At 57.6% G+C, this 57,671-nt stretch carries 50 protein-coding genes and 1 other RNA gene (2 of these 51 cut by a window edge); 23 read left to right on the top strand and 28 right to left on the bottom strand.

Annotated features, from left to right (window positions below; genetic code table 11):
- On the top strand, positions 1–174 hold the end of the coding sequence (locus ACTG2T_RS01030) for a TlpA family protein disulfide reductase (protein WP_139444291.1). The gene continues 309 nt to the left of window position 1, outside the view; 174 of the gene's 483 nt are visible here — the last part of the coding sequence; its start codon lies beyond the left edge, outside the window; its stop codon occupies positions 172–174.
- A 90-nt stretch (positions 175–264) separates the two neighbouring features.
- On the opposite strand, the gene ACTG2T_RS01035 is transcribed toward ACTG2T_RS01030, so the two are convergent.
- On the bottom strand, positions 265–1,719 hold the full coding sequence (locus tag ACTG2T_RS01035; protein ID WP_005352930.1) for a beta-barrel assembly-enhancing protease: 1,455 nt from the start codon (positions 1,717–1,719) through the stop codon (positions 265–267).
- Positions 1,720–1,840: 121 nt separating this feature from the next.
- On the opposite strand from ACTG2T_RS01035, the gene ACTG2T_RS01040 reads away from it, so the two are divergent.
- The 3 genes from ACTG2T_RS01040 to ACTG2T_RS01050 are packed head-to-tail and all read left to right on the top strand — an operon-like array spanning position 1,841 to position 4,012.
- Positions 1,841–2,074: a sulfurtransferase TusA family protein gene (locus ACTG2T_RS01040; protein ID WP_100654019.1), complete on the top strand. Its 234-nt coding sequence runs from the start codon at positions 1,841–1,843 to the stop codon at positions 2,072–2,074.
- Between the two features lie 25 nt (positions 2,075–2,099).
- A complete protein-coding gene (locus tag ACTG2T_RS01045) occupies positions 2,100–3,170 on the top strand; it encodes an AI-2E family transporter (protein WP_005352935.1) in 1,071 nt (356 codons plus the stop codon).
- A gap of 35 nt (positions 3,171–3,205) precedes the next feature.
- Entirely contained in the window at positions 3,206–4,012 is an 807-nt protein-coding gene (locus tag ACTG2T_RS01050; RefSeq protein WP_103251540.1) for a MipA/OmpV family protein, read from the top strand.
- A 111-nt stretch (positions 4,013–4,123) separates the two neighbouring features.
- Here the strand turns inward: ACTG2T_RS01050 and ACTG2T_RS01055 are convergent, their stop codons facing one another.
- The gene (locus tag ACTG2T_RS01055) at positions 4,124–4,924 is read right to left on the bottom strand and encodes an alpha/beta fold hydrolase (RefSeq protein ID WP_330124476.1); all 801 of its coding nucleotides are present in this window, start codon (positions 4,922–4,924) and stop codon (positions 4,124–4,126) included.
- A gap of 129 nt (positions 4,925–5,053) precedes the next feature.
- On the opposite strand from ACTG2T_RS01055, the gene ppk2 reads away from it, so the two are divergent.
- Complete coding sequence (gene ppk2 / locus ACTG2T_RS01060; RefSeq protein WP_113739275.1) at positions 5,054–5,869, top strand: polyphosphate kinase 2; 816 nt, start codon at positions 5,054–5,056, stop codon at positions 5,867–5,869.
- A gap of 112 nt (positions 5,870–5,981) precedes the next feature.
- Here ppk2 and ACTG2T_RS01065 read toward each other — a convergent pair whose 3' ends face one another.
- The 5 genes from ACTG2T_RS01065 to yejK all read right to left on the bottom strand — a co-directional run bounded on the left by ACTG2T_RS01065 (position 5,982) and on the right by yejK (position 12,457).
- Positions 5,982–7,118, bottom strand: coding sequence for an ABC transporter ATP-binding protein (locus ACTG2T_RS01065; protein ID WP_005333867.1), 1,137 nt, complete (start codon positions 7,116–7,118; stop codon positions 5,982–5,984).
- 68 nt (positions 7,119–7,186) lie between these two features.
- Positions 7,187–8,077: a maltose ABC transporter permease MalG gene (gene malG / locus ACTG2T_RS01070; protein ID WP_268014755.1), complete on the bottom strand. Its 891-nt coding sequence runs from the start codon at positions 8,075–8,077 to the stop codon at positions 7,187–7,189.
- Positions 8,078–8,089: 12 nt separating this feature from the next.
- Positions 8,090–9,742, bottom strand: a complete 1,653-nt coding sequence (malF, locus tag ACTG2T_RS01075) for a maltose ABC transporter permease MalF (protein ID WP_005333870.1) — start codon at positions 9,740–9,742, stop codon at positions 8,090–8,092.
- Between the two features lie 75 nt (positions 9,743–9,817).
- Positions 9,818–10,999, bottom strand: coding sequence for a maltose/maltodextrin ABC transporter substrate-binding protein MalE (gene malE, locus ACTG2T_RS01080; protein ID WP_005333871.1), 1,182 nt, complete (start codon positions 10,997–10,999; stop codon positions 9,818–9,820).
- A 408-nt stretch (positions 11,000–11,407) separates the two neighbouring features.
- A complete protein-coding gene (gene yejK / locus ACTG2T_RS01085) occupies positions 11,408–12,457 on the bottom strand; it encodes a nucleoid-associated protein YejK (protein WP_005361452.1) in 1,050 nt (349 codons plus the stop codon).
- Between the two features lie 73 nt (positions 12,458–12,530).
- On the opposite strand from yejK, the gene ACTG2T_RS01090 reads away from it, so the two are divergent.
- Positions 12,531–12,758 carry a YejL family protein gene (locus tag ACTG2T_RS01090; RefSeq protein WP_005333874.1) on the top strand — a complete coding sequence of 76 codons (228 nt, stop codon included), beginning with the start codon at positions 12,531–12,533 and terminating at the stop codon, positions 12,756–12,758.
- 47 nt (positions 12,759–12,805) lie between these two features.
- Positions 12,806–14,656: a DUF3413 domain-containing protein gene (locus tag ACTG2T_RS01095; protein WP_005352950.1), complete on the top strand. Its 1,851-nt coding sequence runs from the start codon at positions 12,806–12,808 to the stop codon at positions 14,654–14,656.
- Positions 14,657–14,741: 85 nt separating this feature from the next.
- Here ACTG2T_RS01095 and ACTG2T_RS01100 read toward each other — a convergent pair whose 3' ends face one another.
- Positions 14,742–15,527, bottom strand: coding sequence for a MetQ/NlpA family ABC transporter substrate-binding protein (locus ACTG2T_RS01100; protein WP_050552791.1), 786 nt, complete (start codon positions 15,525–15,527; stop codon positions 14,742–14,744).
- Positions 15,528–16,130: 603 nt separating this feature from the next.
- Here ACTG2T_RS01100 and asp point away from each other — a divergent pair.
- Both asp and ACTG2T_RS01110 read left to right on the top strand, forming a co-directional pair.
- On the top strand, positions 16,131–18,005 hold the full coding sequence (gene asp, locus ACTG2T_RS01105) for a serine protease Asp (RefSeq protein ID WP_330124477.1): 1,875 nt from the start codon (positions 16,131–16,133) through the stop codon (positions 18,003–18,005).
- Positions 18,006–18,023: 18 nt separating this feature from the next.
- Positions 18,024–18,482, top strand: a complete 459-nt coding sequence (locus ACTG2T_RS01110) for a serine protease chaperone (RefSeq protein WP_043849827.1) — start codon at positions 18,024–18,026, stop codon at positions 18,480–18,482.
- A 74-nt stretch (positions 18,483–18,556) separates the two neighbouring features.
- Here the strand turns inward: ACTG2T_RS01110 and ppsA are convergent, their stop codons facing one another.
- Positions 18,557–20,935, bottom strand: a complete 2,379-nt coding sequence (ppsA, locus tag ACTG2T_RS01115) for a phosphoenolpyruvate synthase (RefSeq protein ID WP_330124478.1) — start codon at positions 20,933–20,935, stop codon at positions 18,557–18,559.
- A gap of 341 nt (positions 20,936–21,276) precedes the next feature.
- Here ppsA and ppsR point away from each other — a divergent pair, with 341 nt between their 5' ends.
- The gene (gene ppsR / locus ACTG2T_RS01120) at positions 21,277–22,089 is read left to right on the top strand and encodes a posphoenolpyruvate synthetase regulatory kinase/phosphorylase PpsR (RefSeq protein WP_005344832.1); all 813 of its coding nucleotides are present in this window, start codon (positions 21,277–21,279) and stop codon (positions 22,087–22,089) included.
- A gap of 239 nt (positions 22,090–22,328) precedes the next feature.
- Here the strand turns inward: ppsR and ACTG2T_RS01125 are convergent, their stop codons facing one another.
- Entirely contained in the window at positions 22,329–22,625 is a 297-nt protein-coding gene (locus tag ACTG2T_RS01125; RefSeq protein WP_439973767.1) for a hypothetical protein, read from the bottom strand.
- A gap of 386 nt (positions 22,626–23,011) precedes the next feature.
- Here ACTG2T_RS01125 and ACTG2T_RS01130 point away from each other — a divergent pair, with 386 nt between their 5' ends.
- Entirely contained in the window at positions 23,012–24,394 is a 1,383-nt protein-coding gene (locus ACTG2T_RS01130) for an amino acid permease (protein ID WP_236283224.1), read from the top strand.
- Positions 24,395–24,494: 100 nt separating this feature from the next.
- On the opposite strand, the gene ACTG2T_RS01135 is transcribed toward ACTG2T_RS01130, so the two are convergent.
- A complete protein-coding gene (locus tag ACTG2T_RS01135; protein WP_005344826.1) occupies positions 24,495–24,821 on the bottom strand; it encodes an ArsR/SmtB family transcription factor in 327 nt (108 codons plus the stop codon).
- A 106-nt stretch (positions 24,822–24,927) separates the two neighbouring features.
- On the opposite strand from ACTG2T_RS01135, the gene ACTG2T_RS01140 reads away from it, so the two are divergent.
- Positions 24,928–25,998 (top strand): permease, encoded by a 1,071-nt coding sequence (locus ACTG2T_RS01140; RefSeq protein WP_330124479.1) that lies wholly within the window; start codon positions 24,928–24,930, stop codon positions 25,996–25,998.
- A gap of 125 nt (positions 25,999–26,123) precedes the next feature.
- Here the strand turns inward: ACTG2T_RS01140 and ACTG2T_RS01145 are convergent, their stop codons facing one another.
- Complete coding sequence (locus tag ACTG2T_RS01145; protein WP_139747419.1) at positions 26,124–26,834, bottom strand: HAD family hydrolase; 711 nt, start codon at positions 26,832–26,834, stop codon at positions 26,124–26,126.
- A gap of 203 nt (positions 26,835–27,037) precedes the next feature.
- On the opposite strand from ACTG2T_RS01145, the gene ACTG2T_RS01150 reads away from it, so the two are divergent.
- A complete protein-coding gene (locus ACTG2T_RS01150) occupies positions 27,038–28,591 on the top strand; it encodes a methyl-accepting chemotaxis protein (protein ID WP_330124480.1) in 1,554 nt (517 codons plus the stop codon).
- Positions 28,592–28,676: 85 nt separating this feature from the next.
- On the opposite strand, the gene gcvP is transcribed toward ACTG2T_RS01150, so the two are convergent.
- From gcvP to ACTG2T_RS01180, 6 genes are all read right to left on the bottom strand, one after another.
- Positions 28,677–31,553 carry an aminomethyl-transferring glycine dehydrogenase gene (gcvP, locus tag ACTG2T_RS01155; protein ID WP_330124481.1) on the bottom strand — a complete coding sequence of 959 codons (2,877 nt, stop codon included), beginning with the start codon at positions 31,551–31,553 and terminating at the stop codon, positions 28,677–28,679.
- 299 nt (positions 31,554–31,852) lie between these two features.
- Positions 31,853–32,242 carry a glycine cleavage system protein GcvH gene (gene gcvH, locus ACTG2T_RS01160; RefSeq protein WP_005333898.1) on the bottom strand — a complete coding sequence of 130 codons (390 nt, stop codon included), beginning with the start codon at positions 32,240–32,242 and terminating at the stop codon, positions 31,853–31,855.
- Positions 32,243–32,326: 84 nt separating this feature from the next.
- A complete protein-coding gene (gene gcvT, locus ACTG2T_RS01165; RefSeq protein ID WP_330124482.1) occupies positions 32,327–33,424 on the bottom strand; it encodes a glycine cleavage system aminomethyltransferase GcvT in 1,098 nt (365 codons plus the stop codon).
- Positions 33,425–33,840: 416 nt separating this feature from the next.
- Complete coding sequence (locus tag ACTG2T_RS01170; protein WP_330124511.1) at positions 33,841–35,109, bottom strand: FAD-dependent 2-octaprenylphenol hydroxylase; 1,269 nt, start codon at positions 35,107–35,109, stop codon at positions 33,841–33,843.
- 136 nt (positions 35,110–35,245) lie between these two features.
- Positions 35,246–36,469, bottom strand: coding sequence for a 2-octaprenyl-6-methoxyphenyl hydroxylase (ubiH, locus tag ACTG2T_RS01175; protein WP_330124483.1), 1,224 nt, complete (start codon positions 36,467–36,469; stop codon positions 35,246–35,248).
- A gap of 177 nt (positions 36,470–36,646) precedes the next feature.
- A complete protein-coding gene (locus tag ACTG2T_RS01180) occupies positions 36,647–37,216 on the bottom strand; it encodes a UPF0149 family protein (RefSeq protein WP_005346580.1) in 570 nt (189 codons plus the stop codon).
- Positions 37,217–37,389: 173 nt separating this feature from the next.
- Here ACTG2T_RS01180 and zapA point away from each other — a divergent pair, with 173 nt between their 5' ends.
- Together zapA and ssrS are read left to right on the top strand one after the other, a co-directional pair.
- Positions 37,390–37,722, top strand: a complete 333-nt coding sequence (gene zapA / locus ACTG2T_RS01185; RefSeq protein WP_005333910.1) for a cell division protein ZapA — start codon at positions 37,390–37,392, stop codon at positions 37,720–37,722.
- Positions 37,723–37,738: 16 nt separating this feature from the next.
- Positions 37,739–37,920, top strand: a non-coding RNA gene (gene ssrS / locus ACTG2T_RS01190) — 6S RNA.
- 165 nt (positions 37,921–38,085) lie between these two features.
- On the opposite strand, the gene ACTG2T_RS01195 is transcribed toward ssrS, so the two are convergent.
- Both ACTG2T_RS01195 and fdhD read right to left on the bottom strand, forming a co-directional pair.
- Positions 38,086–40,377, bottom strand: coding sequence for an FdhF/YdeP family oxidoreductase (locus tag ACTG2T_RS01195; RefSeq protein WP_330124484.1), 2,292 nt, complete (start codon positions 40,375–40,377; stop codon positions 38,086–38,088).
- On the bottom strand, positions 40,364–41,161 hold the full coding sequence (fdhD, locus tag ACTG2T_RS01200; protein ID WP_330124485.1) for a formate dehydrogenase accessory sulfurtransferase FdhD: 798 nt from the start codon (positions 41,159–41,161) through the stop codon (positions 40,364–40,366). Before fdhD ends, ACTG2T_RS01195 begins: the two co-directional genes overlap by 14 nt.
- A gap of 161 nt (positions 41,162–41,322) precedes the next feature.
- On the opposite strand from fdhD, the gene ACTG2T_RS01205 reads away from it, so the two are divergent.
- Positions 41,323–42,231, top strand: coding sequence for a LysR family transcriptional regulator (locus ACTG2T_RS01205; RefSeq protein ID WP_127007571.1), 909 nt, complete (start codon positions 41,323–41,325; stop codon positions 42,229–42,231).
- An 84-nt stretch (positions 42,232–42,315) separates the two neighbouring features.
- Here ACTG2T_RS01205 and emrD read toward each other — a convergent pair whose 3' ends face one another.
- The 3 genes from emrD to ACTG2T_RS01220 all read right to left on the bottom strand — a co-directional run bounded on the left by emrD (position 42,316) and on the right by ACTG2T_RS01220 (position 45,062).
- Positions 42,316–43,512 (bottom strand): multidrug efflux MFS transporter EmrD, encoded by a 1,197-nt coding sequence (emrD, locus tag ACTG2T_RS01210; protein ID WP_330124486.1) that lies wholly within the window; start codon positions 43,510–43,512, stop codon positions 42,316–42,318.
- A 261-nt stretch (positions 43,513–43,773) separates the two neighbouring features.
- Positions 43,774–44,436 carry a glutathione S-transferase family protein gene (locus ACTG2T_RS01215; RefSeq protein WP_043819510.1) on the bottom strand — a complete coding sequence of 221 codons (663 nt, stop codon included), beginning with the start codon at positions 44,434–44,436 and terminating at the stop codon, positions 43,774–43,776.
- Between the two features lie 170 nt (positions 44,437–44,606).
- A complete protein-coding gene (locus tag ACTG2T_RS01220) occupies positions 44,607–45,062 on the bottom strand; it encodes a hypothetical protein (RefSeq protein WP_330124487.1) in 456 nt (151 codons plus the stop codon).
- A gap of 199 nt (positions 45,063–45,261) precedes the next feature.
- On the opposite strand from ACTG2T_RS01220, the gene suhB reads away from it, so the two are divergent.
- Positions 45,262–46,065 (top strand): inositol-1-monophosphatase, encoded by an 804-nt coding sequence (gene suhB / locus ACTG2T_RS01225; protein WP_005352992.1) that lies wholly within the window; start codon positions 45,262–45,264, stop codon positions 46,063–46,065.
- 409 nt (positions 46,066–46,474) lie between these two features.
- Here suhB and ACTG2T_RS01230 read toward each other — a convergent pair whose 3' ends face one another.
- A complete protein-coding gene (locus ACTG2T_RS01230) occupies positions 46,475–48,106 on the bottom strand; it encodes a methyl-accepting chemotaxis protein (RefSeq protein WP_330124488.1) in 1,632 nt (543 codons plus the stop codon).
- A 157-nt stretch (positions 48,107–48,263) separates the two neighbouring features.
- Positions 48,264–48,518, bottom strand: coding sequence for a hypothetical protein (locus tag ACTG2T_RS01235; RefSeq protein WP_185900106.1), 255 nt, complete (start codon positions 48,516–48,518; stop codon positions 48,264–48,266).
- On the opposite strand from ACTG2T_RS01235, the gene ACTG2T_RS01240 reads away from it, so the two are divergent.
- The 6 genes from ACTG2T_RS01240 (at position 48,446) to pseC (ending at position 54,354) form a co-directional block, all read left to right on the top strand.
- Positions 48,446–49,378: a ZIP family metal transporter gene (locus ACTG2T_RS01240; protein ID WP_047440409.1), complete on the top strand. Its 933-nt coding sequence runs from the start codon at positions 48,446–48,448 to the stop codon at positions 49,376–49,378. The genes ACTG2T_RS01235 and ACTG2T_RS01240 overlap by 73 nt on opposite strands.
- 167 nt (positions 49,379–49,545) lie before the next feature.
- Complete coding sequence (gene mtnN, locus ACTG2T_RS01245) at positions 49,546–50,238, top strand: 5'-methylthioadenosine/S-adenosylhomocysteine nucleosidase (protein ID WP_005361500.1); 693 nt, start codon at positions 49,546–49,548, stop codon at positions 50,236–50,238.
- Positions 50,235–51,197 (top strand): cobalamin biosynthesis protein CobD/CbiB, encoded by a 963-nt coding sequence (locus ACTG2T_RS01250; RefSeq protein ID WP_330124489.1) that lies wholly within the window; start codon positions 50,235–50,237, stop codon positions 51,195–51,197. Before mtnN ends, ACTG2T_RS01250 begins: the two co-directional genes overlap by 4 nt.
- Complete coding sequence (locus ACTG2T_RS01255; RefSeq protein WP_185900102.1) at positions 51,190–52,035, top strand: cobalamin-binding protein; 846 nt, start codon at positions 51,190–51,192, stop codon at positions 52,033–52,035. The genes ACTG2T_RS01250 and ACTG2T_RS01255 overlap by 8 nt, the downstream gene beginning before the upstream one ends.
- A gap of 157 nt (positions 52,036–52,192) precedes the next feature.
- On the top strand, positions 52,193–53,197 hold the full coding sequence (gene pseB / locus ACTG2T_RS01260) for a UDP-N-acetylglucosamine 4,6-dehydratase (inverting) (protein WP_127007581.1): 1,005 nt from the start codon (positions 52,193–52,195) through the stop codon (positions 53,195–53,197).
- Positions 53,194–54,354: a UDP-4-amino-4,6-dideoxy-N-acetyl-beta-L-altrosamine transaminase gene (pseC, locus tag ACTG2T_RS01265; RefSeq protein ID WP_330124490.1), complete on the top strand. Its 1,161-nt coding sequence runs from the start codon at positions 53,194–53,196 to the stop codon at positions 54,352–54,354. Before pseB ends, pseC begins: the two co-directional genes overlap by 4 nt.
- A gap of 104 nt (positions 54,355–54,458) precedes the next feature.
- Here pseC and ACTG2T_RS01270 read toward each other — a convergent pair whose 3' ends face one another.
- The 3 genes from ACTG2T_RS01270 to ACTG2T_RS01280 form a co-directional block, all read right to left on the bottom strand.
- A complete protein-coding gene (locus ACTG2T_RS01270; RefSeq protein ID WP_439973768.1) occupies positions 54,459–55,007 on the bottom strand; it encodes a GSCFA domain-containing protein in 549 nt (182 codons plus the stop codon).
- A gap of 8 nt (positions 55,008–55,015) precedes the next feature.
- Positions 55,016–55,948: a hypothetical protein gene (locus tag ACTG2T_RS01275; protein WP_439973769.1), complete on the bottom strand. Its 933-nt coding sequence runs from the start codon at positions 55,946–55,948 to the stop codon at positions 55,016–55,018.
- A gap of 128 nt (positions 55,949–56,076) precedes the next feature.
- A protein-coding gene (locus ACTG2T_RS01280) for a carbamoyltransferase family protein (protein WP_330124492.1) crosses the window boundary here: on the bottom strand, positions 56,077–57,671 show its 3' portion. It continues 766 nt past the right edge of the window; 1,595 of the gene's 2,361 nt are visible here — the last part of the coding sequence; the start codon falls outside the window, past its right edge; the stop codon is at positions 56,077–56,079.

Genomic DNA, 57,671 nt, shown 5'->3' on the forward strand with positions numbered 1-57,671 from the left:
GCGCCCCTCCTTATTGCCAATGAAGATGCCAGGCTCCCCTTCCCTCGCCCAAGCGGCCTGCCCACCAGCTACCTGCTCGATAGCGAGGGCAAGCTCAAGCAGACGCTGGTCGGCGAGCTCGACCAGCAGCAGATCGAGATGCTCAAGGCGACCGCCAGCGGCATGAGTCACTAGCCCATCGCTGCTATCACCGTCCCTCACATCAACGCCACCGCCATAAACAACAAGGGCGCACCATAGTGCGCCCTTGTTTGATAGGTTTCGTTAGCCCTTGAGGCTGTCGAGATCCTTCTTGGCCCGCTCCAGCTCGGTGATGCGCGCCTCCAGACGAGCCAGGGTCATCCGATCGCTGGTGGTACCGCGTGCCACGATCAGCTCGTCGATGGCCGCCTGATAATCCCCGCGCAGTGCGAGCATCTCGGCCCGCGCCATATGCAGCTCGGTCATTCTGCCCGCCTTGCGATAGGCATCGGCCAACAGGTTCCAGGCCAGATTGTTCTCCTCATGCGCACGGGCATAGGGGTCGAGGATGGCGATGGACTTCTTGTAGTTGCCGCTCTCGAGGTAGGCGTTGCCGAGGTTGACCACCACCACTTCGTTATCCGGCATCCGGCTGCGGAACTTCTCGAGGCGCGCGATGGCCTGAGCACTGCGCCCCTTGGCCAGATCGATGTCGGTCTGGGCATCGACGATAAAGAGATCTTCCGGATGACGGGCCGCCAGCTCCTGCATCAGGGTATCCGCCTCGTCGGTGCGCTTGAGCTGGATCAGCGCCAGCGCCTTGCCATAGATGGCGGCATCCTTGAGCGGGTAATCCCCCTTCTGGATCCGGCTATCGAAGTAGCTCAGCAGCCCCTGCGGGGTATCGGTACCAAAACGCACCTGAATCCGCACCTTTGCCAGCCAGAAGTCGAGGCTGGGCGGCAAGTCGCGGCGGCCATAGCTGCCTGCACGGGCGCGTGCCTCGCTGATCCGGGTCTCCGGCAGCGGGTGAGTGAGCAGCATCTCCGGCGGCTTGCTGGCGTAACGGTACTCGGCGGCCAGTTTCTGGAAGAAGTTGGCCATCCCCATGGGGTCGAAACCGGCATCATAGAGGGTCTTCATGCCGATGCGATCCGCTTCATATTCGTTGTCGCGGGTGTAGTTGATGGCCGACTGCATGGAGAGGCCCAGCGTGGTTTGCAGCGCGGCGATACCGGCAGTCGGGTTGATCACCGCCAGTGCGATGGATCCCACCAGACCGGCCAGGGTCACCGCCGAGCTGCTCGCCTGCGCCTCCATATAACGGGCGATGTGGCGCTGGGTCACGTGGGTGATTTCGTGGGCCAGTACCGAGGCCAGCTCGCTCTCGCTGTCGGCGTAGAGGAAGAGGCCTGTGTGTACCTTGACTCGCCCGCCGAGGAAGGCGGCCGCGTTGATGGTGGGGTCATTAATGAGGAAGAAGGTAAACGGGAAACGCACCCCATCGGCGTTGGTCAGCAATCGCTGACCCAGATCGTCAATATACTGGCTCAGCACCGGATCATCGATGATCGGCAGACCCGCACGGGCAAAGCGCATAAAAGCGTTGCCGTAACGCACTTCCTGCTCGATGGGCAGGGCAGCAACCCCGGCCGTGCCGATGTCGGGAAGCTGATTGTTGGCCTCGGCATGAAACGTGGCGCCCATCAGGGAAGCCAGCAGGGGAAGCGATGCCATCAGGGGGGAAAAACGTGCCACGTTATCTCTATCTCCATCAGAAAGGGCCTCGGCAGAATACCCTTGCCCATCAAGGGCTACAAGCGTTGTTTCATGCTCTTATCACGGCCATAATAGCGGCCACCTGCCTGATGGAGCCCCCATGGAAATTCTCGACCTGACCCCCTGGCGTTGCCCCGAGCCGCTGATCCGGCTCAAGCTCTGGTTAAGGGGGGCCAAAAGCGGTCAAACCGTCACCATCCGGCTGGCCGATGCGGGCTCACGGCAGGATATTCCGGCCTATCTGCACCGTCAGGGCCACCATGTCGAGGTGCAGCAAGAAGCGGACAAAACCCTCTCTTTGCAGTTGGTTGTCGGGGCGAAACAACCATCTTGAGCCCCAGTGATGTAAGGATACCGTCATGTTAGAAGTATTGAAGCGCTGGTATCAGACCCGTTTTTCCGATCCCGATGCCGTTACCCTTTTTCTGTTGCTGGTGTTCTGCTTCACCATCATCTGGCTGTTTGGCGATCTGCTGGCCCCCCTGCTGGTGGCGCTGGTAATGGCCTATCTGCTGGAGTGGCCGGTCGCCCGGCTGCAAAAAGCGGGGCTGTCGCGCACCCTGGCCACCAGCGTCATTCTGATCCTCTTTATTGCGGTAGCAGTCGCCTCCTTGCTGGGTCTTATCCCGACGCTGGTCAGTCAGGGGATCAATCTGGCCAAAGAGGCGCCGGCCATGCTGACCCACGCTCAGGATTATGTGCGCACCCTGCCGGACAAATACCCCGAGCTCATCGACGTCAGTCTGGTGGAGACCGTCATCGACAATATTCGCCAGCGCATCCTCAGTGGCGGCGAGCATCTGGTAAGCGCCTCCCTCAGTTCGCTGGTCAACGTGGTCGCCATCATGATCTACCTCATTCTGGTACCGCTGATGGTCTTCTTTATGCTCAAAGACAAGCGGGTACTGATGGGCAGCCTGCGCCGCTTCCTGCCGCGCAACCGCACCCTTGTCAACCGGGTGTGGGTGGAGATGAACAACCAGATCATCAACTACATCCGCGGCAAGGTGATCGAGATCCTCATCGTCGGCATCGCTACCTATGTTCCCTTCGCCCTGATGGGGCTGCGCTACTCGGTGCTGCTGGCGGTCGCGGTCGGCTTCTCGGTGCTGATCCCTTATATCGGCGCCGCCGTGGTGACCGTACCGGTCGCCATGGTCGCCCTGTTCCAGTGGGGGCTCACCCCCGAGTTCGCCTGGCTGATGGTGGCCTATCTGGTCATTCAGGCTCTCGATGGCAACCTGCTGGTACCTGTGCTTTTCTCGGAAGCGGTCAACCTCCATCCGGTGGCCATCATCATCGCCGTGCTGGTCTTCGGCGGCTTGTGGGGATTCTGGGGAGTCTTCTTCGCCATTCCCCTCGCCACCCTGGTCAAGGCGGTGATCAATGCCTGGCCAAAACGTGAAGAGATGCCCAGTGCCGCAAAATAACCTGCTTCCCCTGCAATCGTGACAACGGAGTGTCCATGACCTTTTTTCGTCAAATCAGAGCGGCAGGGCTGACGGCCCTGCTCCTCGCTGCCGCTATGCCAGCGCGTGCCGATATCGATCTTGGCGCCATGGATCTGCTCACCAGCGACAGCCCTACCAGCCCGGTGCCACAGGGCTTTGTCGCCGGTGCGGCGCTCATCGGGGGACAGGCCCGTTATGAAGCGCAGGACAACGCCCTCTACGCCATCCCCGGCTTTATCTACTTCGGCGACCAATTCATGTTTCTGGGGGATCGGGCCCGCTACTACTTCCACAAGGATGAGAACGTGGCCCTCTACGGCTATGGCCGGGTCCGTTTTGGCAATCTGGATCCCGAGGACTCTCCGGCCTTTACTGGCATGGAGCAGCGAAAATGGCAGCTGGAAGGCGGGATCGGTGGCAACATCATCACCCCCTATGCCCTGCTGACCGTGCGTGCCAACAGCGATGTCACCGGCCGCAGCAAGGGACAGGAGCTGCTGCTGTGGGCCGACTTCCCCATCCTGCGCGACAACCTGCTGATCATGCCGGGGATGGGGCTGATGCTGCGCAGCGACAAGATGGCCAACTACTACTTCGGCGGCATCTCCGAGAGCGAGGCGACTGCCCAGCGGCCCGCTTGGGATACCGGTACCACCCTATCCCCGATGGCGGCCCTCATCACCAGTTACCGCTTCAGCCCCAACTGGATTGGCATGTTTGCCATGAACTACGAATGGTATGATCGGGACATCAAAAACAGCCCCATCGTCCAGCACGATGGCGAGCTCTATGCGGGTTTTGCGCTGGGCTATATCTGGTAACAGTTATGAGTCTTGAACCGTGAGACACGACCAAACAAAAGGGAGCCCTCGGCTCCCTTTTTCACGACCATCAGGCTGGTAGTACAGCCTACTCAGGCGTCCAATTCAGGCTTACAGCGCCGCCAGAAACTCGGTCAGCTGCTGATTGACGAAGGCCGGATTTTCCAGCGACGAGATGTGGCCAGCCATCGGGATCTCCCTGAACGGGCAACCCAGCACCTCGGCCATCAGATAGCCCTCCAGCACCGGACGGGCCTTGTCCTCGCAGCCGGTCATCACCAGCGCGGGAGTGGTGATCTCCTCCAGCCACTCGATACGATCTTCGCGGGTCACAAAGCTGCGGCCCACCGCCACCATGGCGGCAATCTTCTCGTTTGGCCAGGCGGCCAGACGCGCCTTGAAACCACTCATCAGCGCCTCATCAGGCTGGCTGGCAAAGAAGATCGGCGCCACCTGTTCGATGATGGGCGCCGGCACGGTGCCGAGCTGCTCGATCATCGCCAGCATGCCGAGGTAGCGCTCGCAGGTGATCTGCGGTTCCAGGCCGACAAAACTGTCCATCAGCACCAGCCCCTTGAGGCGGTTTGGCACCATGCGCGCCAGCTCAACACCCCACATGCCGCCGATGGAGAGGCCCACCAGTACGAACTCGTCAACCCCGAGGGCATCGAGCAGCGCCAGGTGATCCCGCGCCAGAGTCGCCAAGGTGCAGCCACCTTCTGGGAGCTGGTCGGAATCGCCGTGGCCCCACAGCTCGGGAACGATGCAGCGATAGCTGCCCTTGAGCGCCTCGATTTGCAGCGCCCACATGGCGCTGTCCCACAGATAACTGTGGCCAAACAGCAGTACCGGCCCTTGCCCTTCGTCCAGATAGGCCATCCGACGGCCCGCTATCTCCATAAAATGCTTCATGTTATCTCCTGTTGCCAGCGATGGGGGGCGGCAGTGTATCACGTCCCCCTTGGCAGTGGCGCCTCCCTGGTGCAAGCTGGAAGTGACTCAAAGAAGTCACCCATGAAAGGATGCCAAAAGGAGAAGCCCATGGCGAAGGAGAAGAGCAAGAAGCGGCCGCGTCTGGACAAGAAGTGCTACGAGCACCACCTCGCCCATCTGCAGGAGGAGCTGGTCAAGCTGCAGGAGTGGGTCAAGCAGGAGGGACTGAAGGTGGTGGTGCTGTTCGAGGGACGGGACGCCGCCGGCAAGGGGGGCGTCATCAAGGCGATCACCGAACCGCTCAACCCCCGGGTCTGCCGGGTCACGGCGCTGCCCGCCCCCTCCGATCGGGAGCGATCCCAGTGGTACTTTCAGCGCTATGTGGCCCACCTGCCTGCCGCTGGCGAGATAGTGCTGTTTGACCGCTCCTGGTACAACCGGGCCGGGGTCGAGCGGGTGATGGGATTTTGCAGCGATGCGGAATATCGCGAATTTCTGCGCGCCTGCCCCGAGTTTGAGCGGATGCTGATCCGCTCCGGCATCACCTTGATCAAATACTGGTTCTCGGTCAGTGACGAGGAGCAGGAGAAGCGCTTTAAAGAGCGGATCAACACCCCCATCAAGCGCTGGAAGTTCAGCCCGATGGATTTGCAGTCCCGCTCGCGCTGGGTGGAGTACTCCCGCGCCAAGGATGACATGTTCACCTACACCGACACCGAGGATTGCCCCTGGTTCGTGGTAGAGGCGGACGACAAGCGCCGTGCCCGCCTCAACTGCATTGCACATCTGCTGAGCAAGGTACCCTACGAGGCGATCCACTACGAGCCTATCAAGCTTCCCCCCATCAAGACCGAAGGGTATGAGCGCCCGCCGCTGGCCAGCCAGACCTTTGTGCCCGATATTACCGCCGAACTCGAGGCTTGAACCGGGTTACCTTGCCTATCTGCATGTTCAAATCGCAGGCAATAAAAAGCCGGTCTGACGACCGGCAAAAAGGCATTGATTATTAAGAAAGGAAAACCGGCACAACAAAAAATCAGGTACGGATATATTTGGCGGTACGGGGGAACGCCTGCTCCTTGGCATCGAACAGGTAGCAGGCTTCGGCCGGGATACCCACGCTGTAGGTTTGACCGGTCGCCACATCCACATCCGAGGTGGCCTTGACGGTAAAGTCGTGACCATCCACATCCATATAAACGAAGGACTCAGCGCCCAGGTGTTCGGCCACCTGCACGATCCCGCTCACCTTGCTGTGCGCATGGGGGTGATCCAGCGGCATCAGGTGCTCGGGGCGAATGCCCAGCTCCACCTTGTCACCCACAGCGCCACTGCGGGCATCGACCCGGGCACGCACGGTATCGCCAGAGGTCAACTTGACCAGGCACTCCTGCTCGCCAATCTCCAGCAACTCGCCCGCCAGGAAATTCATCTTGGGAGAGCCGATAAAGCCCGCCACGAACTTGTTGTCCGGGTTGTGGTAGAGATCCAGCGGTGAACCGAACTGTTCCAGGTTGGTGGCAGCTTCGGCCTTGAGCGGGCTCAGCACAACAATCTTGTCGGCCAGGGTCATCGCTTCCACCTGATCGTGGGTCACGTAGATGATGGTGGAGTTAAGCTCTTTGTGCAGCTTGGCGATCTCGATCCGCATCTTGACCCGCAGCGCGGCATCCAGGTTGGAGAGCGGTTCGTCAAACAGGAACACCTGCGGCTGCTGCACGATGGAGCGACCGATGGCGACACGCTGACGCTGACCACCGGAGAGCGCCTTGGGCTTTCTGTCCAGCAGCGGCTCAAGACCCAGGATCTCGGCGGCGCGCATCACCCGCTTGTGGATGTTCTCCTTGTCCATCTTCTTGAGCTTCAGACCAAAGGCCATGTTCTCGTAGATGTTCATGTGCGGATAAAGGGCGTAGGACTGGAACACCATGCCGACGTTGCGCTCTACCGGCGGCACGTCGTTCATGTAGCGACCGCCGATGGTCAGCTCACCGCTGGTGATGTCTTCCAGACCCGCGATCATCCGCAGCAGGGTGGATTTACCGCAGCCGGACGGGCCGACGAAGACGATGAATTCGCCCTCCTTGATGGAGAGGTTGATGTTGCGCAGGGTGTCCTTGTGAACAGCCGGATCGTAATTTTTGCGAACGTTGTTGAGTACTACTTCAGCCATGACGAGCTCCGCTCTTGAATCTTTGCAAATCGTGATAGCGGGGGGAGTCAGCTCCCCCGGCCATAAACTTAACCTTTCACACCACCAGCAGTCAGACCGCCAACCAACCAGCGCTGTGCCAACAGGAACACCACTGTGATGGGGAAACCGGAGAGCACTGCGGCCGCCGCGAAATCACCCCACAGATAGTTCTGCGGATAGAGGTACTGCTGGGCCCCGACCGCCAGGGTCAGATTGTTCACATCCTGCAGCAGGATGGAGGCCATGGGCACCTCGGTAATGGAACCGATAAAGGCCAGAATAAACACTACCGCCAGGATGGGCACCGACAGAGGCAACAGGATCAGACGGAATGCCTGCCACGGGGTCGCCCCGTCGATGGCCGCCGCCTCCTCCAGGGAGGAGTCGATGGTCTCGAAGTAGCCCTTGATGGTCCAGACGTGGAGGGCGATACCCCCCATGTACGCCAGGATCAGGCCACCGTGGGTGTTGAGACCGAGCCAGGGGATGTAGTCACCAATCTTGTTAAAGAGCGCGTAGATGGCTACCAGTGCCAGCACCGCCGGGAACATCTGGAAAATCAGCATGCCCTGCAGGATGGTGGACTTGCCACGAAAACGCAGGCGGGCAAAGGCGTAAGCACAGGTGGTGGAGAGCGCCACGATCATCAGGGCAGTGATGCCGGCGATCTTGATGGAGTTCCACAACCAGGTCAGCACCGGGAACGGCGGCGGCGTGATGCTGCCATCGGCGTTGGTGATGGACATGCCCAGCGCCAGCTTCCAGTGATCCAGCGTCGGATTGGAGGGGATGATCTCCCCTACCGCGAAGTTACCGTTACGGAACGAGATGGCGATAACCATGATCAACGGGAAGATGATCAGCGCCAGGAAGCCCCACATGACCAGGTGGGTTGCCCACACCCGGTATTTGACTGATTTGGGTTGTACGATTGCCATGTTGAAGCCTCCTTACAGCTGCTTGTCGGCTTTGGACAATTTCAGGTTGAGCAGCGCCAGCGCCCCCACTATCAGGAAGATAGCTGTGGCGATGGCACTGGCCAGACCGTAGTCCTGACCACCCGATCCCTGGAACGCAATCCGGTAGGTATAACTCACCAGCAAGTCGGTGGTACCGGCCGGAGTGCTGGCGCCGATGATGTCGGGCGCACCGTTGGTCAACAACTGGATAAGCACGAAGTTGTTGAAGTTGAAGGCGAACGAGGCAATCAACAGCGGTGTCAGCGGCTTCATCAGCAGCGGCACGGTGATCTTGAAGAAGTTCTGTACCGGACCGGCACCATCCATGGCGGACGCTTCATAGAGATCTTCCGGAATGGCTTTGAGCAGGCCCATGCAGAGGATCATCATGTAGGGGTAGCCGAGCCAGGTGTTGACAATCAGGATCATCACCTTGGCCAGGAAGGGGTTGGTATACCAGTCCGGCTTGATGCCAAACGCCGCTTCCAGGAACATGTTGATCTCACCGAAGTTCTGGTTGAACAACCCCTTGAACACCAGGATGGAGATAAACGCCGGGATCGCATAGGGCAGGATCAACATGACCCGATAGAAACCGCGCCCCTTGAGTTCTTCCCACTGCACCAGACAGGCCAGCACCATGCCGATAGCCAGGGTGAAAGCGACGGAGCAGGTTGAGAAGATCACGGTCCAGATGAAGATCTGCAGGAAGGGTGACTGGATGCCCGGATCGGTGACGATGCGCGCGAAGTTCTTCCAACCGACGCTCACCACAAAGCCCGGAGCAATACCCTTGCCGACAAACTGACCCTGTTCGTCGATGTACTGATAGAAGCCGGTCTCGCCATTGGGCAGCATCAGCTCGCCATTCTGGGTATCACGCAGCAGGTTGCTGTCTTTGATCACCACGCCGGACTTGAGCACGGCACCATCCATCAGACGGGTGTAGTGCTGCTTCTGGGCGGCAAACTTGCGCAGGCTGCTCAGGGTCAGGTGGGTACCGCCATCCGGCAGCACCAGATCAAGGTCACTCAGGTGAGTACGATGCTCAACAATGGCGCGGATCGGTGCGGCCTTGCTGGCCGCTTCGCCAGTGAAGGGCTGCAGCTCGACCACTTGCTGGGTGTTCTGCACACGGCCCTCGCGGGACGCCAGCTCACGGGCCTTGTTGGTCATCAGGGAAACAGGTTGGCTGATAAAGGATTGATCATCCTGTGTCAGCAGCAGCTGGAACTGGCCGTTGTCGCCACCCAGCAGGGTAAAATCGAATTCACCGCCCGCCACCTTGTAGGTTTTCTTCAGGTGGTAGTCCCGCGCCTGCTCCACGGAGAGCAAGTTGGACCCCGAATAGTTGGTGAAGGCAATGCCAATGGTGTAGGCAAGAGGGAAGATGATAAACACAACCATGCCCGCAACACCCGGAAAGATGTAGCGATGGGCATAGGTCTTCTTGTTCATGAAGACATACAGACCGACGGAAACCACCACCAGATCCAGCAGCGCGAATACCCACTCGCCACTGGCGTACATCATCACGGCTGCGTAGCCGTTGAGGATGGCAACCAGGGCCGCTATGGTCCACTTAAGCCAGGTGTGCTTATCCTTCGGACCGGCATAGGACTCAACAGAAGGTACTACTTCCATGCCAATTAACCTTTATAACGCCAAGAGAGATTTGAGAGAGTGGGAGGCCATGACGGCCTCCCGGGTAGTGCGTGCTTACTGAACGATACGCTTGGCAGCGGTATCCAGCGCTTCGTCAACACCCTGACGACCGGAGGTCACGTTCTTGAGGGCAGTTTCGAAGGAAGACCAGAAACGGCTCATCTCGGGAACGGATGGCATCGGCTCGCCAGCCTGAGCGTTCAGCATGGTGGCCTTGATGTGCGGATCGGATTCCAGGGTCTTCTGGAAGGATTTCAGCGCAACGGCACCCAGCGGCTTGTCGGCGTTAACCGGCGCCAGACCGGCATCGGTCAGCAGGTAGTTTTCCAGGAACTCGATAGCCAGATCCTTGTTCGGGCTGGCAGCGTTGATGGTGGCACCCAGTACGCCAACGAAGGCTTTGGCCGGCTTGCCGTTCAGGGTCGGCAGCGGCGCTACGCCGTACTTGATGCCGCTCTTGTCCAGGTTGCTCCAGGCCCAGGGGCCATTGATCATCATGGCCACTTCGCCCTTGTTGAACTTGGCGTCCATCACACCGTAGTCGATGCCTTTTTCCAGGTGACCGGACTTGATCATCTCGGAGATGTAGCCCACGCCCATCTTGGCACCTGCGTTGTTCACGCCGGTATCTTTGACGTCATAACCGGTAGCGGTTTTCTTGAAGGCGTAACCACCGTTGGCAGCCACCAGCGGATAGCTGAAGTACGGGGTGTCATAAGCCCACATGATGGCGCGCTTGCCGTTTTTCTTCAGAGTCTCGTCAATCTTGGCGATCTCTTCGAAGGTTTTCGGCGGCTCGGGCAGCAGGTCCTTGTTATAAATCAGGCTGACTGCTTCCATGGCAACCGGGTAGCCATAGGTTTTGCCATCAACAGTCATGGCATCCCATGCCAGCTGTTCAAATTTGCCTTTGGTGGCAGCGTTCGGCGTTACCGGAACCAGCAAACCGGCTTTGACCCACTCACCGTAACGGTCGTGAGCCCAGAAGAAGATGTCCGGGCCGTTGCCAGTGGCGGCGGCTTGCTGGAATTTCACTTCAACCTGATCCGGGTGAGCCACAGTAACCTTGATGCCGGTTTCTGCTTCAAACTTCTTACCCACTTCAGCCAGACCGTTGTATCCCTTGTCACCGTTGATCCAGATGGTCAGCTGGCCTTCATCGATGGCAGCAGTAGCAGAGCAAGCGACGCCAAGAGTGGCCAGACCGATCAGGGATGACAGCAATTTCTTTTTCATGAGCCTTTCCTTGTATTAGTTCCGCGCTGTAAGAGCATTGTGTGCGAGATGAATATTATCCCAAGCGGCAAACGGCTCACATGACGCAACTCGCATTTTTGAAATGCAATTACGTATTTCCTTCCAGAAAGTTTTGAAAACATTTTCTTATTTCAGGGAATTACGGCCATTTATCGGCTTAATTCCAGACAACCACAGAATAATAATTACCAAAATGAAATAAAATTTCATGAGTGAAAGGGTTTTCACCTCAATGAAAACCCTTTCAGATGGTTTATTTTGTTTGATTTGTTAACAAAGTACCGCGCCAGTTTCGAGGTCTGCCCTGGCGCAATAAAAAAAGAGACCCCGCCGGGGCGGAGTCTCTTTTTGCCAGAAATGACGAGTTGATCACACTCGGGAGCATGACTACGACTGGCGCAGCAGCTGATCCTTAAGATTGGGCGGCACACCCTTGATGGTCAGGGTGTCGGTCTGGGGGTCGTAAAAGATCCGGCTGTTCAACAGCTTCTGCTCAAAGCTCAGAGTCAGACCGCCGCCGGAGCCAACAAACTTGGTCAAACCACGCAGGGTAGAGCGATCCGCCGGGAAACGCTCTTCCAGCTCATACTCCTGACCGATAAAGCTGTAAAAATCGAGGTCACCGTCGCCAGGCAATTCTGCAGACAGCTCCTTGATTTCGATCTCTTCACCGGCACTCGCCTGTTCGGTGCAATATTTGAAGACCTGCTTTTTATAGTCATTGCGCTCGGTCGGTTCGAGCTGACGACTGTCGCAATAATCTTCGACCGCCTGCAGCAAGCCTTTATTTTGTACCTTGGCATCCATGCCCTCGCGGGCACCCAGCAGATCCATAAAGAAGTCGCCCAGTTTGCGACCAATGCGCCCCTTGCTGAAGGTGATATAGCGGCGCGAATCAGGTTGGGTTTTCCATTCGGTCAAATCAATGCGGGCCACCAGATTGAGTTTGCCGATATCCAGATACTGGATATGGCGTAATTCCAGCGCTTCGCTGACGGTGACGCTCTCCTTGCCCTCCAGCAGGGCAATCAGCAGATAATCGACCCCGACGTAGTTATATTTGGCAAACAGCAGCACCCCCTGCTCATCGAGGGCATGCTCCACCAGCTGCTTGACCAGCATCTGGGTCACGGTGACCGAGAAGGGAACGAATTCGGTCTGCTCGTCGAGCAGCTGTTCGAGGGCGATACGAAACGCGGGTGAAGGCTGCTTGGGAGCATCGATGCCGTCGGCCAGCTCGGCGACGGCGGCCTCGGGGTCAGCAAAGAAGCCAAAGCCCTTGCCGCCCTTGCCGTTGTAGATCCGATGCAGTTCCGCCATCAGTCCCTGTACCGCCTCATCAGGGGGCAGGGTCTGGCTGCGGGTATCGGCGTGGGGTTGACCATCGCCGCCCTGGCGCAAGGAGTGAAGAATGATCTTGTCGATATCGAGACTCATGTCACAAAGCCATAGTGTTAGCCGAAAGGGTGAAGTATTATAAGGCGCTTTGAACCGAGATGAACTGAAGATTATGCCTATCGTATCAAAGTACAATAACGAGCAATTTGACGCCCTGATGAACGACCTGATCACCGCGCTGGAAAAGCATAAAGCGCCGGTGGATCTCAGCCTTATGGTGCTTGGCAATCTGACCACCAATATCATCAACGGTATGGCACCGGCCCAGCGCCAGGCCATCACTGAAAAGTTTGTCCAGGCCCTGACCGCATCGGTCGATAATCGCCACGACGCACACTGAGTCCCCGACTCTGTTGATTTGACGTTTCTCAACGCAGATGGATCACTATGGTCGAAACCGGTAACCCCTATCGTGATAATGTCTCTCGCCTGATCACCTGGGGGCATTGGTTCTCCTTCTTCAACATTATTCTGGCCATGCTCATCGCCACCCGTTATCTGGGTGCCATCAGCTGGCCATCGACCACGCTTGGCGTGATCTATCTCGTTGTAAGCTGGATTGGCCACTTCTCGTTTCTGAGTTTTGTCACCTACCTGTTGACGATCTTCCCGCTCAGCTTCGTGCTGCCCAAGGAGAAGTCGTTGCGGTTCATCTCGGCCATCATCGCTACCCTGGCGCTGGTGCTGCTGCTGATCGACACCCAGGTATTCCGGCTGTTCAAGTTCCACCTCAACAGTCAGGTATGGCAGTTGCTGCTGGATCAGGCGCAAACCGAAGAGGGCTCAATCTGGAGCATCATCTTCGTTGCCGTGCCCACCATCTTCCTGCTGCAACTGCTGCTGTCGGCCTATGTCTGGCGCAAGATCAACAAGCGCAAGCGCCGCCAGTACGGCAATCAGGTGGGGCTGGCCCTGCTGATCTGCTTTATTCTGACCCACGTGGTCAACAGCTGGGCGGATGCGACCCTCTATCAGCCGATCACCATGCAGAGAGCCAACTTCCCCCTCTCCTACCCCATGACGGCCCGCTCCTTCCTGGCCAAACATGGCTGGCTGGATCTGGATCAATACGAGAAGCAGGCTGCTTCCCAGGGGGATAACAGCGACAGCCGGATGCACTATCCGCTGCGCCCGCTCAACGTCAACGCCCCCCTGACTCACAACAATCTGCTTATTGTGGTGGTCGACTCATTGCGTTTTGACATGCTCAACAACATCAACATGCCCAATCTGCAGCGCTATGCGGATCAGCATCTGACGTTCCGCAATCACCTGAGTGGTGGCAACGATGATCTGATGGGCATGTTCAGCCTCTTCTACGGGTTGCCCGGCCACTACTACAAGGACATCAGCAGCGACAAGCGTCCGCCGGTGCTGTTCGACGAGATGCTGCGCCAGGATTACCAGTTCGGGCTATTCGGCGCGATGGAAGATGCCCAGAAGTATCGCAAGAGCATCCTCGCCGGTCTGCGCAAGCAGGTGTTTGTCTCCGAGCAGAGTGACGATGGCAAGCTGCTGACCGACTGGCAGCAGTGGCTGGAGAAGCGCTCTCCCGAGCGTCCCTGGTTCTCGCTGGTCTATCTCTCGAGCCCAGGCGACTACCAGTTGCCCGCCACCATGAAGGGGCCGTTCCAACCGGAGCTCGCCAACTTCAATCCGGCGACCGCCTATCGGGCGGAGAACCTGCAAAAACTGGAGAACCGCTACAAGAACTCGGTCTTCTATACCGACCAGTTGCTTGAGCAGATGCTGACCAAATTGCAGTCCCAGGGGATGGACAGCAACACCATCGTCGTCATCACCTCCAACCACGGTCAGGAGTTCAACGACACCCGCAGCAACAGCTGGGGCGCAGGCAGCAACTACTCACCCTATCAGGTGCAGGTACCGCTGGTACTGGCCTGGCCGGGGCGCGGCAGTGACGTTCGGGAGCAACCAAGCAGCCATTTCGATCTGGCGCCGACCCTGATGCAGGGGATGCTGGGCGTGCGCAATCCGGCGCGCGATTATAGCGTTGGCCGCTCGCTGTTTGATACCAGCCCGCGCAACTGGCTGCTGGCCGGGGATCAGAACGACTTCGCCATCTATGAAGGGGACACCATCACCCACTTCAACAAGCAGGGTGACTTCGAACTGCTGGAGCGCAACAGCTATCGCCCGATCAAGCACGGCACCCCGGATATGGGCGCCATGATCCAGGTGATGAACGAGCTGAACCGCTTCTATCGCAACCAGTGAAGCGCCCGTTGATGGCTTGCTACCATAAAAAACGCCCCGAATTCGGGGCGTTTTTCGTTGTATAGCCGGGCCACGTTCACGACTGTCAGCCACCCCACCCTTGCGGGTACTTGTAGCCGACGAAACGCTTGGCTGCATAGGCTTTGAAAGCCGCCGAGTTGTAGGCCGCCGCCACATCTTTGGCAAAAGGCTGATCCGCATCTGCGCTTTTCACCACCACCCAGTTGATAAAATCGTAGCTGCGCTCCAGAAACAGTCCTTCACTGAACGGGATACCGCTGGAGGCGGCAAAATTACCGTTGATCACCGAGAAGTCCACATCCTCGCGCGAGCGGGGCAGTTGCGCCGCCTCCAGCAACACCAGCTTGAGATTGTGCGGATTGTTCACCACATCAAACTCGCTCGCCTTGAGCGGGTTGATCCCCTCCTTAAGGGTCAGCCAACCGAGATCCTGCAACATCAGCAGAGCCCGCGCCTGATTGGTGGGATCGTTGGGGATGGCCACCGTGCTCCCCTCTTTCACCTTGTCGAGTGCCGCCAGCTTGCCGGAGTAGAGCCCCATCGGGCCAGTTGGCACCTGGGTAATGGGCGCCAGCGACAAGCCGCGATCTTTGGCAAAACTCTCCAGATAAGGTTTGTGCTGGAAGCAGTTCACATCTAGTGATCCGTCAGCCAGAGCAATATTGGGGGTCACATAGTCGGTGAACTCCACCAGCTTGACCTTATACCCCTTGGCCTCCAGCTGCGGCTTGATGGAATCGGTCACCATGTCGGCAAAATCCCCCACCGTGGTACCAATCACAATCTCCTGTTTGGTCGGCAAGGACGCATCGGCGGCAACCGCGGAAAAAGAGAGGCTCCCGACCGCCATCGCGGCAATAAAAGTGCTGGCGCCAGCAGTGGCGCGCAAGGAAGCAGTCAAAGGAGAAGATAAGAAGGAACGAAACTGCATAGGGACTCCCTGTCAGGTACGCATCAAACTATGGGACTGCGGCGGGGGTCTCTCAGAGATTAGGCCCCTCAAACCGCAGCAATCTAGCCATCCAAACGGCTATTTTGGTTACCATAACAGAGCCATCCACTGCCGCCAAGCAATAAACCGCTGGTTCCACCTCATCACCCTTGCTGTCACCCCCGAATGCATAGCTGTACTCACGTTGGCACACACAACCATGCCACTCACTTTCAAGAGCGCACGAGCTCCCCTCGGGATTGCCCCGAATCGGGATGGCTGCGGCGAAGGAGAGTCGCGAGAGGAGTGAATTACGGATAAAAAGATCAGTAGCGAGCGGTGAGAACCATTCTCAATAGAACACATAACCAGTGTCATTGGAATACCTACCACAAACTAAATCGGATTTCTTTGAACCTCATTACGTTTTTTGAAAATGGCTCTTTTTGAACCCCTGTCACCCGTGTATAGATTTCCGTCGCACTCAGGATGAGTGCGATCCAAGATGGAGTTAAAAAAATAATGAAGCAAACATCGTTAGCACTGGCGATCACAGCACTGCTGTCGACCCTGCCCAGTGCGCTCGTTCAGGCAAATGAAGGTTGTGCGCCGCTCACCGGCAAGGAGAGCGGCATGGATATCGGACGCAGCAGCACCGAGCGCTGCCTGCCAGGTGCCAATCCCCTGCAGGATCAGCAGTGGTATCTGCTCAACAACGGTCAGGATGGATTCAGCTCCCGTGGCGGCATAGCGGGCAATGATCTCAACCTCTGGTGGGCTCATCGCACCGGTGTGCTGGGCCAGGGAGTCAATGTGGCCGTGGTGGATGATGGCTTGGCTATCGCCCACCCGGATCTGGCGGAGAACGTGCGCCCGGGGTCGAAAAACGTGGTGACCGGCAGCGATGACCCGACACCGACCGATCCGGATTCGGCCCACGGCACCTCGGTCTCCGGCATCATTGCAGCGGTGGACAACGCCATCGGGACCAAGGGGATTGCCCCGCGAGCCCAGTTGCAGGGGTTCAACCTGCTGGACGACAACAGCCAGCAGTTGCAGAAAGATTGGCTCTACGCCCTTGGCGACAGCGATGCCAGCCGTGATAACCGGGTGTTCAACCAGAGCTATGGCATGAGCCTGGTCGATCCCCGTCCGGCCAACGATCTGGATCAGGCCCAGCTCGACCGCCTGTTCGAACAGCAAACCCTCAAGGCGCAGAGTGCCGCCTATATCAAGGCTGCCGGCAACGGCTTCAACAAGATAGCGGCGGGTGGCTATGTGCTCAATCGCACCGGCAACGGCCCCAAATTGCCGTTTGAGAACAGCAACATCGACCCCTCAAACAGCAACTTCTGGAACCTGGTGGTGAGCGCGCTCAACGCAGATGGCGTCAGATCCTCCTACTCCAGCGTCGGCAGCAACGTCTTCCTGAGCGCCACCGGCGGCGAGTACGGTACCGATTCCCCCGCCATGGTGACCACGGATCTGCCCGGCTGCGATATGGGCTATAACCGCACCGACGATCCCCGCACCAACCGGCTGCACGGCAACCCGCAGCTGGATGCCAGTTGCGACTACAACGGCGTCATGAACGGCACCTCCTCCGCCACCCCCAGCACCTCGGGCGCCATGGCACTGCTGATGTCCGCCTACCCGGATCTGTCAGTACGCGATTTTCGGGATCTGCTGGCGCGCAGCGCTACCCGGGTCGATGCCAAACATCAGCCCGTGATGGTCAGCTACACCAGCAGCACCGGCAAGGTGCGCGACGTGAAAGGGCTGGAAGGGTGGGAGCGCAATGCCGCCGGCATGTGGTTCAGCCCGACTTACGGTTTCGGTCTGATCGACGTCAACAAGGCGCTTGAGCTGGCAGCCAATCACCAGCCTCTCCCCCCGCTGGTGCAGCTGCCGTGGCAGAAGATCAATGTCACCGGCAGTGCCGCTGCCATCCCGGATGTGGGCAACAGCCCGACCAGCTCGACAACCCGCATTGCCACACCGTTGACGGTCGAAGCGGTTCAGGTGATGGTGAGCCTGGATCACCAGCGTCTGCCTGATCTTCTGATCGAACTGGTCTCCCCCGCCGGCACCCGCAGCATCCTGCTGAGCCCCTTCAACAGCCTGGTCGGCCAATCTCTCGACCAGCAGCAGCTGGGCTTTGTGCGCACCAAGGGATTGCGTGACATGCGCCTGCTCTCCCACAAGTTCTACGGTGAATCGGCCGAAGGCCAGTGGCGACTGGAGGTAACCGACGTTGCCAACGGTACCCGTCAGGTCTCTCTGCTCAATCGCAAGACCAAGGAGCGCACCACCCTGACCGAGCGCAACAACCGTCAACCGGGCAAGCTGATCTCATGGTCCCTGCGGGTCCTGGGTCACGATGCCAATCGCAGCTAACACGCTAGGAGTATTACCATGAACAAACCTGTTACCTTGCTTCTGGCAACCCTGCTGGCCCCTCTCTCGGGACAGCTCTGCGCCGAGGAGTCCGTCACCATGGATGGCAAGCAGTACAGCACCATAGAGGTGAACGGCCAGACCTACCTCATTCCCGACAACGGCAGCAAGAAGCGGGTCACCCGCAGTCTGGATGACAAAGTGCCGCAGCAGAGCCTGCGCCGCGGCGACGTATTGATGCAGGGGGCGGCCAGCCCCGAGCTCACCGTCAGCGGTACCCTGCTGGTGGAGGCTGACGATGCTACTGCCAAGGCGCTGGCGACGCGCCACGGCTTGAACTTCAAGCAGAGCAGCGGCGGTATCGCCCTGCTGGAGGCCAAATCGGGCACCGATCTCAATGCCATCGCCACCAAGCTCCAGAGCGAGGGGGTGAAGGTACAGATCGAGCTGTCGGGGGCCGAGCGGCAACCAAAATAGGTCTCGTCAGCGGGATAACAAAGGGGGCCATCATGGCCCCCTTTCTATTCTATTCTCTTCACTGCGACAGCGGCTTACTTGCGGCCATGCTGCTCCGCCAGATAGAGCCAGGTATCGACCACGGTATCCGGGTTGAGCGACACCGAGTCTATCCCCTGCTCCACCAGCCAGGCGGCGAAGTCCGGATGATCAGACGGGCCCTGGCCACAGATCCCCACGTACTTGCCCGCCTTGCGGGCGGCAGCAATGGCCATCGCCAGCAGCGCCTTGACCGCCTCGTTGCGCTCGTCGAACAGGTGGGCGATAAGCCCCGAGTCCCGATCCAGCCCAAGGGTGAGCTGGGTCATGTCGTTGGAGCCGATGGAGAAGCCGTCCACGTGCTCGAGGAACTTGTCTGCCAGCAGGGCGTTGCTCGGGATCTCGCACATCATGATCACCTTGAGCCCCCGCTCGCCACGGCGCAGACCGTTCTCGGCCAGGATGTCGATCACCTGCTCCGCCTCGCCTACAGTGCGCACGAAGGGGATCATCACCTCGACGTTGGTCAGCCCCATGACATCACGCACCCGCTTGATCGCCTCGCACTCGAGGGCAAAGCAGGGGCGAAAGCTGTCGGCGATGTAGCGCGACGCACCACGAAAACCGATCATCGGGTTCTCTTCATGGGGCTCGTAGCCACGGCCACCCACCAGATTGGCGTACTCGTTGGACTTGAAGTCCGACATCCGCACGATCACCCGCTCCGGCCAGAAGGCGGCTGCCAGGGTGGCGATGCCCTCGGTCAGTTTGGCGACGTAGAACTCACGCGGGCTGTCGTAACCGGCGATCATCTTGCCAATGGTGACCTTGAGCTCGGGACTCTGGCTGTCGAACTCCAGCAGCGCCTTGGGGTGTACCCCGATCATCCGGTTGATGATGAACTCGAGGCGGGCCAGACCGACACCGGCATTGGGCAACTGGGCAAAATCGAACGCCCTGTCCGGGTTGCCAACGTTCATCATGATCTTGATGGGCAGGCGCGGCATGTTGCCCACCTCGGTCACCGCCACGTCGAAGTCGAGTTCGCCGTCATAGATGAAACCGGTATCCCCTTCCGCACAGGAGACGGTGATAAGCTGGCCAGCCTCGATGCTATCGGTGGCATTGCCGCAACCCACCACCGCCGGAATGCCCAGTTCGCGAGCGATGATGGCGGCGTGACAGGTACGGCCGCCCCGGTTGGTCACGATGGCGGAGGCCCGCTTCATGATGGGCTCCCAGTCCGGGTCGGTCATGTCGGTGACCAGTACATCGCCGGGCTGCACTTCGTCCATCTGGCTGATGGCGGAGATGACCCGCGCCGGGCCCGCGCCAATCTTGTGGCCGATGGCCCGCCCCTCGATCAGCACCTTGCCCGCTTGCTTGAGGGCAAAACGCTCGAGGGTGTTGGCCTCCTGGCGGCTGCGCACGGTTTCCGGGCGCGCCTGCACGATGTAGAGCTTGCCATCCTGCCCATCCTTGGCCCACTCGATGTCCATCGGGCGGCCATAGTGCTGCTCGATGATAAGGGCCTGCCTGGCCAGCTCCATCACCTCGGCATCCGTGATGCAGAAGCGGCTGCGCTCGGCTTCATTGGTGTCGACGATCTGTACCTGACGGCCATGGCTGGCATCGCCGGAATAGGTCATCTTGATAAGCTTGGAGCCGAGGGTCTTGCGCACCACCGCCGGGCGTCCCCCCTTGAGGGTCGGTTTGTGCACGTAGAACTCGTCCGGGTTGACCGCACCCTGTACCACCATCTCGCCAAGACCGTGAGCGCCGGTGATGAACACCACGTCGTTGAAGCCCGACTCGGTATCCAGGGTGAACATGACGCCGGAGGCGGCAAGATCCGAGCGCACCATCCGCTGCACCCCGGCCGACAGGGCGACGCCCTTGTGGTCATAACCCTGATGCACCCGATAGGAGATGGCGCGATCATTGAACAGGGAGGCAAAGACATGCTTGATGGCCACCATGACGGCATCGATGCCGCGCACGTTGAGGAAGGTCTCCTGCTGGCCGGCAAAGGAGGCGTCCGGCATATCCTCGGCGGTGGCTGAGGAGCGCACCGCAAAAGAGGCATCCAAACCTGCACTCAGTCTGGCGTAAGCCTCCCGTATCGCCTGCTCCAACGCGCTCTGGAACGGGGCTTCGATCACCCAGTCACGGATCTGCTGACCGGCCCGATTGAGGGCGGCAATGTCATCCACATCCAGATTGTCGAGCAGATGGTGGATCTTGCCGTTGAGGCCGCTTGACTCCAGAAACTCGTTAAATGCAAAGGCGGTGGTGGCAAACCCGCCCGGCACCGATACACCGGCGCCAGAGAGGTTGCTGATCATCTCGCCAAGGGATGCGTTCTTGCCGCCAACTCGTTCTACGTCCTGCATTCCGAGTTGCTCGTACCAGAGTACGTACTGTTGCACTTGCATGTCTCCAGGTTGGTGGGCACCGATGCCATAGCACCTCGTGCGCCCGATTTAATCGATGAGGTTATGGGTAAGTCAGGTGCGTTATTGTCTGTTTCTTTTGTTGCCAACGACCATGAAAACGTTTTCTACTGGTTTTCAAAAAAATCCCCGAGCAAGCGTTGGGGATGGTCGAATGACCGGAACATTCTACAATGGCGACACAAAAAGATAACGATTCAGGTTTGCAAGCCACTTCACAACTTGGGCACAGCAGACCGGTTGACAAAACTGGTATGGTTTCGGGAGATACTTCTCACCCCTTACCCCATGCGACCCCACCCGCGGTATCACAGGAGCCCTACGTGCACACTGTATTTTATGTTTCAGACGGAACCGCCATCACCGCCGAAGTGTTCGGTCACGCGGTATTGAGCCAGTTTCCGCTGGCCTTCGAGCAGATCACTATCCCCTTTGTGGAGACACTGGAGAAAGCCCGTCAGGTACGGATGCGGATCGACGAGCAGTTCCGCCAGACCGGGGTGCGCCCCATCCTGTTTCACACCATCGTCGACCCGCTGGTACGGGAAGAGGTACTGAAATCGGAGGCGTGCGGCCACGACTTTCTCAACACCTTCGTCAGCCCGCTGGAGCAGGAGCTGGGGGTAAAAGCCGAGCCCCGCCTCCACCGCACCCACGGCATGGAGAACCGCAAGCTCTATGACGATCGCATTGAGGCGGTCAACTTCGCACTGGCCAACGACGATGGCATCACCACCAAGGAGTACGATGAGGCGGACATCATCCTGATCGGGGTCTCCCGCTGCGGCAAGACCCCCACCAGCCTCTATCTGGCGCTGCAGTTCGGCATTCGCGCCGCCAACTACCCCTTTATCGAGCAGGACATGGGGATGCTGGAGCTACCCGCCCCCCTCAAGGCCAACCGTCACAAGCTGTTTGGCCTCACCATAGCGCCGCAGCGGCTGCACGAGATCCGCAACCAGCGCCGTGCCAACAGCCGCTACTCCTCCATCGAACAGTGCGAGCAGGAGCTGGCCTGCGTGGAGAGGCTGTTTCGCCAGGAGGCGATCCGCTTCCTCGATACCAGCTCCCACTCGGTGGAGGAGATCAGCGCCAAGGTCCTCGAGGCAACCGGTCTGCGCCGCCAGCTCTGTTAAGCTAGCTTGACAGCTATCGACATCAACAAAAGATAAAAATTACAGTGTCTCGGCGAAAGTCAGCTGTTGTTAACTGCAATTCACATAGATGACAGTGAAAAGCATGGATAAAAAAGGGATAAACACCACAAATGCTTATCCCTCTTCTTGTCGACCTTGGCGTTGTGCCCTTGTCACCTGCTGCCAGTTAGCCGCTATTCGATTCCGTTCTGCTGCGCTCGGCAAACAGCCAGCGTTAACTAACGATTGAGCTCAGGGTTGTTCATCAACCGGGCATAAAAGGCCAGCAAACCGTGGCGCAGGCGAACCCGCTCCGCCAGCCAGCCGCCAACGAGCGCCCCTGTTACCCCACCAACCAGCAACAGTGGCTGCCAGTAGTACAGCAACCCATGATCACCGAGCGAGAGCCAGCCCAGCAGCATGGTGGCGGCTACCAGCAACAACAGCGGACTGGCGGCAATCCCTAACCAGAGCGCCACCAGTACACCCCGGGCAACCCCTTGTTGCAGCACGCTTTCGCGCTCTCTGTACTCCAACTCCCTGCACTCTTCTCTGTACTCTCGCTTGTTTGGCATCATTTGCATCCATTTGTGGCTCGGCACCACAAAAGCACACCAACAAGACAAAATGTCAATAAAACAGAATTCGATTGCACAAACATCAACCAAAAACTACCAAGAAGCCTCTTCAGATCATGAAAAAGCTGCCTTTGGTACAAAATACGGCCATTAGAGATGGAAAACAGGTGCATTAATGGCGGATTATCACTATTCTGCTTCGGTTGCCAGCCAACACTAAAAATTGAAAATGGCATGGCGTAACGAAATAAATACAGCTTTCGTCAGGTTTTGGCTACGCACTGCGGCCTGCTCAGGATGAGCCCAACACCGACCAGAGACAACAGAGACGTAAGGACAGACCCATGGATTTGAAACAAGACGGTGAGGAGCTGAAGCGCGGCCTTAAAAACCGCCACATTCAGTTGATTGCTTTGGGCGGCGCCATCGGCACCGGCCTCTTTCTGGGCATTGCCCAAACCATCAAGATGGCAGGCCCCTCAGTCCTGCTGGGGTATGCAATCGGCGGCTTTATCGCCTTCCTGATCATGCGCCAGCTCGGTGAAATGGTGGTGGAAGAGCCGGTAGCTGGCTCCTTCAGCCACTTTGCCTACAAATACTGGGGCGAGTTTGCCGGTTTTGCGTCCGGCTGGAACTACTGGGTGCTCTACGTGCTGGTGAGCATGGCCGAGCTGACCGCAGTGGGCATCTATGTCCAGTACTGGTGGCCCGAGATCCCGACCTGGATGTCAGCCGCCTTCTTCTTCGTGCTGATCAACGCCATCAACCTCTCCAACGTCAAAGCGTTTGGCGAGATGGAGTTCTGGTTCGCCATCATCAAGGTGGTCGCCATCATCGGCATGATTGGCTTTGGCGGCTATCTGCTCCTCTCCGGTGCCGGCGGCCCCGAGGCGAGCGTCACCAACCTGTGGGCCCAAGGCGGCTTCTTCCCCAACGGCATCAGCGGTCTGGTGATGGCGATGGCGGTGATCATGTTCTCCTTCGGCGGTCTCGAGCTGGTGGGCATTACCGCCGCGGAAGCGGACAACCCAGAGAAGAGCATTCCCAAGGCCACCAATCAGGTGATCTACCGCATCCTCATCTTCTACATCGGTGCTCTGGCTATCCTGATGTCCCTCTATCCCTGGGGTAAAGTGGTGGAAGGCGGTAGCCCGTTCGTGATGATCTTCCATGCACTGGACAGCAATCTGGTCGCCACAGTACTCAACATCGTGGTGCTGACGGCGGCACTGTCGGTCTACAACAGCTGCGTCTACTGCAACAGCCGCATGCTGTTCGGTCTGGCCAAACAGGGCAACGGCCCGAAAGCCCTGCTCAAGACCAACAAGAGCGGCGTGCCGCTGGTTGCCCTCTCGGTCTCGGCCATCGCCACCCTGCTCTGCGTGCTGATCAACTACCTGATGCCGGGCAAGGCGTTCGGCCTGCTGATGGCGCTGGTGGTCTCCGCACTGGTGATCAACTGGGCGATGATCAGCCTCGCGCACCTCAAGTTCCGCAAGGCCAAGGTCACAGAGGGTGTCCAGCCCAAGTTCAAGGCGTTCTGGTACCCCTTCGGCAACTATCTCTGCCTCGCGTTCATGGCTGGTATCCTGGTGATCATGTATATGACCCCGGATTTCCGCATCTCGGTCGAACTGATCCCAGCCTGGCTGGTGGTGTTGGGCATTGGCTTTGTCATCAAGCGCAAAGGACAAGCCCAAAGCAAGGTCGCAGCCAATCTGGGTTAATGCCCGTAGCTGAGAAAAACAATGCAAAACGCCGATCACATGATCGGCGTTTTTTTATTGCGCTCAGCGCAACTGACCGCACTACTAGCAGCCATAGCCCTCAGGAAGGCAGCTCTTGCCTTTGATCTTGCCGATGCTCCGGGCTATTGACGCAACACTCATCACGGAAAAAGGCGATGATCTCCTCCAACACCGCGTATTGAGAGACGCAAAGCAGGGTGCGACTCTCCCGGTTTTGCTTCACCAGCCCCACCGAGACCAGCGCCGCGATATGGTGGCTGAGGGTGGAAGCGGGGATCGCCAGCTGCTTTTGCAGCTCCCCCACCGGCAGCCCCTGCTCTCCCGCCTTGACCAGATGCTTGAAGATAAACAGCCGGGTCGGATGACCCAGCTCTTTCAATGCCTTGGCGACCTCTTCCAGTTGCATCTCTGCGCCCTCCACAAATTTGATATTTCGATAATACCAGAAATATCTTGACCGGCCATTCATTTCGATTATTTTGGAAATATAGAAACCAAGTGAGGATACGACAATGAATGAGTGGTTAACCATGCTGACCGATGCAGCCCAGATGTTCCTGTTTCTGGCTGTCGAGCTGTCGGTGCTGTTTCTGGTCATTAGCGCCGGGGTCAGCCTGATCCGTCAGAAGATCCCCGACGAGAAGATCCAGCGGATGCTGGGGGCTCGCCACGGCAAGGGCTATCTGCTCTCTGCCCTGCTCGGCGCCGTCACCCCCTTTTGCAGTTGTTCCACCATCCCCATGCTGAGAGGGCTGCTCTCGGCCAAGGCTGGCTTTGGCCCCACTCTCACCTTCCTGTTTATCTCCCCACTGCTGAACCCCATCATCGTCGGCTTGATGTGGGCCACCTTTGGCTGGAAAGTGACCCTGCTCTACGCCGTGATCGCCGCCAGCGTCTCCGTCATGGCGAGCATGCTGCTCGACAGATTGGGGTTCGAGCGCCATGTCATCGACCCCAAAGAGGCCACCCCCTCTTGCGGTAGTGGCTGTGGCCCGGCGACCCGCACCACCACTCAAGCACATTGCAGTGACAACCAACGCGGCGCCATTCGCGCAATCAAACCCCTCAACGGGGCAGCGTGCTGCCCGGCACCGCAACCAGAGATGGCAGAGCAGTCCACCCTTTCCTGCTGCGGCGATGGCACGGCAACCCTGACCCGTGCGCCACAACTCCCCACTGCCTGGGTCAAAGCTCGCATTGATGCCTGGCAGCAGTTCAAAGCGGTATTGCCCTTCCTGCTGCTTGGGGTGCTTATCGGCTCATTTATTTACGGTTTTATTCCGGCCGAGTGGATCGCCGCCCATGCTGGTGCCGACAACCCGCTGGCCATTCCCTTCAGCGCCATCGTCGGGATCCCGCTCTACATCCGTGCCGAGGCCGTGATCCCGCTGGCGTCGGTACTACTGGGCAAAGGGATGGGAATGGGCGCCGTCATGGCGCTGATCATCGGCAGTGCCGGCGCCAGCCTGACCGAGGTGATCCTGCTCAAATCCATGTTCAGAACCCCGATGATTGCGGCCTTCCTTACCGTGATCCTCAGCATGGCGATACTGATGGGCTACCTGATACAACTGCTGTTTTAAGTCGCCCATCATTAAACAGACAGGGTGTTAAGCCAGCAGAGTGTGAAACCATCAGGCTTCCCATAGACAAACGCCGATCAACTGATCGGCGTTTGTCTATTCCGTACGGCAATCTGCAACCGGCGTTACAGATATTGCCCGACGATGGGGAGCAGATCCTCGACGTCACGGGCGATATGGTCGGGTTGGTGTTCCCAGCGCTCCGGGGTCGCGCGGCTATAGGCGACAGCCACCGATATCACACGGCTCTGCTCGCCAAGCGCCGCTTGCAAATGACGGGCAAACTGCACATCCGCTTCATGGTCACCGATATAGATCAGCGACTGGCACCTAGCTGGGCCGAAGATAGACTCCAGACATTTGAGGCCACCGTAAGGATGGGGTTTTTGCTGCTGTCCGGGCACGTCATCATAGCCGACCACAGCCTTGAACAGGCTGTTCACGCCATGCTGCTCCAGAACCCGGCGAATATTCTTTTGGGAGTTCTGCGAACAAATTCCGTGGGGAATGGCAGAGAAATGGTCAATCACCGCCTCCAGCCCCGCAAAAAAACGCACCTCGGTCCGGTTCATCTCCTGATGCTTGGCCCACAGACTGCCAGCCAGCACCATCTCGTCCCGCGACAAACCGTAGTAATCCATATAGAGCGCCTGCCAGTTCTTGGCGGCGTGATTGGCATGGTGATATTCCGCTTCGCTGCGCAGATAGCGCGGCAGATGTTCTCCGGTCAGATGGGGGGCGACCTCAGCCAGGATCTGCTTGGTGATATCGATATTCTTCGGCACCGAATTGACCAGAGTACCGTCATAATCCCATAAAATCGCATCCAACTTCATTGCGTTACCTGTCTCGCTTCACAGCCATAAGTCACGCCATGTTACTTGGCTTGCCTCCCCTCGCCAAACCGCGCTGTAAAAATGTGAGACCCATCCCGTCCCCACGCAGTAGCACAAGAGTTAATGTGCAACAACACAATAAATGAACATCCTCTGCCATACTCAGACGAAGTATTCCGTTACGCCGAAACCGGAGTCTGATCATGGTAACCAGCTCGCTTCACACCACAGATACCGAGGTTGAATTTGCCGACGATATCCAGTTGGTATCGACGACCGATCTCAAAGGGGACATCACCTACGCCAATCCGGCGTTTTGTCAGGTGGCAGGCTATCGCCTGGAAGAGATGTTGGGGCAGCATCACAATCTGGTGCGCCACCCCGACATGCCCAAGGCAGCGTTTGCCGATCTCTGGGCCCACCTGCAGGCGGGTAAACCATGGCGAGGGATGGTAAAAAACCGCTGCAAGGATGGCCGCTATTACTGGGTTGATGCCTATGTCACCCCGATTTATGAAGATGGCAAGATGGTGGGTTACCAATCCGTCCGCTGCCGCCCCGCCGCAGAGCACAAAGCGCGTGCCAGCCAGATGTACAAAACCCTTAAAGCCCGTGAAACCGGCTCTGCCATTCACATGGGCCTGCGTCAGCTCACTCCGGCCATGATGACCATCCCCCTGCTGCTCGTCAGCGTGCTCAGCGCGCTCTGGCTGCTCTCACCGCTGCAGGCGCTTTGGGTCATCATTCCCCTAGTAGCCACCATCTGGTTCAATCGCCACCCTCTCTTCCTCACGCCGCGATTCTTGCAGCAGCTCGAGCAGGATTACGACAGCATCAGCCGCCTTATCTTCTCGGGGGATGCCCCCCACAGCATTGCCGATTTCCATATCAAGCTCGGGCAAGCGAAGATCCGTACCGTACTCGGCCGTGTGGATGACACCACCGCGTCGCTCAATGCCATGGCCAATGACCTGCGCGGCTCCGCCTCGCTGGCCAGCCAGGATATCTCTTCGCAAGACACGCAGATACAGCAGATTGCCACCGCCGTCACCCAGATGGCTTCGGCCGCCGAGGAGATCAACCGCAATATTCAAGACAGCAACAGCCAGATTGAAGAGGCCCGCAGCCACTGCATCACCACCAGCACCCAGCTTTCGGAAGCAGGAGAAGAGATGTCGGCGCTGGCCACCCAAGCGGAGCAAGCCTTTCAGTCAGCCGTTGAGCTGGCGAGCGAGTCCGAGCGGATCGGCACCATCATGAGCGAAATTCGCGGCATTGCGGATCAAACCAACCTGCTGGCGCTCAATGCCTCCATCGAAGCCGCACGGGCAGGCGATCAGGGGCGCGGCTTTGCAGTGGTGGCGGACGAGGTTCGCAGCCTGTCGACCAGAACACATAAGGCGACAGAGCAGATCCAGAACAGCATTGGCCATATCCAACAAACCCTGGGGGGATGGAAAGAGATGATGCATCTCAATGTGACCAGAACCAACGCCTGCCTCGCCACCACCCGGGCAAGCACCGGCAACCTGAATCAGGTTGTGGTCGAGATAGACAAGGTCTCTGATTTTTCCAACCAGATCACCGCCGCGGCCACCGAGCAACAAGCGGTCATCGAGGAGATCAGTCGCAATATCAACCAGATATCCTCGCTCTCTCACGATAACAGTCTCAAAATCGATCTGGTGAGTGAAACCAGTGCCAACTTGCAGAGCAAAGCGAGCCAGCTCAAGGACTTAAGCAGGACGTTTGGATAGCAGCAATCAGATGACATATAAAAAGGGCCACCCGTCTGGGTGGCCCTGTTGTTTATACGGCTTAACTGTTGCTCCTAGACGCCACTTACTTGGCGTAATCCTCAGTCGGGATACAGGCACAGAACAGGTTGCGATCGCCGTAAACGTCGTCGATGCGGTTGACCGAGGGCCACAACTTGGCGGCGCGCACGGCGTCGGACGGGAACACCGCCTCGGCGCGGCTGTAGCCACGGGACCACTCTGCATCCATCACGTCATCCTGGGTGTGCGGCGCATGGACCAGCGGGTTGTCGGCGAGGCTCCACTGCCCCTCCTGCACCTTGGCAATCTCGGCGCGGATGGACGTCATCGCCTCGACGAAGCGATCCAGCTCGCGCTTGGATTCCGACTCGGTCGGCTCGACCATCAGGGTGCCCGCTACCGGGAAGCTCATGGTCGGTGCGTGGAAGCCGTAGTCCATCAGCCGCTTGGCCACGTCCATCTCGCTGATGCCGGAAGCCTCCTTGAGCGGACGGATATCCAGAATGCACTCGTGGGCCACCCGACCGTTGCGGCCAGAGTAGAGCACCGGGAAGGATTCACCCAGCTTCTTGGCCAGATAGTTGGCGTTGAGGATGGCCACCTGAGTGGATCTCTTCAGCCCCTCGTCACCCAGCATGGCGATATACATCCAGCTGATGGGCAGGATGCTGGCCGAACCGAACGGTGCCGCCGACACGGCGCCGTTGTCACGGCTCTCCTTGTCGGTCTTGACCACGGCGTGACCAGCCACGAACGGTGCCAGATGCTTCTTCACACCGATGGGGCCCATGCCCGGGCCGCCACCGCCGTGCGGAATGGCAAAGGTCTTGTGCAGGTTGAGGTGAGATACGTCCGCCCCGATAAAGCCCGGTGCCGTCAATCCAACTTGCGCGTTCATGTTGGCGCCGTCCAGATAGACCTGACCACCGTGCTGGTGAACGATGTCGCACACCTCCTTGATGGTCTCCTCATACACCCCGTGGGTGGAGGGGTAGGTCACCATCAGACAGGAGAGTTGATCCCCCGCCTCGGCGGCCTTGGCGCGCAGATCGTCGAGATCCACGTTGCCCGACTTGTCACAGGCGGTGACGATTACCTTGAGCCCCGCCATCTGGGCAGAGGCCGGGTTGGTACCATGTGCAGAAGCCGGAATGAGACAGATGTCGCGATGCCCCTCACCGCGGGACTCGTGGTACTTCTTGATGGCCAAGAGACCAGCGTACTCGCCCTGAGCCCCGGAGTTGGGCTGCATGCAGACCGCATCGTAACCGGTCACCTTCACCAGCCAGTTTTCGAGGTCGGCCAGCAGCAGCTGGTAACCCTTGGCCTGCGCCAGCGGAGCGAACGGGTGCAACTTGCCGAACTCGGGCCAGGTCACCGGGATCATCTCGGCGGTAGCGTTGAGCTTCATGGTGCAGGAGCCCAAGGAGATCATGGCGTAGTTGAGCGCCAGATCCTTGGCTTCGAGACGGTGGATATAACGCAGCATCTCGGTTTCGGAGTGGTACTTGTTGAACACCTCGTGGGTCAGCACGGCGTCAGTGCGCAGCAGATCCTGCGGGATGGCGTGATGGGTCTGGGCCGCCTTGTCGAGGGCCTCGATATCGAGCCCGTGACCTTGACCGAGGAAGAGCTCGAACAGCTCGGCCACATCAGCGCGGGTGGTGGTTTCAGAGAGTGACACCCCTACCGCACCGTCGAGATCCGCGCGCAGGTTGATGCCGAGCCCCTCGGCCTTGGCGATCAGCTCTGATTTGCCCGTGGTCAGCACGGTCAGGGTATCGAACCAGCTGGCGTGCTTGAGGGCCACACCCTTGGCCTTGAGGCCGAGCGCCAGAATGGTGGTGAGACGGTGCACGCGGGAGGCGATGGTTTTTAGCCCCACCGGGCCGTGGTAGACGGCGTAGAAGCTCGCCATGTTGGCCAGCAACACCTGTGCGGTACAGATGTTGGAGTTGGCTTTCTCGCGGCGGATATGCTGCTCGCGGGTCTGCATCGCCATACGCAGCGCGGCCTTGCCGCGGGCATCCTTGGAGACACCGATGATACGGCCCGGCATGGAACGTTTGTAGGCATCGCGGGTGGCGAAGAAGGCGGCGTGGGGGCCACCGTAGCCCATGGGCACGCCAAAGCGCTGGGCGGAGCCCAACACCACGTCGGCACCCAGCTCGCCCGGGGACTTGAGCAGCAGCAGAGAGAGCAGATCGGCGCTGACGCAGGCCAGCCCTTTCTGGGCCTGTACGGCGGCGATGAGGGCACGCAGATCTTTCACCTCACCGGTGGTGGTGGGGTACTGGAACAGGGCACCAAACACCTCTTCGCTCACCGCATCGCTCGCGGCGCCAACCGCCACGTCGAAACCAAAGTGAACCGCGCGCTCCTTGACCACGTCGATCACCTGCGGGTGCACATCATCGGCCACGAAGAAGAGGTTGGATTTGGACTTGGCCATCCGCTTGGCCAGCGCCATCGCCTCGGCGGCGGCGGTCGCTTCATCCAGCAGGGAGGCACTCGCCAGATCCATGCCGGTCAGATCCAGCGTCAGCTGCTGGAAGTTGAGCAGGGCTTCGAGACGGCCCTGTGCCAGCTCGGGCTGGTAGGGGGTGTAGGCGGTATACCAACCCGGATTTTCCAGCACGTTGCGCAAAATGACGTGGGGCACATGGGTATCGTGATAACCCATGCCGATATAGCTCTTGGCAATCTTGTTCTGGGCGGCATAGCCCTTGAGCTTTGCCAGCGCCTCCACTTCGGTCATGCCGGCACCGATCCCCAGCGGACCCGGCAGGCGAATGGCGGAGGGCACGGTCTGTTCAATCAAATCGTCCAGGCTTTCGGCCCCAACGGTCGCCAGCAGCTGGCGCAGCTCTTCCTCGCCCGGGCCGATATGGCGGCGGACAAAATCGGTTTTTTGCTCAAGTTCAAACAGTGACTGGGTCATTTCCCTATTTCCTGATAAATAAGTCCTGGCATGACATCCTGATAACCAAGACCTGATGTTCCTGATCGTCGGTTGATACCGACTCCACTCATGTTCTGGGTCCCGCAGACAGGGTGCGGCACCGGATGCTGCGGCAGCATCAAGAGGGGATCGCCTTGTTGCGAACCAGCCTGTTTGCCCCCTAGGCACCTAGGCTGGCAAACGGCAGGCGCGGGCGACTTCACCCTTCCATCGGCCGGTGCTTGCCCGGCTGGCGGTCATACAAAGGGGCCCTGCTGTGTTGGCAGGGCCCGGGGGCATTACTCTTCGTCCACCACGTTCTGGTAGCCTTCGGCATCCAGCAGGTTGGCCAGCTCGCTCTCGTCATCGAGCTTGATGCGGAACAGCCAGCCAGCGCTGTAGGGGTCGGAGTTGACCAGCTCGGGGCTCCCTTCCAGCTCTTCGTTGACAGCAATGATCTCGCCACTCACCGGGCTGTAGATATCAGAGGCCGCCTTGACCGACTCGGCCACGGCGCAGTCGTCACCGGCACTGACCTGCTTGCCCACTTCCGGCAGCTCGACAAACACCATGTCACCCAGCAGCTCCTGGGCGTGCTCGGTGATACCAACCACGGCCTCGCCGTTGGCTTCAACACGGATCCACTCGTGGGAAGTGGCATATTTCAGTTCGCTCGGGATATGGCTCATTTGTGCTTCCTTTGATCTTTGAGTCGCGTTTAAAAACGAATATGAAAAGGGATGGGGGAGGCACTGCCCTCCCCCAAGACGATGTTAAACCAGCTTCTGGCCGTTACGGACGAAAGCGGGCTTGGTAACCTTCACGGTGACCAGCTTCTTGCGGATCTCCACCTCGGCCAGCTCACCGATATCGCGGGGCACCCGCGCCAGGGCAATACTGTAGCCCAGGGTGGGGGAGAAAGAGCCGGAGGTGATCACACCTTCCCGCTTCTCACCGTTTGCCGCGGTGAAGGTAACGGGCATACCGGCACGCAGCACCCCTTTCTCTTCCATCACCAGACCCACCAGCTTGGGCAGGTTGCCCGCCGCTTTCTGCGCTTCCAGCACGTCGCGGCCGATGAAGTTGCGATCGCTCGGCTCCCAGGCGATGGTCCAGGCCATGTTGGCAGCGAGTGGAGAGACTGACTCGTCCATATCCTGACCATAGAGGTTCATCCCCGCTTCGAGGCGCAGGGTATCGCGGGCACCGAGGCCGCAAGGGGCGACGCCGTTATCCAGCAGTGCCTGCCACAGCTCGCAGGCTTTCTCTTGCGGCACCACGATTTCATAACCATCTTCGCCGGTGTAGCCGGTAGTGGCGATAAAGAGATCGCCAGCCTGCACGCCGAAGAAGGGTTTCATCCCCACCACGGCGGTACGCTGAGCGGCGCTCAGCACAGCAGCAGCCTTGACCTTGGCGTTGGGGCCCTGCACCGCAATCATCGCAAGCTCGGGACGCTCGGTCACTGTGATGTCGAAATCGATGGCGTGATGGCGGATCCAGGCCAGATCCTTCTCGCGGGTAGCAGAGTTGACCACCAGCCGGTAGAAGGTATCGGTTAGGTAATAGGTGATGAGGTCATCGATCACGCCGCCTTCCGGATTGAGCATGCCGCTGTAGAGGGCCTTGCCGGGGGCAGTGAGTTTGACCACGTCGTTGGCCAGCAGGTGTTGCAGAAAGGCTTTGACCCGTTCGCCGGTCAAATCGACGATGGTCATGTGGGAGACATCGAACATACCGGCATCGCTGCGCACCGCGTGGTGCTCTTCCAGCTGGGAGCCGTAGTTGATGGGCATTTCCCAACCGTGGAAGTCCACCATCTTGGCGCCGGCTTCCAGGTGTTTGGGATGCAGTACTGTAGTCTGGATCATCGCATTCTTTCCTTAGCAAAAAGCCTTTTCGCTTTGGCGACCACCCTTGCGACCCGCGCCACCGCTCTGACTGCACTGCGTGCAACAAAAAGCGACCGGATCCAAAAGTGTGTGCTCGCTCCTGCCCTTGCCAGGCAAGAGGGATTCCTTGAACGGAGCGGATTATATGACAAGCAGGCGAGCGTGCCGCTCAAAAAAAACTAATCCCCTCCCGTAAAACTGACTCCAGACACTAAGATAAATGCAGTGATAAAAATAGCCATAAGCCGACTCAGGCGAGATTAAATTTTGATTTTTACCGTTTCGTCACAATTTGCAGAAAAACGTTTCGCTCCAGAGCAAAATTAAAGGCTGACACCCAAAATGGGTCATCAGCCTTGTCGGATTACTTTTGTTGTCAAAAACGGCGAGTAATATTAGTTTTTTTCACCCTTGGCCTGCATGGCACTGCCCTTGGTCGCCGCAACGACCCAGTCAGGACGGGCCAATGCGGGCAACTCGCCCTCCAATCCCATGGCGGCGCGGATCACCCCCTCCTTGAACGGAGTCAGCAGATTGGCCGCGCGCAATCCCACGCCCCGCACCAGCTTCTTGAGCGGGTTGGCCCCGCTGAACAGCCGCTTGAGCCCCTCCATCGCAGCCAGCATGCGAGCCGCTTCGCTCTTGCGCCAGCGCTCGTAGCTGCGCAGGTTGGCGAGCAGGCCGATATCCTCACCCGCGGCATGATTTTGCAAGATCTGCTCCGCCAGCGCGGCAGCATCCAGCAGGCCAAGGTTGACCCCCTGCCCCGCCAGCGGGTGGATGGTGTGGGCGGCATCTCCCACCAGCACCAGCCGCTCGCAGGCAAAGTCGCGGGCATAGCGGGCGGTAAGAGGAATCGCGCTGCGCGGCCCCTCCACCTTGCACAGACCGAGCCGTGCATCGAAGGCGGCGGTAAGCTGGCGATTGAACTGCTCATCATCGCAGGCGCAGAGCGCCTCGGCGCGGGCCGCAGGCAGCGACCAGACGATGGAGCAGAGGTTCTCTTGCCACAGCGGCAAAAAGGCGAGCGGGCCATCCGGGGTGAAGATCTGGCGAGCAACCGCTTCATGGGGTTCGGCGCAGCGCACCGTCGCCACCAGGGCGTGGTGACCGTAATCCCAGCTGGTAAGCGGGATATCGGCCTGACGGCGCACCCAGGAGTGGGCGCCATCGGCAGCCACCGCCAACTTGGCCGAAATGGCCTGACCATCTTCAAGGAGCAACAAGGCACCCGCCGGGCCACTCTGCAGGATCTTGGCTCTGGCGGGGGTCAGCAACTGGATATTGCTGGCACCTTCAATCGCCTCAAGCAGCGCCAGCTGGATCACCCGGTTCTCGACGATATGACCAAGAGATGGCTGGCGCAGGCTGGCGGCATCGAAGTCGATATGGCCGAAGCTGTCCTGCTCCCACACCGCCATCTTGTCGTAGGCCTGCAGGCGACGCGCTTCAATGCCGTCCCAGGCGCCAACATGGCGCAGGATCTGCTGGCTGGCGAGGCTAAGGGCGCTGACCCGGTTATCGGCCACCTCCCCCAGCTGCGGGTCGGGCAGTTGTCCCTCCACCACCAGCACCTTGAGGGCGCTATGTTTCAGGGCCGCAGCGAGCCCCAACCCCACCATGCCGCCACCGACAATCACCACATCCACATTTTGCATCTGCATCATCTCATCCTTTCTGGGCTGACCGGCTGGCCAGCGAGGGGACGCCCGCAGGCATCACCTCTTTATTCAATAGGTTTTGATCAACGAATGGCGGTCACCATCTTCCGGTCAACAGGCTCCACTCAACAAGTGCTGGCTAGTTGCCGCACACATCAGCGACAAAGCCCAGGGTGCGCGAGGCAAGCGGCACCTTGAGGCACGGGAATCGCCCCATCAGGGTGAGCGCCAGATTGCGCCCCGCCACCAGCGGATCGTGACCATTGGAGAAGAGCTGGGCCAGCGAAGAGGTGAGCCAGACGGTCTGCTCCTGATCGCGCTGACGCTGCTGCCAGTAGCCACTCAGTACCTTGAAGCTGCCGATATCCTCCCCCTCTGCCAACGCCTTGGCCACCGCCCCGGTAAGCAGGTCGAGATCCCGCATCCCGAGGTTGAAGCCCTGTCCGGCTATCGGGTGCAGGGCGTGGGCGGCATTACCGACCAGCACGGTGCGCTGGGCCAGCGGGTAGTCGCAGGCGGTCAGAATGAGCGGATAGACGTGACGCACGCCGCATTGCTCGAAGCGACCAAGCCGCCAGCCAAAGGCCTGCTGCAGACGGGCAAGAAACGCCGCCTCATCGAGTGCCATCAGCTCATCCACCTCATGCTGCCCGACGCTCCACACCAGCGAGGAGAGCCCCTCCTGCATCGGCAGCAGGGCCAGCGGCCCCCCTTCGGTAAAACGCTCGAAGGCGCGTCCCTCAGGGTCTTGCGCCGTTTTGACCGTGGCGATGATGGCGTGCTGCTCAAAGTCGTGGCGGGTCACCGGCAACTTGAAGTGCTGACGCACAAAGGAGTTGCCGCCGTCTGCTGCCACCAGCAGGCGGGTCTCAATCTGTTCACCGCTCTCGAGAGTGAGGGTCACCTTCTTCTCATCGGGCGCAATCTCGCTCACCCGAGCCGGACAGCAGACCCGGATATTGGGAGAGGCCGCCATCGCCCGTTGCAGCTCATGACCGGCAGCTGCAAGCTCGATCACCTGGCCCAGCGCGGGCAGACCGTATTCAGCAGCCGACAGGCGAGCCTGACCGAAGTGGCCCCTATCCGAGACATGAATCTGGGTAATGGGGGAGCAATGGGGGGCAAACAGCGGCCAGAGTCCGCGTCGCAACAGCGCATCGCAGGTACCGGCCGAGAGCGCAATGGCGCGGGCGTCGAACCCTGAATGGGTGTGCTGTTCGGGGACGCTTGCCTCCAGCAGCAGGATCTCGAGGGGGGAGCCATCGGATCGAAACAGGGCTGCCAGCGAGAGGGCCAGCACGGCACCGCTCATTCCACCGCCGACCAGGGTGACATCGACCTGTCGCACATCAGATTGAGACATAAGCAGAGAGGAAGAAGTGAAAAAGGTGGCCTCATGCTATCACAAAGCCGCTGGCCGAATGCGAGGTCACCGGCAAAAAACCGGTTGCGCCTCACAGGGTTAGCCACCACAAGGGAATAAAAAAGAGCGCCATCAGGCGCTCTTGCAGATTCAGTAAGGGTCTCGTTGACCCGCCCCTCAATGAAGGGTCGGCGGCGCGCTCGGGGTATCGGGGCGCTTGCCAAACTCTTCGAAGGCCATCATGACACCCAGTTTGACGTGTTCGTAGAGCACCAGGAAAGAGGCTTCGTTCTCGTCATCTTCCTGATCGAACTCGGCAGAGACCTGAGTGATGCTGGCGATATCCTGGATCATCTCCTGCAGCTCTTCCGATGCACGGGAGAGCTCCTGTTGCACCACGCCGAAACCGGCCAGAAATGCCTGTGACCAGTCCACCAGCGAATCGATGCGCTCGTCGAGGGGAGCATCATCACTTGGCAGTAGCAGCTCGACGCCCTTCTGGGCCATCAGGCTCTCGACCACATTGTGATAAAGATCGGTCATCACCTGGCGCACCGGGGCCGGCAGGCCGAAACCGTCGTTCACCAGATCGTTGAAATGGGGCACCCAACTCTTGTCGTCCAGTGCCACACCGCCGCACACCAGACCGCAGATCACACCATGGGCCTCTACTGCGCTGGCCATCAGCTCATGTTGTTCCATGATGTCGGCCACTGCCGCATATTTAAGGGGGTTCGTTTTGCTCATCGAGGATCCGCTCAAAGTTCAGTCAAATTTGCAGAATTAATGGTCAGGATCCTAGCATTCTCCCTCTTGCAGAGCCAGCAAGGCCTTGAAACTTATGCATCTGCGCTATATAGTCCCGCCCAGTTGTCCACGTGGATAAAGGCGGAAATCAGCTCCGCCGTATTGAGGAAGGCATGAGCACAGAGGCCGTAGAAATCGTCATTTTGGGACGTCCCTACAAGGTATCCTGTCCCTTGGGACAGCAGGATGCCCTGCGCCAGGCCGCCGAGCAGCTGACCGACAAGTTGATCGACCTGCGTCAACGCTCCAAAGTCTCCAGCAACGAGCAATTGGCTATCATGGCGGCGCTTAATTTCTGTCATGAGCTCTGCCTTGAAAAAGAGAAGAACCACCAATACTCTGAGACCATGGACAAGCGGATCAAGATGCTGCAGCGCACCATCGAAGCGGCCCTGATCGAGCACGGACAATATGGTGATTCCAGCGAAGAGGGGCAACAGCCCTAATCGCAAACCGTTTTAAAATTCCCTGGGATGTTTGTCAGCCGGTTCAAGTCCCCGAGCCGATATTCATACTAAACAGGGGATCTGCCTTCTGGCTATTGCGCATGCTCGGCACGACCGAGAAGCCTGCGGTCAGATCCGATCCCCGCCTTGAACCGACGGTTCAAGGGCCCAAACCGGCAACGGCATCTCGGGGTACCAACAGCAAAAGCCCGTCACCAGCGTGACGGGCTTTTTCTTTGCCTGATGATCAACGAACCCTACCCCTTTCAGAGCTGAAAAAATGCCCCGGATGAAAAACTCACCCGGGGCATCACCGCATTCACTGTGCAGGCTGTGTGAGCGCAGCCAGTCGCATTAGCGCTTTTATTTGACCAGCAACAGATTCTCCTGCTGGCGGGAGGCAGTCACCAGCACCGGGATGGACTTGGAGGTCGGGGTAAACGACCCAGCACCGATACTGTCGATGGGCACCAGCGGATTGGTCTCCGGGTAATAAGCCGCGATGTTGCCCTGCGGAATGTCATAGATCACCACGCTAAAGCCGGTCACGATGCGCTCGCGCCCATCTTTGCAGATGCCCGCCATGTCGACCCGATCCCCTTCGGCAAAGCCAAGCTGGCGAGCATCCGCCTCGTTCATGAACACCACGTTGCGCTGGCCCTTGATGCCGCGATAGCGGTCATCCATGCCATAGATGGTGGTGTTGTACTGATCGTGAGAGCGCAGGCTCTGCAGCAGCAGTACCGGCTGATCCGCCATCTGTTCGGCATGGCGGGTACACTCCGGCAACACTGATTGCGGCAGGGTGCTGGCACGAAACTCAGCGCAGCCACTGGCGGTATTCCAGGTCAATAGCGCCGCGGAGTTATCGAGATGAAAACCGCACGGCTGCTGGATGCGGGCATTGAAATCGGCAAAGCCGGCGATGGTCTGCTCGATGAGATCGCGAATACGGGCATAGTCATCGCGCAGAGCCAGCCAGTCGACCCGCTCGCTGCCCACGGTGACATGAGCCATCCGCGCAACTATGTCGGTCTCGGAGAGGCAGAGCGGCGACACCGGCTCGGCTGCGCCGGTCGAGGCGTGCACCATGCTGAAGGTGTCCTCCACCGTGATCTTCTGGTTGCCGCTGCGCTGGATATCGAGCTCGGTGCGGCCGAGGCAGGGCAGGATCAGCGCAGCCTTGCCCACCTGCAGATGGCTGCGGTTGAGCTTGGTGCTGATCTGCACGTTGAGCTCGGCCTTTTTCATCGCCCCATAGGTGAAGTCGGTATCGGGCGCCGCTGCAGCCAGGTTGCCGCCCAAGCAGATGAGTACTTTGCTCTTGCCCTCATCCAACGCCTTGAGCGCTTCGTACACGTTGTGGCCACGGGCCCGCGGCAGGCTCACCTGCAGGTGACGCTCGATCCGGTCGATAAAGGCGGCGGTCGGCTTTTCGTTGATCCCCATGGTGCGGTTGCCCTGCACGTTGCTGTGACCCCGTACCGGACAGAGCCCCGCCCCCGGCTTGCCAATCTGGCCGCGCATGAGGTGCAAGTTGACGATTTCACGGATGGTATCGACCGAGTGCAGGTGCTGGGTCACCCCCATGGCCCAGCAGCTGATGATGCGCTGGCTGGCGGCAAACACCCGGGCGGCCTGCACGATGTCGGCGCGGGTCAGACCGGATTGCTGCTCGATCATGGCCCAGTCGGTGGCACGCACCTGCGCCTCGTACTCGGCAAAGTGGCGGGTGTGGCGGGCGATAAAGTCGCGATCCACCGCCTCCGGCGCCTCTTCCAGGATGTACTTGGCCATGCCGCGGATGGCGGCCATGTCGCCACCCAGTTTCGGCGTCAGGTATTGGTGGCTGATGGTGGTGGCCGCCGGGGTAAGCAGCTCAAGCGGGCTCTGCGGGCTAGCGAAGCGCTCGAGGGCCACCTCTTTCAAGTTGTTGAAGCTGACGATCTTGCAGCCGCCACGCGCCGCCTGGCGCAGTGCATTCATCATGCGCGGGTGGTTGGTACCCGGATTCTGGCCATAGACGAACACCGCATCGGCCTGGTCGAAGTCATCCAGCACCACAGTGCCCTTGCCGATACCGACCGACTGGATCAGCGCTACCCCGCTCGCCTCATGGCACATGTTGGAGCAGTCTGGGAAGTTGTTGGTGCCAAACAGGCGACCAAACAGCTGATAGAGGTAGGAAGCTTCGTTGCTGGCACGTCCCGAGGTGTAGAACTCCACCTCATCCGGGCTATTCAGCCCCTTGAGAGTGCCGGCAATCAGGGTGAAGGCATCGTCCCAGCTTACCGGCTCATAGTGATCGGTCGCCGGGTTGTAGCGCATCGGCTCGGTCAGCCGCCCCTGATACTCGAGCCAGTAGTCGCTCTGGGTGGCCAGCTGGCGCACCGAATGGGCGGCGAAAAACTCGGCCCCCACCGTCTTGCCGGTAGACTCCCATGCCACCGCCTTGGCGCCGTTCTCACAAAACTGGAAGGTGCCGTGGTCGTTGTCACCCCAGGCACACCCCGGGCAGTCGAAACCGTCGGTCTGGTTGACCCGCAGCAGGTTCTTGATGTTCTGACGGGTCTTCTGGCTGCGCAGCACCTGTTTCATGGTGGATTGCAGGGACGAAAAACCGCCGGCTTTGGCGGGCTTTTCAATATGACTCATGGCACTCTCCGATGGGATCCGCCGGGCGATAGCTCGAATAGCTGACCGGGGCATCAAACTTGGGAATATGAAGGACGTTGAGGTTGTATTTGAGGGCCAACCTGACCGCCAGCTGGCTGGGCGATGCCAGGCAGATGAGGTGACGTGCGCCGAAGCGGGCGGCTTTTTGCACCAGCTCGCTGCCACAGCGGCTGGTCACCACCAGGGTGTCGCACGCACTTTGCTGACGCAGCAGCAGACCGATCAGCTTGTCGAGGGCATTATGGCGCCCGATATCTTCCCGGCAGTGGAGGATCCTCCCCTCGGCATCCAGCGCCAGCGCCGCATGCAGGGCACCATGCTGCTGCCCCTTGAGCTGCCACTGGGTGATCTGCGCACGCAGCCCCGCCAGCAAGGCCCCATCCAATGGCGGCGTCAACGGCAACACCGACAGTGCGGGCAACGCCTGCTCTACCGCCGCCACGCCGCAGATGCCGCAGCCGGTCACCCCGGTCAGCCGGCGTTTGTGCTCGGCCAAGGCGGCCAGAGAGCGGTTGGCGATGGTCACATCCAGCACAATACCCTGTTCGGCTGGCGCGACCTCGATGTCGTGGACTTCGTGGTTATGCCGGATGATCCCCTCGCCAAACAGGAAACCGACGGCAAAGTCGTCGAGATCGTCCGGGGTCGCCATCATCACCGCATGGTTGATGCCATTGATGTTGATGGCGACGGCCACCTCTTCCACCAGATGATCCAGTGACGGCAAGTTGGCGGGGGTTGCGACGGGAGAATGGGCAGGCATGCAGGTTGGCCTAAAAATGCAAACTGCATTCAAGTTTAGAGAGGCGACTGACGCAAAACCAATGAAATAAATCTATATCCTGATAGAGTTGTTCTATCGAAGATGTTTTTTCAATTGATTAATTCTTCAATATCCGGTTCCACTGCCTCCACTACAACCAGATGAATATCAAGCAACTTCACTACTTTCACGAACTGGCCAAACACCGGCATTTTGCCAAAGCAGCCAAAGCCTGCCACATCACCCAACCGACCCTCTCGGCCAGCATTACTGCCCTGGAAAAGAGTGTCGGCACCGATCTGGTGGTACGCACCAGCCAGTTTGTCGCCCTGACCGAGGCCGGCGAGCTGGTACGCCAGTATGCCGAACGGATGTTGCTGGAGCAGGAGGCGCTCAAGCAGGAGCTGGCGCTGTTTCAGGGCGAGCTATCCGGTACCCTGCGTATCGGCATCGTGCCCCAGTCCAATCTCGACATCATGCCGTTTATCGCCCGCTGCAAGCAGCGCTATCCCGACATCGTCATTCGCCTGTCGGTGCTCAGTAATGAAGCCCTGCTATCACAGCTGGAGCTGCATCAGTGCGATATCGGACTGGGATTTGATGAGCCCGCCGGCGGAGCTGGCCGGCGCGCCTTTCATGTCTACCCGCAAGGCGCCAACCAGATGGCGGTGCTGATGAACCGTGACGAAGCGGATCAATACCCGGACAGCGGCGACATTGCGCTTGCTGAACTGCAGCAACAGCCGTTGGTGCTGCCCAGCCGCACCATGCAATTTCGTCAGTATCTGGATCGCGCCGCCGAGCAGATGGGGACCTCGCTTAACGTGGTACTGGAGACCGACTCGCTGTTCCATCTGGTCAGCGCCGTACGCCACCGGCTGGGCTGGGCCATCGTCAGCGCCGGTCTCGCCCGCTCTGCCAGCAAACTCTCGGATCTCGTTTGCCTGCCACTCGCTCCGCTGGAGAATATCGGCCATACCGCCTTTCTGACCCGCCAGCAGAGCATCACCCCCGCCATGCGTGCCTTTCTTGAACTGGTGGCAGAAGGTGACCCGGCAAACGCGCCTTGACGCAGGCCAAGCGGTAAACCTCATCCGGTTCTGGCAAAGAAAAAGCCCGCCAGAAGGCGGGCTTTCAGAGAGCAAGCGCGGGCATCAAATCGCCATCTGCTCGTGCGGCGAGCCGTGGTGGCGCAGCCAGACAAAACTCAGCGCCACGATCAGCACCATCAGGGTCATGATGGCCCCCAGAGTCACCTGACCGGTCATCGGGAAACCGGCCGCCAGCAGGGTCACCACACCGGCACCCAGATTCTGCATCCCGCCGAGAATGGCACCCGCGGTACCGGCCTGACCCGGGAAGGGCTCGATGGCACAGGAAGTGGCGGTCGGGTAGAGAATACCGCTACCAATGAAGTAGACAGCCGCACCACCGACCAGCGAGGCGGCACTCACCACCCCGAACAGCCCCGGCACCAGAATGATGAGGGAGCCGAGCGCCAGAAAGGCGATGCCAAGGCGCATCAGTTTGCCCTGAGTCAAACGGAAGCTCAGCTTGGCAGAGAGCCAGGCACCGAACAGATAGCCGGGCAGCGGCAGCACGAACAGCACGCTCACGGTACGGGCACTCAGTTTCAGCACATCGCCCAGCAGCACACCGGCCGCAGCTTCAAATACTGCCAGTCCCGCAAAAGTCGCCATCAGGCAGAGCAGGTTGCCCTGAAACTTGGGGTTGCCCAGTACATGGCGATAGGCAGCACCGACGCGCAGCGGCTGACGGGCAGCAGCAGGCAGCGTCTCACCAAACCAGGCCATGATCGCCAGGGTAGCTACGGCACCAAAACCGAACAGGAACCAGTAACCGGCACGCCAGTTGAACAGCTCGGTCAGCCAGCCACCCAGCACCGGTGCCAGCAGCGGGGAGAAGATCACCCCCATGCTGACCAGACTGTTGGCGCGGTTGAGCTCGGCGCCGTTGTAGCGATCGCGCATCACGGTACGGCTCATGGCGCCACCGGCACCGGTACCCAGCCCCTGAATAAAGCTGCCCACCAGCAAGGCGGCAAAATGGGGGATGACCTGAATGATCAGGGTGCCTACCAGAAACACCATCATGCCGACGATCAGCACCGGACGACGACCGATGCGATCCGACAGCGGCCCGTAGACAAACTGGGAGAGGCCATAGGGGATCAGGTAACAGGCCATCACCGCCTGCAACTGGCCCGAGGCCACATTGAAGTCCCCCGCCATCATGGGAATGGAGGGGACATAGAGGGTCTGGGTCATCTGGCCCACAGCGACCATCAGAATGGTCAGTAAAAACAACGGATGAAAACTGTGCCGATCCATATCAGTCCCAAAAAATCGAAAAAATGCTGCCGCCCTCTGGCACAAAATGGCCCAGAGGAATCTGATCACAGAGGCTGTGATGCAATCAAAAACAGTGTTGGAAACAGTAGGCGGGGAGCCCGCCAGACCACCGCACAGGACGCTTGGTGGTATGGGGGCATCATAGTGATTCAGCTCACAGAAAACGAACGAATCTTTATAATCGGCTTGCCTTAGTTTTTCTAATATTACGGGGCAATACGCCCCGTCTGCGGTTCAAAATCAACGTGTTACCATCTGTTGTGCCTGCTTGATCAGCTCATCCGGCTGCTCTTTGCGCGGTGGTATGGTGATCCCCTTCTGGCAGGCAGGCTTCTCGGCCATCCGATCCATCCAGGCTTGCAGATGGGGTAACCCTTCGATGGAGATGCCGCTCCAGTCATAAATCCGCACCCAGGGCCAGGTGGCGATATCGGCGATGCTGTACTCGTCCGCTAGATATTCGTGATGGGCCAGATGGCTGTCGAGCACCTCGAACAGGCGGCGCCCCTCCTTCTGGTAGCGTTCGATGGCGGCGGGGATCTTTTCGGGGAAGTAGCGATAGAAGACATTGGCCTGCCCCATCATGGGCCCTACCCCGCCCATCTGGAACATCAACCACTGAATGGCCTGAGAGCGGCGTTTGGGGTCCGCCGGCAACAATTTGCCCGTTTTCTCCGCCAGATAGATAAGGATGGCACCCGACTCGAATACGGCAAAATCGTCATTATCCCGATCGACGATGGCCGGAATGCGGCCGTTGGGGTTGATGGCGAGAAACTCGGGCTTCTTCTGATCCAGTGCCGAGAGATCGAGAGGAATGACCCGATAGGGCAATCCCAGCTCTTCCAGTGCAATGGCCACCTTGAAGCCATTGGGGGTTGCGGCGGTATAAAAGTCGATCATGATTCACTCCTTGTTGGTCATAGCCAGATTGCACGGTTGGAACTGGGTGCAACACCATAGCCGCCTCATCTTGCAACAAGTGACCGGCTCCAGACCATTAACTAAAGCGGCGCACCGTAGGCCAAACAAGGCCACGGTGCGCCGCTGGTGCGCTCTGGCAATGGTAGATATTAGTTGATCACGGCGACCGGCTTGCGCTGGCGCAGCATGATCAGGCGGGAAAGCAGCGGGAAGTAGGACTCCAGCTTGCGCAACAGCACCCGGCTGCAGGCAGGCTCGGCCAGCTCCGACTCATCCAGCACGATGCCGTTTGAGACAAAATAGAAACGGGGGTCACGCACATCCGGCCCGCGGACCGTCAGCTCCTTGTCTCCCTTGCGGATCAACAGCGGCAAGACCGGCAAACCGATCGTCTCATTCTCTCCCCGGGCAAATCCGGCATCCTGCCAGGGCGCATCGCCGTCGATCAGCAGGATCGCCGCCTCCGTCTTGGCCGGTTGCCACTGGGCCAGGGGGGTCACGGTGATGTGGGCAAAGTGATCACCATACTCGGGTGATGACCGCAAGATGGCCAACAGTCCCTCGCTGGCCGCTGACACGTTCTGACTCACTAATGACAAATTCATGGTTCACATCCCTATGCTCATGACAGCCTGTATCCGGCTGCTGGGATAAGACTAGCGCAGATCTGGTCTATATTGGAGCCGTCAAATCTGGCAGTGGTAATCAATTGGTCGTAGGGGGATAACAGTTGCCATCGCACAAAATACTGGTATCATACCGCGTCCTTTTATCCCCCGTTCTTTAACATCCAGTGGTGAACCTATGCATCCGATGCTGAATATCGCCGTGCGCGCTGCGCGCAACGCCGGTCAAGTTGTAGTAAAAGCCTTCTCCCAGCCCGAGAACATTGAGGCTATCCAAAAAGGCAGCAATGACTTCGTGACCAACGTTGACCGTGAAGCCGAAGCGGCCATCATTCACACCATCAAAAAATCTTACCCGGAGCACAGCATTGTTGCTGAAGAATCTGGTGAGATTGCCGGTACCAATCCGGACTACCAATGGATCATTGACCCACTGGATGGCACGACCAACCTGGTCAAAGGCATTCCGCACTTTGCCGTTTCCATCGCCCTGCGCGTGAAAGGCAAAACCGAACAAGCCGTTGTTTACGATCCCATCCGTGACGAGCTGTTTACTGCTACCCGTGGTAGCGGCGCCCAGCTGAACGGCTACCGTATCCGTGTCGGCAAAGCCAAAGAGCTGGCTGGCACCGTACTGGCTACCGGTTTCCCCTACAAACAAAAGCACCACATCGAGTCCTACCTGAAGATGTTCCAGAGCATGTTCATCGAATGTGCCGACATCCGTCGCTCCGGCTCTGCCGCACTGGATCTGGCCTACGTGGCTGCCGGTCGCGTCGACGGTTTCTGGGAAATCGGCCTCAAGCCCTGGGACACCGCTGCCGGTGAACTGCTGGCCAAAGAAGCGGGCGCCATCGTCACCGACTTCGTAGGCGGTCACAACTACGAAAACTCCGGCAACATCGTGGTTGCCAACCCGCGAGTCCTGAAAGAGATGCTCGGCAAGATCCGCGAAGAGCTGCCGGAGTCCTTGGCGAAATAAGCCAGCCTTCGAGCAGACAGATAAAAAAACCGGCGCAAGCCGGTTTTTTTTATTGCTGCGATATCCCCTGTCAGGGCATTCCAACCAACTGCTTATGCTCTTCTTCCCCCATAGCTCGCGCCCCAACCGCTCGCCCCGTTCCCCATCCCCAAAACAGTTCGTCGCCCTTCTCTCGTTAGCAAACACGCCTTAACCAACCTTCTTGAATATCACCACACAGGCAGAGATAAGCATCTGATCTCCCTCCCAGTTTGCCCTGATCTTCATCCTCTGTATGAAGAGCCCCAACCATCAGGCCTCGTACCCATCGCCAGATAAAAAACACCCGGCACATGGCCGGGTGTCGTGAGGGCAGGCAAAGCGCCCCGACTTTTATGAATAAAGAGGCCGGCGTACGCCAGCCCCCTTATCAGGCGAGACGGAAGCGCCCGATGGTCTGCTTCAGACCCACCGCCAGCTGGCTCAGCTCCAGACACGCGCGGGCAGTATGATCCGCCCCCTGCGCCACCTCATTGGCGGATTCGTTGATCCGCGCAACATTGCGACCCAGCTCATCAGACACCGCATCCTGCTCACCACAGGCGCTGGCAATCTGGATCGCCATATCGGCAATCTGGGCGACAGCCTCTTCGATCTGCTGGATACCGGTGCCGGTCTGCTCGCTTTGGGTGACGCACTGACGGATCATGTCACAGCTCAGCCCGGTCACCTCTTTGGCCTGATTGGCGCGAGACTGCAGGGTTTCGATGATGGCGACGATCTCGCCGGTAGAGGCCTGGGTGCGGCCCGCCAAGGTGCGCACCTCATCGGCAACCACCGCAAAGCCACGGCCCTGTTCACCGGCACGGGCTGCCTCAATGGCGGCATTGAGAGCCAGCAGATTGGTCTGATCGGCAATGCTGCGAATGACATCGACCACTACGTTGATCTGGGCGGATTCACGCTCCAGTTCGGCCACCAGCGTGCCAGCCTGCTCAATCTCTTCCGCCACACGGGTGATCGCCACCAGCGAACGCTGCACATCCTGATTACCTTTGCGGGCTAAGGTATTAGCCGCACTGGCAGACTCAGAAGTGTGCTCTGTATTGCCCGCCACATCAGCAACGGTCGCTTTCATCTGGGTCATGGCCGTCGCCACCAGCGAGATCTCCTGCTGCTGGCTCTGAATACCCTTGGCAGACTGTTCGGAAACCGCACTCACTTCGTCAATCGCCGCCCCCAACTGGGTAACCGCAGCTACCACCTCTTCAATCAGACCACGCAGGTTGTCCTGCATCTTGAGGGAAGCTTTGGCCAGCATGCCCAGCTCGTCGCGGCCGATATGCTGACGCTCCAGCTGATGAGTCAGATCGCCGGCGGCAATGGCGTTGGCCTGAGCCACTACCGCTTGCAGCGGCAGGCAGATCTGGCGGGTCAGGAACCAGGTCATCACCACCATGAACACCAGCAGAGCACCAATGCTCACCATGGCGAAAGTGGTCACCATGCTGACGCTGCCAAGCAAGCTGCTGCGGTTTTCCTTCACAAAACCGAGGTTCACATCGATCAGAGCATTAACTGCCCGCTCCAAAGAACCAAAAGCAGCATTCGAGGCAAATAACTGTGCCTTGGCCTGCTCTTGTTCTCCTTGTACCAGCAGTTGATCAAACTCGTTCACTGCACGTTGGTAACTGAGCCACTGTTGTTTGGCCTGATTAAACACCTGACGCTCATGATCAGCACCGACAGTCGCCTCATAGGCGTGAAATGCGTTGTCTACTTTCTGGATATTCTGCTGGATCCGGCTGCGGCGAGCCTGCAGATCAGCGGCATCGTTCACCATCAGCAATGCAAACTGGGCACGACGGACATAGGAGACGTCATAGAGCAGGGTTTCGACCGACAGGACACTCGGCAGCGTAGAGTCGGTAAAGTTCAGCACCCGATCACGCACACCGCGCAATTCGCTGGAGAGAAAAACACCGAAGACAACGTTGACTGCGGCAATGACCGCAAAAACCACGGCAATCTTTTTGCCGATGGAGAGATTCTTGTAAAACATAGTGGCGGGTGATCCTCTACTGCTGACAGGCGAATGGAGTGTGGCGATCACGTCCCTATGAGCAAATCCCCGGACCTTCCTGACGGGAAAGAATGCAGAACACCGGGAAGATAGAGTTCCGCAAAGGCGCGCACTCTAGCACAAAGCGACCACACCCTCACTTTTCTTTAAAAATTAAAAGCAACTTAACAAAACCAACAATCGGAGCCGGATCACAAAAAACTTCATATTCACCCGACGCCATTTTCTCGATAGCGGCAATCGTCTTGCAGACATGGACAAGGGGTGGCCGAGTCGATGTAATGCCATCATCCACTTTGCTCACCTTGAGGCCATGCCATGGACCATCTTTCAGCTCTTCCTCCGTTATCCTGGTCACAGCAACTGCGCAGCCAGATGCAAAGTCGCCCACTCACTGCCCTCGGCCTCTTTATCGCGCTGGCTGCCGTCTTGTTGCTGCTGTTGCAGAGTCTCATCATGCTCGCTACCGGAGAGGTGACCAGCGGCGTGCGCTACGGCCTTGTCGGTGGTGCTGCCGGGTTTGCCGCCACCGCCATCGGCGCCCTGCCCGCTCTGTTTCTGCGCTCGGTACCGCAAAAGGTAGAGGACACCATGCTGGGCTTTGCCGCCGGCATGATGCTGGCGGCCAGTGCCTTCTCCCTGCTGTTGCCGGGGCTGGAGGCCGCCGAGGGGATCACTGGCAACGGCTTCAGTGCCGCCGCCGTGGTGGTGGTCGGCATGACCCTCGGGGTGCTGTTGATGTTGGGGCTGGATCAGTTCACCCCGCACGAACATGACAAAACCGGCCCCTGCGGCCCCGGCCATGAGAGCTGCTCCCGGGTCTGGCTATTCGTCTTTGCCATCGCCCTGCACAACCTGCCGGAGGGGATGGCCATCGGGGTCAGCTTCTCGCAGGGGGATATGTCGGTGGGGCTGCCGCTCACCACCGCCATCGCACTGCAGGATATTCCCGAAGGACTGGCGGTGGCGCTGGCCATGTGCGCCGCCGGTTTTCGCCCCTCGGTGGCTGTGCTGGTTGCCATCGCCAGCGGCCTGCTCGAACCGGTTGGCGCCCTGCTCGGGGTGGGGCTCTCCAGCGGCCTTGCCATCGCCTACCCCATCGGACTTGGGCTCGCCGCCGGCGCCATGCTGTTTGTGGTCTCGCACGAGGTGATCCCGGAGACCCACCGCAACGGTCACCAGACCTATGCCACCCTCGGCCTGATGGCGGGCTTTGCCCTGATGATGACCCTCGACACCGCGCTCGGCTAAAGGCCCCCTCCTATCTCATCAATGCTTTTTGTCACCTGCGGCGCACCCATATGGAGCGCCGCACTTCATCTCTCCTTTCGCTTGTGCCTCTCGGCGCCGACGCCATCTTTTGTTATGATCTACAGCAACTTAAATTCAGCCACACGGCTATCAAGACGAGGTCAGCAATGAAAGTAGGTATTATCGGCGCCATGGAGCAAGAAGTAGCCCTGCTGCGCAGCCAGATGAGCACCCCCACCACCCTGCAACTGGGCGGCTGCGAGTTCTATCAAGGGATGCTGGCAGGCAAAGAGGTGATCCTGACCCGCTCCGGCATCGGTAAAGTCGCCGCCAGCGTGGCCACCAGCCTGCTGCTGGAAAAATTTGCCCCCGACTGCGTCATCAATACCGGCTCTGCGGGCGGCTTTGCCCAAGACCTGCATATCGGTGATGTGGTGATCGCCAGCGAGATGCGTTTCCACGATGTGGACGTGACCGCCTTTGGTTACGAGATGGGCCAGATGGCGCAGCAACCCGCCGCCTTCCCCTGCGACGAGAAACTCATCGCGGTCGCTCAGGATTGCATCGCCGAACAAGGCAAACACCAGACCAAGGTCGGCCTTATCTGCACCGGCGATCAGTTCATGTGCAAACCGGACGCCATCGCCAAGGCTCGCGCCGACTTCCCGCAGATGCTGGCGGTCGAGATGGAAGGTGCAGCGATCGGTCAGGTGTGCCACATGTTCAAGGTGCCCTATCTGGTGGTACGCGCCATGTCCGATATCGCTGGCAAGGAACAGGTTGAATCCTTCGATGCCTTTATCGAAGTGGCTGGCAAGCACTCCGCCGAAGTGATCATCAAGATGCTCGGCAAGCTGTGATCGAGACCGGCTCGCTTGATTTGATGGCCGACGCCCTCCTTTCTACGATGGCGGCCATTCTGGTGGGGGCAGCCCTGCTGGAGGCGGTGATCCCGTGGCCATCCCATCTGCGTCTTTCGGCCGTAACGCCCTTGCTGACCCGGCTGGGGCGCAAGGTGCACAGGGCCGATGGCACGCCACGCCAGCAGGTGCAAGCAGGTATGTTGGCGATGCTGGTGGTATGGGTACCCTGCGCCGCCGGGCTGTGGTCGTTGCGCAATCTGGCATTGAGCGAGCCGATCTTCGACCTGCTGTTCTTGCTGCTGATGCTCGAATCCCGTCCGCTGCGCGAACTCGCCCATGCCACCCGCTCGCTCGTCACGCAGGAGACCCTGCCGCTGGCGAGATTGCAGTCTGTCCCCTGGCTTAAGCGGGAGACCGGCAAACTCTCGACCATGGGGCTCGCCAAAGCGGTGACGGAGAGCTGCGCCCTGCGTCTGGTCGGCCAATGGGCTGGCCCGCTGCTGGGATTTGCCTTGGCTGGCGTACAGGGCGCCTTGCTCTGGCGGCTGGTGCAGCTGATGAGCCAGGGCTGGAGCATGAAGGATCCCGCGTTTGGCTATTTTGGCCGAGCCGCCAGTACCCTCTATCAGGGGCTCAATGCTCCCACCATCCTACTGCTGGGGCTACCGCTCCTGCTACCGCGGCTCAAACAGGCCGCACAGCTGGTGCGAAGTGGCGCGATCTGGCCCTATCCCGCCATCGGGATGCTGTTGACGCTACTTGCTGACAAGTGCCGGATCCGCCTTGGCGGCCCCCGCTACTATCAGGGAACCTTGCAACGCTGGCCGATACTTGGCAGCGGTGATGACCCCGACGGTGAGCCACCGCGCAAGGTGCTCAATATTCTGCAAGGAATTGGCTGGGGCTGGTTGATTCTGGCGCTGCTTGTCACTGTGGCGGGGTTATTTCATGGTTAGATGGTTGCGATTGCCTATCTGGCTGCCCTGCGTGTTGCTTGCCTGGTTGCCCGCTGCGCTGCAGGCAGCCACTCCGAGCCGGGTGGTGAGCGTGGTACCCCATCTTACCGAACTGCTTTACGACATCGGTGCCGGTGACAAGCTGGTGGCCGTTGATGATGCCTCAGACTATCCCGCCGAGGTGAAAACCAAGCCCAAGGTGGCCAATTATCGCAGCATCAATGTCGAGGCGCTGCTGGCGCAAAAGCCGGACTTGATCCTCGGCTGGCGCTCGGCTCAATCACGGATGCTGGCCCCGTTGGAGCAGCTGGGTATCCCGGTTTTCTACTCGGAGCCCACCGATTTTGCCTCGCTGGCCACCGAAATGCGGGCGCTGGGCAAATTGCTTGGAGTGGAGAAGAGTGCCAACGAAGCCGCCGATCGCTATCTGACGCGCCTGCATTCCCTGCAACAGCGCTATGGCCAACCAACCGGTGTCAAGGTGTTCTACCAGCTCTGGTACCCGCCGCTCACCAGCGTCAGTGGCAATGCCTGGCCGGCTCAGGCCATCGAGCTTTGCGGCGGGATCAACATCATGGCGAATGCCAAGACCCCTTACCCTCAAGTGGACATGGAACAGGTGATCAGAGCCAACCCATCGCTGATCCTGGCAGGGAGTCAAGATCCTGACGCCCTGCTTCACTGGCGAAAGTGGCCAAATCTCGACGCGGTGCAGCATCAGCGACTCGATTTAATCAACTCGGATGAGCTGCACCGTTTCACCCCGAGAGCCCTCAATGCAGTGGAGCAGGTTTGCCAAGCTATCCAGCTAAGCTCGCAAAGCACCGGCACATCTTGATAAAGCTTTACTGATGAGAGCCAATCCGAGGTGGTCTGGGTTGCACCCAAACCTTTAAAACTGTTTTTGTGAATGGATCACACTCTTTGCCAAAAAAACTGGTACTTTATTTGCTAGCATATGATTCATCTACTGTTTTTATGACGAGATGCCCACAATGTTCAACGATAAAACGCTACTGATCACCGGTGGCACCGGCTCGTTTGGCCAACGATTGGTCAAAACAGTACTGGAACGTTATAAACCGAAACGGCTTATCATCTATTCTCGTGACGAACTGAAGCAGTTCGAGATGCAACAGGAGTTTAACGACCCCTGCATGCGCTATTTTATCGGTGATGTAAGAGACGCCAACCGGCTCACTATGGCAATGCGTGGCGTCGATTACGTGATCCATGCAGCAGCACTGAAACAGGTTCCAGCTGCTGAATACAACCCCATGGAGTGCATTAAAACCAATATCCATGGTGCAGAGAACGTCATCCAGGCCGCTTTGCTCAATCAAGTCAAAAAAGTTATTGCCCTCTCCACTGACAAAGCCGCCAATCCAATCAATCTCTACGGTGCCACCAAGCTGGCATCAGACAAGCTCTTCGTTGCAGCAAACAACATCGCGGGACAGGATCCCACCCGTTTTGCCGTAGTCCGCTACGGCAACGTGGTCGGTTCTCGTGGCTCTGTCGTCCCCTTCTTCCAAAAGCTGATTGACCAGAATGCGGATGCGTTGCCCATCACCCATGAGGAGATGACGCGTTTCTGGATCACTTTGCAGCAAGGGGTGGATTTCGTGCTGGACAATTTTGGGCGGATGAAGGGAGGGGAAATATTCGTTCCCAAATTGCCATCTGTTCGGATCACAGATTTGGCCAGTGCCATGGCCCCTCACCTGCCACACAAAATCATCGGCATCCGCCCGGGAGAGAAGCTTCACGAAGTAATGTGCCCTGCCGATGACTCTTATCACACATTCGAGTTTGATGACTTCTTCGTGATTGGCCCAACCATCAACTTCAATAATCGCAACAACGATTTCTCCAAAACAGCGGCGGGCGAAAAAGGAAAAATGGTAGAACAGGGCTTCGAATATAACTCTCGCAGCAACCCTCACTTTTTCAGCATCGAACAGCTCCAGAAGATGAACCAGAGCAAGGTAGCAAAATGATTCCCTACGGCCGTCAATCTATCAGCCAGGCAGATATCGATGCTGTCGTTGAAGTTCTCAAGTCCGACTTCCTGACCCAGGGGCCGGTCGTTCCGCGCTTCGAGCAAGCGGTTGCCGACTACTGTGGAGCTAAATTTGGGGTGGCGGTCAATTCAGGTACTGCAGCACTCCATATCGCCTGTCTGGCGCTGGGAGTTGGCCACGGGGATTGGGTCTGGACATCCCCCATCAGCTTCGTTGCATCCGCCAACTGTGCTCTCTATTGCGGTGCACAAGTCGACTTCGTCGACATTGAACCCGATACAGGGAACATGTGCGCAGTGGAGCTGGAGAAGAAACTGATTGCCGCCAAGGCGGAAGGAAAACTCCCCAAGGTAGTCATACCAGTTCACTTTGCCGGCCTCCCCTGCGATATGAAAGAGATCCATCGGTTGGGGCAAGAATATGGCTTTCGGATCATCGAAGATGCCTGTCACGCCCTGGGGGCTCGCTATCACGATGAACCTACCGGCAATGGCCGCTACAGCGACATCACCGTCTTCAGCTTCCACCCGGTGAAGATCATCACCACCGGTGAAGGGGGGATGGCCATGACCAACGACCCTGCGATTGCCAAGACGATGCGTATGCTCCGCAGCCACGGCATCACCCGTGAACCGGAAGACTTTATCAATGAACCCGACGGCCCTTGGTACTATGAGCAGCAAATACTCGGCTTCAACTACCGCATGACCGACATTCAGGCGGCACTAGGGTTGAGCCAGATGATCAATCTGGAGACATGGATTAACACGCGTAACAAGATTGCTCGTTACTACTTCGAAAGACTGGCACCACAACAACTACTTCGATATTTCAACAGCGAGCGGCGTAGCGCCTTCCATCTCTATGTTCACCATGTAGTCCCTGAACAACGCAGTGTGCTCTTCCAAAAAGTACGTGAACAGGATATCGGCGCCAACGTGCACTATATACCTATTTACAAACAACCTTGGTATCAAAAGTGGACTCAGACTCCTCTTCCATGTACCGAGCAGTTTTATGCCGGAGCCATCACGCTTCCACTCTTTCCGGAGCTACAGGCCAAGCAGCAAGGCGAAATCTGTCATCTATTGAAGACTCATGTCTGGCACAACGGAAGCGTCAACCAAAAGTAGCAATTAAATGGGGGGAACGTTTATTCCACTGACAAGTTTCACTCTTCTTCAGAACCAATTCATACTCATACCAAAATCAGGACATAATAGTTTCACCATGATGACTAACAATCACGCACAGTAACTGAATCAACAAATACAGAAATGATATCTGAAATAATGCTTTCATTTATATGACGTGAAACACCATCATCACTTCCATAGCATTTACCTATATGTGGGCCTAACCAACGAACAGCCTCAAAACTTGGCCAATAATAAACAGCATCAATTTTATCATTCATGACCTCATTGACCGCCACACGTAAAACTGACTTGCTTAGGCAATCAGCGATTACAGCGGAATGCCGTTCAAAAGTAGCAAGCAATGGTACAGGAGATAATGTAATTATTATCTGCGCCCCTATATTAACCTTTCTTATCAAACTGATTATTTCTAAGATATTTCTATAATTATCACTGACACTAGTCGTTTTGAATTCTCCATGTTCTATCAAAGCCCTTGTCCCTACCCAATCTGAATCTGGCACAAGAAGTTCACCAGTGCTTTTAGAAAAGAAAGCAGCACCCAACCCTAATGTATAAATAAAGCATTTTGCATCTTTTATTTTTTGAAAAACCTCTACTCTAGAAACATTTAATAATTTGAACATCTTATTTTCTAATCAGCCCCTACTTCATGACCACACACCCATTGCCAAAACAATTTATTTGTATATGTATTATTCAGATCTTCACCAATAGGGATATGCCACACATCTTTACCTTGAGACTTTAATTCGGCAGCTACATTAGATGCAAAGCACGAACCAAATGTTACAAACTTATCATGAGGCATAAACTTTGGTGGATTAGAGTTAAACTCCACTGCAACATGCTTTAAAAAAGAATCTCTAAAACTAGTCATCAATTCATCTTTCATTGGATAGCGTGCCATAACATAGGGCTTTTTAATGGAGCGTTTATTATTCTCTGATTCCATTCCCTGTGCCAGACCTGTTTCATTTTCAAAAAAACTGAGTTCAATAGTTTTTCTGGCTAACAAACTTTCATAGTCATTTAGTATATTTTCATTACCTTCATCCATTGACAGCAATTTCAGGTAAGCTAATTCAGCCTCCCTCCAATTATCAGTATACATGGCTAACTTAGCAAGTAATTGCCATCCAAGAGGATAATCAGGATGAATGTCAGTAAAATTACGCGCCAATTCAAAGGCAATCAAATTATACCGATTAGAGTTTTTACCAATTAGTTTATTTATGACACTGACAACATATTCCTTTGATTTTATTCTCTGTTTTGCAGAAGTAACTTGCAGTTCAATCTCCGCATGTTCATTGTTAGTAAGGTTATAAATTCTGCAAAGTGAATCATTATAAAATGGTGTCGATGATTTTGTTTTTAAAAAACTAATTGCCTCTGAGAAACGGCCGGTATTTATTAAACAACAAACATATAAATGACAATATAGAAAATTATCATTGTTGTTCGAAATGCAAGAACTTAATATTTGTAGTGCACGCACATCATCGCCATCATTAACATAATTAAGCACGTCATCAAAATTTACTTTATTACCAAAACTATCCATAGCATCCTCCATAAAAAGCATAATTTTTATTGCTTGTGATTTTGAGTATCATAGACCATCTTTGAACAGTAGATAAATCAATAAAATTGCTGGCGTACTCGCAAATGGAATACACCAACACTCGTACCTCACTCTACAGATTTGGTCATCATAGAAATAAGATCTGAAATACCAAACATAACGATTTCTTCTATCGGCAAAAGCTGATTTATCCTAGCTTTGAGCTCAGCTTCAAAGGCTTCAGATGCAATTATAAAATGGCGTTCGCCCTCAGCAATAGCTTGTTCGAGGGTTTTTACCGGTATTGAAAATCCTTGCATAGATTCAGCCTGTTTATCCACCAAACAACTAATCTGCATGCGGTTACGCAATGCATTTAGAAATACAATTCCGATCTCACCCGCACCAACAATACAGAATGCAGGATAAGGCATCGCCACCAGATGCTGATGAAGTACCGATGCCATACGACGCCATTTTATACGCTGCTCTTGTGTGTCTAAATCGGATTCTGACGCACTAACAGAACCTGTGTCAGAAGACCAAAACAACTGCCGACACCAACTCTGCTGGCGATAGCGCTGTTTGCGCAATTCCAGGAAGTCCGAGCGGGATAGTTTAATCATGGCAGGAAGGTTCGCGCTTTTACAAACCAGATAATCGCCTATGGCTAAGTTATCAATATCTGTATATAGAAAACACTCTATTGCATCTAGGGGGGATTCCACTATCGTTTCACCATTAACATTGAACGAAGTGTTTATTATGACAGGTACACCAGTTATTTTTTTAAACTCTTCTATAATGTCATAAAACCCAGGGTTTTTACTCTTGTGAACAGCTTGAACTCTCGCAGTACCATCATTATGCACAACAGCAGGAATAATATCCTGTTTATCTGGTTTAACCTGCGGAATGATCAGCATAAATTCAGCATCATCCTCAGCATAGAAATAATCTTTTATATCCTCAGCCAAACAGGCAGGAGCAAAAGGTCTGAATCGTTCACGATGCTTTATTCTTGAATTAATAACATCCTTCATTTCCTGGTGTAGTGGACTCGCCATGATACTTCTATGCCCTAATGCTCTAGGTCCAAACTCAGATCGGCCTTCATATCTAGCAACAACTTTCCCTTCCGATAGTAAGGTCGCAATTTTAGCAGATATATTTTTCTCTCGAGTATAAATCAACCCTTTATCATCCAGAACTTGCCTTATCTCTTCATCTGAACGTTCCACACCAAGAAACATATTATGTAGTCGACAAAACTTCGGGTTTTCAGATTTAGACGCAACCACACTGAATGCTGCACCGATAGCAGTCCCATCATCAGATGAAGCAGGCTGAATATAAATACTCGAAAAGCCTGCCTCTTTCAAAATACGAGAATTCATCAACCCATTAAGGCCGACACCACCGGCGATACAAATTTTATCGACATGAGGATAGATACGCTTTAGATATTTGGCCATATAGACCCCACAGTCTTCAACGAATGCCTGTAGGCTTGCGGCAATATCAAAATGCCGTTGTTCGAACTCATCATCATGATGACGCCGTCCACCCAATAACTGTTCAAGAAGTGGTGTAAAAGCGTACCATTGTTCTCCGGGAGCTCCAGGGACCTCATCTCCAGACATCAGATGTCCTGGAATAAATTTAAATACCCCATCATCTGTCACTCGGCCCAATTTTCTAAAAAGCGGAAGGTACTTAATTT

Source organism: Aeromonas sp. 75A (assembly GCF_051919425.1).
Taxonomy (GTDB): domain Bacteria; phylum Pseudomonadota; class Gammaproteobacteria; order Enterobacterales; family Aeromonadaceae; genus Aeromonas; species Aeromonas veronii.

Excerpts from the sequence above, each read along its gene's own strand:
- ACTG2T_RS01065 (WP_005333867.1), bottom strand. The coding sequence starts at position 7,118 with ATGGCTGAAGTAGTACTCAACAACGTTCGCAAAAATTACGATCCGGCT.
- suhB (WP_005352992.1), top strand. The coding sequence starts at position 45,262 with ATGCATCCGATGCTGAATATCGCCGTGCGCGCTGCGCGCAACGCCGGT.
- ACTG2T_RS01180 (WP_005346580.1), bottom strand. The coding sequence starts at position 37,216 with ATGAGCAAAACGAACCCCCTTAAATATGCGGCAGTGGCCGACATCATG.
- ACTG2T_RS01195 (WP_330124484.1), bottom strand. The coding sequence starts at position 40,377 with ATGAGTCATATTGAAAAGCCCGCCAAAGCCGGCGGTTTTTCGTCCCTG.
- asp (WP_330124477.1), top strand. The coding sequence starts at position 16,131 with ATGAAGCAAACATCGTTAGCACTGGCGATCACAGCACTGCTGTCGACC.
- fdhD (WP_330124485.1), bottom strand. The coding sequence starts at position 41,161 with ATGCCTGCCCATTCTCCCGTCGCAACCCCCGCCAACTTGCCGTCACTG.
- pseC (WP_330124490.1), top strand. The coding sequence starts at position 53,194 with ATGATTCCCTACGGCCGTCAATCTATCAGCCAGGCAGATATCGATGCT.
- ACTG2T_RS01110 (WP_043849827.1), top strand. The coding sequence starts at position 18,024 with ATGAACAAACCTGTTACCTTGCTTCTGGCAACCCTGCTGGCCCCTCTC.
- ACTG2T_RS01205 (WP_127007571.1), top strand. The coding sequence starts at position 41,323 with ATGAATATCAAGCAACTTCACTACTTTCACGAACTGGCCAAACACCGG.
- ubiH (WP_330124483.1), bottom strand. The coding sequence starts at position 36,469 with ATGTCTCAATCTGATGTGCGACAGGTCGATGTCACCCTGGTCGGCGGT.
- gcvH (WP_005333898.1), bottom strand. The coding sequence starts at position 32,242 with ATGAGCCATATCCCGAGCGAACTGAAATATGCCACTTCCCACGAGTGG.
- ACTG2T_RS01220 (WP_330124487.1), bottom strand. The coding sequence starts at position 45,062 with ATGAATTTGTCATTAGTGAGTCAGAACGTGTCAGCGGCCAGCGAGGGA.
- ppk2 (WP_113739275.1), top strand. The coding sequence starts at position 5,054 with ATGGCGAAGGAGAAGAGCAAGAAGCGGCCGCGTCTGGACAAGAAGTGC.
- ACTG2T_RS01140 (WP_330124479.1), top strand. The coding sequence starts at position 24,928 with ATGAATGAGTGGTTAACCATGCTGACCGATGCAGCCCAGATGTTCCTG.
- gcvP (WP_330124481.1), bottom strand. The coding sequence starts at position 31,553 with ATGACCCAGTCACTGTTTGAACTTGAGCAAAAAACCGATTTTGTCCGC.
- ACTG2T_RS01135 (WP_005344826.1), bottom strand. The coding sequence starts at position 24,821 with ATGCAACTGGAAGAGGTCGCCAAGGCATTGAAAGAGCTGGGTCATCCG.
- zapA (WP_005333910.1), top strand. The coding sequence starts at position 37,390 with ATGAGCACAGAGGCCGTAGAAATCGTCATTTTGGGACGTCCCTACAAG.
- emrD (WP_330124486.1), bottom strand. The coding sequence starts at position 43,512 with ATGGATCGGCACAGTTTTCATCCGTTGTTTTTACTGACCATTCTGATG.
- malG (WP_268014755.1), bottom strand. The coding sequence starts at position 8,077 with ATGGCAATCGTACAACCCAAATCAGTCAAATACCGGGTGTGGGCAACC.
- ACTG2T_RS01040 (WP_100654019.1), top strand. The coding sequence starts at position 1,841 with ATGGAAATTCTCGACCTGACCCCCTGGCGTTGCCCCGAGCCGCTGATC.
- pseB (WP_127007581.1), top strand. The coding sequence starts at position 52,193 with ATGTTCAACGATAAAACGCTACTGATCACCGGTGGCACCGGCTCGTTT.
- ACTG2T_RS01150 (WP_330124480.1), top strand. The coding sequence starts at position 27,038 with ATGGTAACCAGCTCGCTTCACACCACAGATACCGAGGTTGAATTTGCC.
- ppsA (WP_330124478.1), bottom strand. The coding sequence starts at position 20,935 with ATGCAAGTGCAACAGTACGTACTCTGGTACGAGCAACTCGGAATGCAG.
- ACTG2T_RS01240 (WP_047440409.1), top strand. The coding sequence starts at position 48,446 with ATGGACCATCTTTCAGCTCTTCCTCCGTTATCCTGGTCACAGCAACTG.
- yejK (WP_005361452.1), bottom strand. The coding sequence starts at position 12,457 with ATGAGTCTCGATATCGACAAGATCATTCTTCACTCCTTGCGCCAGGGC.
- ACTG2T_RS01275 (WP_439973769.1), bottom strand. The coding sequence starts at position 55,948 with ATGGATAGTTTTGGTAATAAAGTAAATTTTGATGACGTGCTTAATTAT.
- ACTG2T_RS01090 (WP_005333874.1), top strand. The coding sequence starts at position 12,531 with ATGCCTATCGTATCAAAGTACAATAACGAGCAATTTGACGCCCTGATG.
- gcvT (WP_330124482.1), bottom strand. The coding sequence starts at position 33,424 with ATGATCCAGACTACAGTACTGCATCCCAAACACCTGGAAGCCGGCGCC.
- ACTG2T_RS01215 (WP_043819510.1), bottom strand. The coding sequence starts at position 44,436 with ATGATCGACTTTTATACCGCCGCAACCCCCAATGGCTTCAAGGTGGCC.
- ACTG2T_RS01100 (WP_050552791.1), bottom strand. The coding sequence starts at position 15,527 with ATGGCGGTCGGGAGCCTCTCTTTTTCCGCGGTTGCCGCCGATGCGTCC.
- ACTG2T_RS01230 (WP_330124488.1), bottom strand. The coding sequence starts at position 48,106 with ATGTTTTACAAGAATCTCTCCATCGGCAAAAAGATTGCCGTGGTTTTT.
- ACTG2T_RS01045 (WP_005352935.1), top strand. The coding sequence starts at position 2,100 with ATGTTAGAAGTATTGAAGCGCTGGTATCAGACCCGTTTTTCCGATCCC.
- ACTG2T_RS01255 (WP_185900102.1), top strand. The coding sequence starts at position 51,190 with ATGGTTAGATGGTTGCGATTGCCTATCTGGCTGCCCTGCGTGTTGCTT.
- ACTG2T_RS01270 (WP_439973768.1), bottom strand. The coding sequence starts at position 55,007 with ATGTTCAAATTATTAAATGTTTCTAGAGTAGAGGTTTTTCAAAAAATA.
- ACTG2T_RS01055 (WP_330124476.1), bottom strand. The coding sequence starts at position 4,924 with ATGAAGCATTTTATGGAGATAGCGGGCCGTCGGATGGCCTATCTGGAC.
- ACTG2T_RS01095 (WP_005352950.1), top strand. The coding sequence starts at position 12,806 with ATGGTCGAAACCGGTAACCCCTATCGTGATAATGTCTCTCGCCTGATC.
- ACTG2T_RS01050 (WP_103251540.1), top strand. The coding sequence starts at position 3,206 with ATGACCTTTTTTCGTCAAATCAGAGCGGCAGGGCTGACGGCCCTGCTC.
- malE (WP_005333871.1), bottom strand. The coding sequence starts at position 10,999 with ATGAAAAAGAAATTGCTGTCATCCCTGATCGGTCTGGCCACTCTTGGC.
- ACTG2T_RS01170 (WP_330124511.1), bottom strand. The coding sequence starts at position 35,109 with ATGCAGATGCAAAATGTGGATGTGGTGATTGTCGGTGGCGGCATGGTG.
- mtnN (WP_005361500.1), top strand. The coding sequence starts at position 49,546 with ATGAAAGTAGGTATTATCGGCGCCATGGAGCAAGAAGTAGCCCTGCTG.
- ACTG2T_RS01145 (WP_139747419.1), bottom strand. The coding sequence starts at position 26,834 with ATGAAGTTGGATGCGATTTTATGGGATTATGACGGTACTCTGGTCAAT.
- malF (WP_005333870.1), bottom strand. The coding sequence starts at position 9,742 with ATGGAAGTAGTACCTTCTGTTGAGTCCTATGCCGGTCCGAAGGATAAG.
- ACTG2T_RS01130 (WP_236283224.1), top strand. The coding sequence starts at position 23,012 with ATGGATTTGAAACAAGACGGTGAGGAGCTGAAGCGCGGCCTTAAAAAC.